Annotated in this window: 53 protein-coding genes (2 of these 53 cut by a window edge); 34 read left to right on the top strand and 19 right to left on the bottom strand. The window is 66.7% G+C overall.

The genetic code is table 11. From position 1 onward, the window contains the following. The 5 genes from B9N43_RS13590 to B9N43_RS13570 all read left to right on the top strand — a co-directional run. On the top strand, positions 1-612 hold the 3' portion of the coding sequence (locus tag B9N43_RS13590) for a complex I NDUFA9 subunit family protein (protein WP_145842725.1). Its footprint begins 324 nt before the window's first position; the window shows 612 of its 936 coding nt (coding positions 325-936); its start codon lies off the left edge, out of view; the stop codon is at positions 610-612. After that, entirely contained in the window at positions 609-1,862 is a 1,254-nt protein-coding gene (locus B9N43_RS13585; RefSeq protein ID WP_145842724.1) for a multifunctional CCA addition/repair protein, read from the top strand. The genes B9N43_RS13590 and B9N43_RS13585 overlap by 4 nt, the downstream gene beginning before the upstream one ends. Positions 1,863-1,930: 68 nt before the next feature. Further along, a complete protein-coding gene (locus B9N43_RS13580; protein WP_145842723.1) occupies positions 1,931-3,565 on the top strand; it encodes a methyl-accepting chemotaxis protein in 1,635 nt (544 codons plus the stop codon). 212 nt (positions 3,566-3,777) lie between these two features. After that, positions 3,778-4,605 (top strand): alpha/beta hydrolase, encoded by an 828-nt coding sequence (locus B9N43_RS13575; protein WP_222428739.1) that lies wholly within the window; start codon positions 3,778-3,780, stop codon positions 4,603-4,605. Beyond that, on the top strand, positions 4,602-4,934 hold the full coding sequence (locus B9N43_RS13570; protein ID WP_145842720.1) for a DUF1840 domain-containing protein: 333 nt from the start codon (positions 4,602-4,604) through the stop codon (positions 4,932-4,934). The genes B9N43_RS13575 and B9N43_RS13570 overlap by 4 nt, the downstream gene beginning before the upstream one ends. A gap of 168 nt (positions 4,935-5,102) precedes the next feature. On the opposite strand, the gene B9N43_RS13565 is transcribed toward B9N43_RS13570, so the two are convergent. After that, positions 5,103-5,747, bottom strand: a complete 645-nt coding sequence (locus B9N43_RS13565) for a TetR family transcriptional regulator (protein WP_145842719.1) — start codon at positions 5,745-5,747, stop codon at positions 5,103-5,105. A gap of 111 nt (positions 5,748-5,858) precedes the next feature. On the opposite strand from B9N43_RS13565, the gene B9N43_RS13560 reads away from it, so the two are divergent. From B9N43_RS13560 to B9N43_RS13550, 3 genes are read left to right on the top strand one after another with little or no spacing between them, the layout of a single operon-like run. Beyond that, positions 5,859-7,016: an efflux RND transporter periplasmic adaptor subunit gene (locus B9N43_RS13560; protein ID WP_145842718.1), complete on the top strand. Its 1,158-nt coding sequence runs from the start codon at positions 5,859-5,861 to the stop codon at positions 7,014-7,016. A gap of 10 nt (positions 7,017-7,026) precedes the next feature. Continuing rightward, positions 7,027-10,146, top strand: coding sequence for an efflux RND transporter permease subunit (locus tag B9N43_RS13555; protein ID WP_145842717.1), 3,120 nt, complete (start codon positions 7,027-7,029; stop codon positions 10,144-10,146). Between the two features lie 2 nt (positions 10,147-10,148). Beyond that, positions 10,149-11,573: an efflux transporter outer membrane subunit gene (locus tag B9N43_RS13550; protein ID WP_145842716.1), complete on the top strand. Its 1,425-nt coding sequence runs from the start codon at positions 10,149-10,151 to the stop codon at positions 11,571-11,573. Positions 11,574-11,602: 29 nt separating this feature from the next. Here B9N43_RS13550 and B9N43_RS13545 read toward each other — a convergent pair whose 3' ends face one another. The 9 genes from B9N43_RS13545 to B9N43_RS13505 all read right to left on the bottom strand — a co-directional run bounded on the left by B9N43_RS13545 (position 11,603) and on the right by B9N43_RS13505 (position 21,545). Beyond that, positions 11,603-11,953 carry a DUF6516 family protein gene (locus B9N43_RS13545; protein WP_145842715.1) on the bottom strand — a complete coding sequence of 117 codons (351 nt, stop codon included), beginning with the start codon at positions 11,951-11,953 and terminating at the stop codon, positions 11,603-11,605. Beyond that, positions 11,953-12,222 carry a hypothetical protein gene (locus tag B9N43_RS13540; RefSeq protein ID WP_145842714.1) on the bottom strand — a complete coding sequence of 90 codons (270 nt, stop codon included), beginning with the start codon at positions 12,220-12,222 and terminating at the stop codon, positions 11,953-11,955. The genes B9N43_RS13545 and B9N43_RS13540 overlap by 1 nt, the downstream gene beginning before the upstream one ends. Before the next feature lie 3 nt (positions 12,223-12,225). Beyond that, complete coding sequence (locus B9N43_RS13535) at positions 12,226-12,735, bottom strand: nitrous oxide reductase accessory protein NosL (RefSeq protein WP_145842712.1); 510 nt, start codon at positions 12,733-12,735, stop codon at positions 12,226-12,228. Then, on the bottom strand, positions 12,732-13,556 hold the full coding sequence (locus tag B9N43_RS13530; protein ID WP_145842711.1) for an ABC transporter permease: 825 nt from the start codon (positions 13,554-13,556) through the stop codon (positions 12,732-12,734). Before B9N43_RS13530 ends, B9N43_RS13535 begins: the two co-directional genes overlap by 4 nt. After that, the gene (locus tag B9N43_RS13525) at positions 13,543-14,472 is read right to left on the bottom strand and encodes an ATP-binding cassette domain-containing protein (RefSeq protein ID WP_145842710.1); all 930 of its coding nucleotides are present in this window, start codon (positions 14,470-14,472) and stop codon (positions 13,543-13,545) included. Before B9N43_RS13525 ends, B9N43_RS13530 begins: the two co-directional genes overlap by 14 nt. Beyond that, on the bottom strand, positions 14,453-15,733 hold the full coding sequence (locus B9N43_RS13520) for a nitrous oxide reductase family maturation protein NosD (RefSeq protein ID WP_145842709.1): 1,281 nt from the start codon (positions 15,731-15,733) through the stop codon (positions 14,453-14,455). Before B9N43_RS13520 ends, B9N43_RS13525 begins: the two co-directional genes overlap by 20 nt. Positions 15,734-15,756: 23 nt before the next feature. Next, the gene (locus B9N43_RS13515; RefSeq protein ID WP_145842708.1) at positions 15,757-18,375 is read right to left on the bottom strand and encodes a 4Fe-4S binding protein; all 2,619 of its coding nucleotides are present in this window, start codon (positions 18,373-18,375) and stop codon (positions 15,757-15,759) included. Positions 18,376-18,498: 123 nt separating this feature from the next. After that, positions 18,499-20,427, bottom strand: coding sequence for a TAT-dependent nitrous-oxide reductase (gene nosZ, locus B9N43_RS13510; RefSeq protein ID WP_145842707.1), 1,929 nt, complete (start codon positions 20,425-20,427; stop codon positions 18,499-18,501). 191 nt (positions 20,428-20,618) lie between these two features. After that, complete coding sequence (locus B9N43_RS13505) at positions 20,619-21,545, bottom strand: LysR family transcriptional regulator (protein WP_222428738.1); 927 nt, start codon at positions 21,543-21,545, stop codon at positions 20,619-20,621. 119 nt (positions 21,546-21,664) lie between these two features. Between B9N43_RS13505 and B9N43_RS13500 the strand changes: the two genes are divergently transcribed. The 10 genes from B9N43_RS13500 (at position 21,665) to B9N43_RS13455 (ending at position 29,481) form a co-directional block, all read left to right on the top strand. Then, positions 21,665-22,090, top strand: a complete 426-nt coding sequence (locus tag B9N43_RS13500) for a nuclear transport factor 2 family protein (protein ID WP_145842706.1) — start codon at positions 21,665-21,667, stop codon at positions 22,088-22,090. Between the two features lie 93 nt (positions 22,091-22,183). Next, a complete protein-coding gene (locus B9N43_RS13495) occupies positions 22,184-22,939 on the top strand; it encodes an SDR family NAD(P)-dependent oxidoreductase (protein WP_145842705.1) in 756 nt (251 codons plus the stop codon). A 26-nt stretch (positions 22,940-22,965) separates the two neighbouring features. Next, positions 22,966-23,856, top strand: a complete 891-nt coding sequence (locus B9N43_RS13490) for an LLM class F420-dependent oxidoreductase (protein ID WP_145842704.1) — start codon at positions 22,966-22,968, stop codon at positions 23,854-23,856. A 198-nt stretch (positions 23,857-24,054) separates the two neighbouring features. After that, the gene (locus tag B9N43_RS13485) at positions 24,055-24,906 is read left to right on the top strand and encodes an SDR family NAD(P)-dependent oxidoreductase (protein WP_145842702.1); all 852 of its coding nucleotides are present in this window, start codon (positions 24,055-24,057) and stop codon (positions 24,904-24,906) included. Between the two features lie 24 nt (positions 24,907-24,930). Continuing rightward, on the top strand, positions 24,931-25,764 hold the full coding sequence (locus tag B9N43_RS13480; RefSeq protein WP_145842701.1) for an SDR family NAD(P)-dependent oxidoreductase: 834 nt from the start codon (positions 24,931-24,933) through the stop codon (positions 25,762-25,764). A 35-nt stretch (positions 25,765-25,799) separates the two neighbouring features. After that, complete coding sequence (locus tag B9N43_RS13475; RefSeq protein WP_145842700.1) at positions 25,800-26,585, top strand: enoyl-CoA hydratase; 786 nt, start codon at positions 25,800-25,802, stop codon at positions 26,583-26,585. After that, on the top strand, positions 26,582-27,406 hold the full coding sequence (locus B9N43_RS13470; RefSeq protein ID WP_145842699.1) for an SDR family NAD(P)-dependent oxidoreductase: 825 nt from the start codon (positions 26,582-26,584) through the stop codon (positions 27,404-27,406). Before B9N43_RS13475 ends, B9N43_RS13470 begins: the two co-directional genes overlap by 4 nt. Positions 27,407-27,431: 25 nt before the next feature. Continuing rightward, positions 27,432-28,460, top strand: a complete 1,029-nt coding sequence (locus B9N43_RS13465; RefSeq protein WP_222428737.1) for a TIGR03617 family F420-dependent LLM class oxidoreductase — start codon at positions 27,432-27,434, stop codon at positions 28,458-28,460. A 13-nt stretch (positions 28,461-28,473) separates the two neighbouring features. After that, the gene (locus B9N43_RS13460; RefSeq protein WP_145842698.1) at positions 28,474-28,920 is read left to right on the top strand and encodes a carboxymuconolactone decarboxylase family protein; all 447 of its coding nucleotides are present in this window, start codon (positions 28,474-28,476) and stop codon (positions 28,918-28,920) included. 33 nt (positions 28,921-28,953) lie between these two features. Then, on the top strand, positions 28,954-29,481 hold the full coding sequence (locus B9N43_RS13455) for a carboxymuconolactone decarboxylase family protein (RefSeq protein ID WP_145842697.1): 528 nt from the start codon (positions 28,954-28,956) through the stop codon (positions 29,479-29,481). 253 nt (positions 29,482-29,734) lie between these two features. Here the strand turns inward: B9N43_RS13455 and B9N43_RS13450 are convergent, their stop codons facing one another. Further along, entirely contained in the window at positions 29,735-30,238 is a 504-nt protein-coding gene (locus tag B9N43_RS13450) for a TrmB family transcriptional regulator (RefSeq protein WP_145842696.1), read from the bottom strand. A 101-nt stretch (positions 30,239-30,339) separates the two neighbouring features. On the opposite strand from B9N43_RS13450, the gene B9N43_RS13445 reads away from it, so the two are divergent. The 9 genes from B9N43_RS13445 (at position 30,340) to B9N43_RS13405 (ending at position 40,811) form a co-directional block, all read left to right on the top strand. After that, a complete protein-coding gene (locus tag B9N43_RS13445; RefSeq protein ID WP_145842695.1) occupies positions 30,340-31,239 on the top strand; it encodes a TIGR03619 family F420-dependent LLM class oxidoreductase in 900 nt (299 codons plus the stop codon). Between the two features lie 213 nt (positions 31,240-31,452). Continuing rightward, on the top strand, positions 31,453-31,875 hold the full coding sequence (locus B9N43_RS13440) for a nuclear transport factor 2 family protein (RefSeq protein ID WP_145842693.1): 423 nt from the start codon (positions 31,453-31,455) through the stop codon (positions 31,873-31,875). A 97-nt stretch (positions 31,876-31,972) separates the two neighbouring features. Then, a complete protein-coding gene (gene cofE, locus B9N43_RS13435; protein ID WP_145842692.1) occupies positions 31,973-32,731 on the top strand; it encodes a coenzyme F420-0:L-glutamate ligase in 759 nt (252 codons plus the stop codon). Next, positions 32,728-33,681 (top strand): 2-phospho-L-lactate transferase, encoded by a 954-nt coding sequence (cofD, locus tag B9N43_RS13430; RefSeq protein WP_145842691.1) that lies wholly within the window; start codon positions 32,728-32,730, stop codon positions 33,679-33,681. Before cofE ends, cofD begins: the two co-directional genes overlap by 4 nt. Then, complete coding sequence (gene cofC / locus B9N43_RS13425) at positions 33,678-34,325, top strand: 2-phospho-L-lactate guanylyltransferase (RefSeq protein WP_145842690.1); 648 nt, start codon at positions 33,678-33,680, stop codon at positions 34,323-34,325. Before cofD ends, cofC begins: the two co-directional genes overlap by 4 nt. A 128-nt stretch (positions 34,326-34,453) precedes the next feature. Beyond that, complete coding sequence (cofH, locus tag B9N43_RS13420; protein ID WP_222428736.1) at positions 34,454-36,811, top strand: 5-amino-6-(D-ribitylamino)uracil--L-tyrosine 4-hydroxyphenyl transferase CofH; 2,358 nt, start codon at positions 34,454-34,456, stop codon at positions 36,809-36,811. Between the two features lie 131 nt (positions 36,812-36,942). Then, positions 36,943-37,557, top strand: coding sequence for a methyl-accepting chemotaxis protein (locus tag B9N43_RS13415; protein ID WP_145843577.1), 615 nt, complete (start codon positions 36,943-36,945; stop codon positions 37,555-37,557). A 10-nt stretch (positions 37,558-37,567) separates the two neighbouring features. Then, positions 37,568-38,689 carry a methyl-accepting chemotaxis protein gene (locus B9N43_RS17715; protein ID WP_222428735.1) on the top strand — a complete coding sequence of 374 codons (1,122 nt, stop codon included), beginning with the start codon at positions 37,568-37,570 and terminating at the stop codon, positions 38,687-38,689. Between the two features lie 370 nt (positions 38,690-39,059). Then, the gene (locus tag B9N43_RS13405) at positions 39,060-40,811 is read left to right on the top strand and encodes a PAS domain-containing sensor histidine kinase (RefSeq protein ID WP_145842687.1); all 1,752 of its coding nucleotides are present in this window, start codon (positions 39,060-39,062) and stop codon (positions 40,809-40,811) included. A 50-nt stretch (positions 40,812-40,861) separates the two neighbouring features. Here the strand turns inward: B9N43_RS13405 and B9N43_RS13400 are convergent, their stop codons facing one another. From B9N43_RS13400 to B9N43_RS13385, 4 genes are all read right to left on the bottom strand, one after another. Continuing rightward, positions 40,862-43,438, bottom strand: a complete 2,577-nt coding sequence (locus tag B9N43_RS13400; protein WP_145842685.1) for a DNA topoisomerase III — start codon at positions 43,436-43,438, stop codon at positions 40,862-40,864. 216 nt (positions 43,439-43,654) lie between these two features. Further along, complete coding sequence (locus B9N43_RS13395) at positions 43,655-44,125, bottom strand: DUF494 family protein (protein ID WP_145842684.1); 471 nt, start codon at positions 44,123-44,125, stop codon at positions 43,655-43,657. A 12-nt stretch (positions 44,126-44,137) separates the two neighbouring features. Beyond that, positions 44,138-45,286, bottom strand: a complete 1,149-nt coding sequence (gene dprA, locus B9N43_RS13390) for a DNA-processing protein DprA (RefSeq protein ID WP_145842683.1) — start codon at positions 45,284-45,286, stop codon at positions 44,138-44,140. 267 nt (positions 45,287-45,553) lie between these two features. Next, on the bottom strand, positions 45,554-46,528 hold the full coding sequence (locus B9N43_RS13385; RefSeq protein ID WP_222428734.1) for a LysM peptidoglycan-binding domain-containing protein: 975 nt from the start codon (positions 46,526-46,528) through the stop codon (positions 45,554-45,556). A 193-nt stretch (positions 46,529-46,721) separates the two neighbouring features. On the opposite strand from B9N43_RS13385, the gene def reads away from it, so the two are divergent. The 4 genes from def (at position 46,722) to B9N43_RS13365 (ending at position 49,466) form a co-directional block, all read left to right on the top strand. Next, positions 46,722-47,225 carry a peptide deformylase gene (gene def, locus B9N43_RS13380; RefSeq protein ID WP_145842681.1) on the top strand — a complete coding sequence of 168 codons (504 nt, stop codon included), beginning with the start codon at positions 46,722-46,724 and terminating at the stop codon, positions 47,223-47,225. 28 nt (positions 47,226-47,253) lie between these two features. Further along, entirely contained in the window at positions 47,254-48,171 is a 918-nt protein-coding gene (fmt, locus tag B9N43_RS13375; RefSeq protein ID WP_145842680.1) for a methionyl-tRNA formyltransferase, read from the top strand. A gap of 113 nt (positions 48,172-48,284) precedes the next feature. Beyond that, a complete protein-coding gene (htpX, locus tag B9N43_RS13370; RefSeq protein WP_145842679.1) occupies positions 48,285-49,127 on the top strand; it encodes a zinc metalloprotease HtpX in 843 nt (280 codons plus the stop codon). Positions 49,128-49,277: 150 nt separating this feature from the next. Next, complete coding sequence (locus B9N43_RS13365; protein ID WP_145842677.1) at positions 49,278-49,466, top strand: DNA gyrase inhibitor YacG; 189 nt, start codon at positions 49,278-49,280, stop codon at positions 49,464-49,466. Positions 49,467-49,490: 24 nt separating this feature from the next. On the opposite strand, the gene B9N43_RS13360 is transcribed toward B9N43_RS13365, so the two are convergent. Both B9N43_RS13360 and B9N43_RS13355 read right to left on the bottom strand, forming a co-directional pair. After that, a complete protein-coding gene (locus B9N43_RS13360) occupies positions 49,491-50,432 on the bottom strand; it encodes a Nudix family hydrolase (protein WP_145842676.1) in 942 nt (313 codons plus the stop codon). After that, positions 50,429-51,334: an ATP-binding protein gene (locus B9N43_RS13355; protein ID WP_145842675.1), complete on the bottom strand. Its 906-nt coding sequence runs from the start codon at positions 51,332-51,334 to the stop codon at positions 50,429-50,431. The genes B9N43_RS13360 and B9N43_RS13355 overlap by 4 nt, the downstream gene beginning before the upstream one ends. 132 nt (positions 51,335-51,466) lie before the next feature. Between B9N43_RS13355 and B9N43_RS13350 the strand changes: the two genes are divergently transcribed. After that, a complete protein-coding gene (locus tag B9N43_RS13350; RefSeq protein ID WP_145842674.1) occupies positions 51,467-52,666 on the top strand; it encodes a murein transglycosylase A in 1,200 nt (399 codons plus the stop codon). 160 nt (positions 52,667-52,826) lie between these two features. Further along, on the top strand, positions 52,827-54,029 hold the full coding sequence (locus B9N43_RS13345; RefSeq protein WP_145842673.1) for an ammonium transporter: 1,203 nt from the start codon (positions 52,827-52,829) through the stop codon (positions 54,027-54,029). A gap of 122 nt (positions 54,030-54,151) precedes the next feature. Here B9N43_RS13345 and B9N43_RS13340 read toward each other — a convergent pair whose 3' ends face one another. After that, positions 54,152-54,625 carry an RNA-binding S4 domain-containing protein gene (locus B9N43_RS13340; protein WP_261379334.1) on the bottom strand — a complete coding sequence of 158 codons (474 nt, stop codon included), beginning with the start codon at positions 54,623-54,625 and terminating at the stop codon, positions 54,152-54,154. Between the two features lie 175 nt (positions 54,626-54,800). Continuing rightward, positions 54,801-55,241, bottom strand: coding sequence for a helix-turn-helix domain-containing protein (locus B9N43_RS13335; RefSeq protein WP_145842672.1), 441 nt, complete (start codon positions 55,239-55,241; stop codon positions 54,801-54,803). A 147-nt stretch (positions 55,242-55,388) separates the two neighbouring features. Between B9N43_RS13335 and yjjJ the strand changes: the two genes are divergently transcribed. Beyond that, positions 55,389-55,916: the 5' end (the start) of a type II toxin-antitoxin system HipA family toxin YjjJ gene (yjjJ, locus tag B9N43_RS13330; RefSeq protein WP_261379333.1), read on the top strand. It continues 831 nt past the right edge of the window; 528 of the gene's 1,359 nt are visible here — the first part of the coding sequence; the start codon lies at positions 55,389-55,391; the stop codon falls past the right edge of the window.

Below are 55,916 nucleotides of genomic sequence, written 5' to 3'. Positions count from 1 at the left end.
GTTGGGCGCCTGCTCCACATCTCGGCGCTGAAGGCGGCGGTCGACGCGCCGTCCGGCTACCTGCGCAGCAAGGCCGCCGCGGAAGCCCTGCTGCGCCAGGCGCCGCTCGCCACCACCCTGTTCCGCCCGTCGGTGGTGTTCGGCGCCGGGGATTCCTTCCTGAACCTGTTCGCCGCCTTGCAGGGCCTGTTGCCGCTGCTGCCGCTGGCCTGCCCCGAGGCCCGTTTCCAGCCCGTCTGGGCCGGCGATGTGGCGGAGGTGATGGCCACCAGCCTGGAACGCGCCGAAAGCCACGGACAAACCTATGAACTGTGCGGACCCCGCGTCTACACCCTGCGCCAACTGGTCGCCTACGCCGGACGACTCAGCGGCCATCCGCGGCCGATCCTGGGCCTGCCCGATTTCATCGCCCGCCTGCAGGGCCGCGTGATGGACTTCGTTCCCGGCGCGCCGATCCGGCTCGACAACATCCGCTCGATGCAGATTCCCAGCGTCTGCGAGGCCGACTGCGGTCTGCCCTTCGGCCTTCGGCAGACGCCGCTGGAAGCCGTCGCCCCGCTGTATCTGGGCAGCAAGGAAGCCGCGCGCGCAAGAGGACCGCTGCATTCATGAAGGCCTATATCGTCGGCGGCGCGGTGCGGGATCAATTGCTGGGGCTGCCGGTGCGGGACCGCGACTGGGTGGTGGTGGGCGCCCGCCCGGAAGACCTGCTGGCCCAGGGTTTCCGCCCGGTGGGCAAGGACTTCCCGGTGTTCCTCCACCCCGAGACCCAGGAGGAATACGCCCTGGCGCGCACCGAACGCAAGACCGCGCCGGGCTACAAGGGTTTCGTCTTCCATGCCGCCCCCGACGTGACCCTGGAGGAGGACCTGGTCCGGCGCGATCTGACCATCAACGCGATCGCCCGCGGCGAGGACGGCACGATCGTCGATCCGCACCACGGCCGCGCCGACCTGGAGGCGCGGGTGCTGCGCCACGTTTCCGCCGCCTTCGCCGAGGACCCGGTGCGCATTCTGCGCGTGGCCCGCTTCGCCGCCCGCTTCGCCGATTTCAGCGTGGCGCCCGAAACCCTGGCCCTGATGAGCGCCATGGTGGCGGCCGACGAAGTCGACGCGCTGGTGCCGGAACGGGTCTGGCAGGAACTGGCGCGGGGATTGATGGAAGCCCGCCCCTCGCGCATGTTCGAGGTGCTGCGGGCCTGCGGCGCGCTGGCCAGGATTCTTCCGGAACTGGACGCCTTGTGGGGCGTGCCCCAGCGTCCGGACTTCCATCCCGAAGTCGATACCGGCGTGCACATGATGCTGGTGGTCGACATGGCCGCCCGGATCGAGGCGCCATTGGCGGCGCGCTTCGCCGCCCTCGGCCACGATCTGGGCAAGGGCGGCACCCCGGCCGCGACGCTGCCCCGCCACAGCGGCCACGAGGCGCGCAGCGTGGCGCTGCTGGGGCCGCTGTGCCAACGCCTGCGGGTGCCGGCGGAATGCCGCGACCTGGCGCTGCTGGTGGCGCGCCATCACGGCGAGATCCACCGTTGCGAGGAACTGCGCGCCAGCACCGTGGTGCGCATCCTGGAACGCTGCGACGCCCTGCGCCGCCCGGAGCGCTTCGAGCAACTGCTGCTCGCCTGCGAGGCCGATTACCGGGGCCGCCAGGGTTTCGCCGAACGCCCCTACCTCCCGGCCCGATGCTGGCGGCAGGCGCTCGCGGCGGTGCGCGCCGTGGATGCCGGCGCGCTGGCCCGCGCCTGTGCCGAGCCAGCGCGGATTCCGCAACGCATCAATGAGGCTCGGGTCGCGACGGTACGACAGCTTGTCCGCAGCGACCAAATTTCGCTGCACCGCACAAAAATATCACCAAAGTAATAGCATTCACACGCATAATGACGCACTGAATCCCATTGCACCGGCCACCATGCCGGAAAGGATCCCGCATGAGAGACAACCAACCGGTAACCAATATCGAGACCATCCTGCCGGACGGCGAATTCATCTATTCCCGGACCGACCTGAAAGGCGTCATCGTCGAGGCCAACGAGGCCTTTGCCGCCATCAGCAACTACAGTCGCGAGGAAATGCTCGGACAGCCGCACAACATGGTGCGCCACCCGGACATGCCCCGGGAAGCGTTCGCCGATCTCTGGGCCGACCTGAAGGCCGGCCGGCCCTGGCGGGGCCTGATCAAGAACCGGCGCAATGACGGCGGTTTCTACTGGGTGGTGGCGAATGCCTCGCCGGTCCGCGAACATGGGCGGGTCGTCGGCTACCAGTCGGTGCGCTCGAGGCCGTCGCGGGACGAGATCGCTGCGGCGGAGGCCGCCTACAAGCGCATCCGCGCCGGCGACCACAGTTTGCGCATCAAACATGGCCGCGTGGTCAAGAACCGGCCCGCCTGGCTGGAGCGGCTGACTTCCTTCCAGGCGCAGTGCATGATCATGGGTGTCTTGAGTGTGCTGTCACCGGCAGCACTCGGGCTCGCGAGCCTGGCGGGAATGCCGGTGCTGGCACCGTTCGCCCAAGTACTGGCGGCCTTTACCGTTCTGTACGCGCTGTATTTCATCCTATGGTTCGTCCCGGCCACCCTGCGCGACCTGAAAACCGTCGCCGACAATCTGGAGCGGGTACTGACCACCGGCAATCTCAAGCAGCGCTTCACCCTGTCGCGCAACGACCTCATCGGCAGCATCGCCCGCCGCGCCGACAAATTCGTTTCCTCGGTGCAGGCCACGGTCCAGGGCATGGCCGACACGGCGGGGCAGGTGGGACGCGCCAGCCGCGAGGTCGGCCAAGGGGTGGACAACGTCAGTCATTCCGCGGCCCGCCAGAGCGAGGCCACCACCTCCGCCGCCGCCGCGGTGGAGCAAATGTCGGTGTCGATCGGCGAAGTCGCCAGCAACGCCCAGTCCACCCAGACCGTGGCCGAACAGGCCGGTCAGGCCTCGGGCAAGGGTGTCGAACTGTCCCAGCAGGCCACCGCGACCATCCTCACGCTGGCGGAAACGGTCAAGAACTCGGCCGGTCAGGTGGAAACCCTGGGTGAGCGGTCGGCGGAAATCAGTCGGATCGCCGGCGTGATCCGCGAGATCGCCGACCAGACCAATCTGCTGGCGCTGAACGCCGCCATCGAGGCCGCCCGGGCCGGCGAGCAGGGCCGCGGCTTCGCCGTGGTCGCCGACGAGGTGCGCAAGCTGGCGGAGCGCACCGGCCAGGCGACCGAGGAAATCAACAGCATGATCGTCGCGATTCAGCACGACACGCAGTGCGCCGTCGACAGCATGCGCTCCGGCGCGGTACAGGTCGAAAACGGCGTGCGGCTGGTGCAGGAAGCGGAAACCACGCTCAGCGACATCAACACGGAGATGGGGCGCACCGCGCAGATGGTGAGCGAAATCAGCCATGCCTCGGCCGAGCAGAACCAGGCAATGACGCTGCTGGCCCAGAACGTGGAGCAGGTCGCCGGCATGACGCAGCAGAACGTCGCGGTGGTGGTGCAGACCGAGGCGCTGGTCCAGTATCTCGACCAGGTCGTGGAACGGATGCGCAAGTCGGTGGATCAATACGTGGTTTGACTGGCTCTCCCCCCTTCGCCCCCCGCCGGGGGGTTCAAGTCGGCTCGCTGCGCTCGGGCGTTTGGGGGAACTTCGTAGTGACACCGATAGGTTGCGGCTGGCGCCGCATGCCGCTTTTCCTTGGGACGGCCCGGCGGAAAAGCTCCATTTTTACGCCAGGTGGGCGCGCAGTTTAGAATTCCCCGATCTCCCGTGCGCCCACCCCGACCATCTTGACCGCCTCACTCTCCGAACTCGAAGTCCTGAGCCGATTGCCGGAAACGGCCGTCTCCTCCACCCCGCTGCTGTTCGTCCATGGCGCTTTTGCCGGGGCCTGGTGCTGGGATGAGCATTTCCTGCCCTACTTCGCCCAGGCCGGCCACGCCGCCCACGCCGTCTCCCTTTCCGGCCATGGCCTCAGCCGCGGCCGCGATCGGCTCGACCATCTCGCCATCGCCGACTATGTGCGGGACCTGCACGAAGTGGTGCGGCAACTTCCCGCGCCGCCGCTCCTGATCGGCCATTCGATGGGCGGCTACGTGGTGCAGAAATACCTGGAGGCGCACACCGCGCCGGGCGCGGCGCTGCTTTGCAGCGTCCCGCCGCAGGGGTTGATGTCGGCCACGCTCGGCATGCTGTTCTCGCGGCCCACCCTGCTGCTGGAACTCAACCGCCTGATGAGCGGCGGCGGAACCTCGCTGCAGACCCTGCAGGAGGCGCTGTTCGCGCAGCCGATCGAGGTCGGCCAATTGCAGCGTTTCTATCGGCTGTGCCAGAGCGAGTCGCAGCGCGCCATCTGGGATATGAGCCTGTTCGACCTGCCGCGCGTCGGTCGGGTGCTGCAGCATCTGCCGCGCGATTCGCACGGACGTCCCCGGTTGCTAGTGCTGGGCGCGGAATTCGACCACCTGATGCCGCCGACGACGGCCCGGATGACCGCCCGCAGCTATGGCGTGACGGCCGAGATACTGCCTGGCATCGGCCATGGCGTGATGTTGGAACGGGACTGGCGCCGTGCCGCGGACCGCCTGCTGGACTGGATCGAGGAGCTCACCGAATGATCATCACCTTCAAATCCGCCGCGGCCGGCGACGTGATCATGTTCGGCGACGTCGCCGAACGGATGATGGCGGCCATGGGCAAGGAACCCGGCAGCCAGGGCATCGTCACCGTGGCGCAGCTGCCGGACGCCATCGCCGGCCTGCGGGCCGCCATCGCGGCGGACAAGGCCCGCTGGCAAGGCGTGACGGAAGAGGAGCGGCCGCATGAGGAAACCGCGCCCGGCGGCGGCCACCGCGCCTTCGTCAGCATCGCGCAACGCGCCGCGCCGCTGCTGGAGCTGCTGGAATGGGCGGAGAAAAAAGGCAAGCCCGTGGTCTGGGGCGTTTAGAGAAACGCGGAATAAACCTTGAAGCTGCGGTTCGAACCGCAGCGACACGGCGAGACCTCGAAGGCTTCTATCTCGCCCAATGAGTGAAGTGATAAAAATCCGGAAACCGGGGGTTTTCGCCGTGCCCGCCGTGTCGCCGTGGTCAACTCCCTTTTCCGGAAGGCCGCGTCAGGGTGTCGGTGCCGCGACCCGGGTAGTCCGGCGCCGCAGGGCGATGTGGCTGGCGATGATGTCGTCGGTGCACTCACGCCATTCGGTGCAGGGGGGGCTGCCGACGATCTGGTGGATCAAGCCGCCCATGAAGACCCAGGTATCGCGCGCCGCCGCATCCGGCGTCAGATCGGAGCGCAGCGTGCCCCGGGCGGCGGCGCGGCGATAGACCGTGCTCACCTTGTCGAGGAAATCGTAGGCCGGCTTTTTCAATTCCTCCTGCACACGGGCGAATTCATCGACGTATTCGCAGCGCAGGAAAATGATTTCGAACACCAGGCGCATGTCCTGGCGCTGCTCCAGGATCAGGAAGAACTCCTTCATCGCCGCCTCGATGGCGTCCAGGGGATCGTCCACGGTTTCCGACAGCAGCAGGCGATCGGTGCGTTCGAACAGGTCGAGGGACATGCGCTCGCGCATGGCGAAGAACAATTCCGTCTTGTTGGCGAAATGCCAGTACACCGCGCCCCGCGTCACCCCCGCCACCTGGGCCACCTTCTCCAGGGTGGTGCGGCTCACGCCCCGCTCATGAAAGACCTGTTGAGCGGCGTCGATGATCCGGTAACGGGTGTGCTCCGCCTCTTCCTTGGTTTTGCGCGCCATCAACCGCCTCCTCTTGCCAATCGCACCGCGTGTGCCGGTCAGTTTTTGTTTACATTTTACATACAAACTAGGATGTATATAATGCGCCAAAATCGATCGGAAAAATCCGCCATGTCCATCCCCACGAGACGTTCCGGCGCCATGCCCGGCCTGTTCCTGCCCGCCCTGCTGCTCGGTGCCGCGCTGCTCGGCACCGCCTGCTCCCGCTCCACGCCTCCCACGCCGGCCGCACCGCCTCCGTTGCCGGTGACGGTGCTGGAAATGCATCCCACCCGAGCCCCCATCACCGTGGAAGTGACGGCACAGGCCGAAGGTTCCCGTGAGGTGGAGGTGCGCGCCCGGGTCGGCGGCATCCTGCTGCGGCGACTGTACCAGGAAGGTACGCCGGTCAAGGCCGGCCAGCCCCTGTTCCAGATCGACCGGACGCCTTATGAGATCGCCCTCGCCGACGCCAAGGCCAAGGCCGAGCAGGCGACGCGCGAGGCGAACCGCCTGAAGGGCCTGATCGAGCAGCAGGCCGTCAGCCGCAAGGAATACGACGACGCGGTCTCCAACCAGGCCGTGGCCCAGGCCGCCCTGAACCAGGCCGAACTGAACCTGTCCTACACCACGGTCACCGCGCCGGAAGCCGGCGTCGCCGAACGGGCGGTGAAGTCCGAGGGCAACCTGATCGCCGCCGGCGCCGACGGCCTGCTGACGGTCATCCACCAGGCCAATCCCCTCTGGGTGCGTTTCGGCCTGGCGGAAAGCGATCTCGCCCGCATTCCCGGCGGCCGGCTCGACGCCAGGTCCGTAAGCAGCGTCGAACTGGTGCTGCCCGACGGCAGCGTGCATCCGCAGAAGGGCAGGATCAATTTTCTCGCCGCCAACCTGGACACGGTGCTGGGCACCCGCCAGATGAGGGCCGAATTCGCCAATCCCGACGGCGCGCTGCTGCCCGGACAGTTCCTGCGCGTGCGCCTGAACACCGGTACCCGCGACGGCATCTTCCTGGTGCCCCAGGCCGCGGTGGTGCAGGCGCCGCAGGGAGCGCAGGTGATGGTGGCGAATGCCGACAACAAGGTGGAGCCGCGTCCGGTCCAGGCCGGGGAGTGGCTGGGCCGCGACTGGGTGATCCTGGGCGGCCTCAAGGCCGGCGACAAGGTGATCGTGGACAACCTGATCAAGCTGCGCCCCGGCGCTGCGGTGCAACCCCACCCGCCGCAGCCACAATCCGCTCCCGGCGCCTCTCCCAACCCGGCCACGCCGGCCGCCGCGCAGAAGAAGTAAGAAGCCCGCCATGTCCAGATTCTTCATCCGGCGCCCGATCTTCTCGGCGGTCATTTCCATCATCATCGTCATCGCCGGCCTGATGGCGGCGCGGGGCCTGCCCATCGCCCAATATCCGGAGATCGCGCCGCCCACGGTTTTCATCAGCGCCAGTTATCCCGGCGCCTCCGCCGACACGCTGGCCAAGACCGTGGCCGCGCCGATCGAGGAGCAGTTGAACGGCATTCCGGGCCTGCTCTACTACAGCTCATCCTCGGCCTCCAGCGGCAGCCTCAACATCACCGCCACCTTCGAGGTCGGCACCGACGCGGAAATCGCCGCGGTCAACGTCAACAACCGGGTCAAGATCGCGGAGCCGCATCTGCCCGAGGAAGTGCGACGCAACGGGGTGGTGGTGCAGAAACGCTCGACCGACATCCTGATGATCACCACCTTCTTCGCCGAGGACAACAAGTACGATTCGCTGTTCCTCTCCAACTACGTGGCGATGAACGTGCTGGAGGACATCAAGCGCATCCATGGCGTCGGCGACGCCGCCATTCTCGGCGCCAAGGACTACTCGATGCGGATCTGGCTGCGTCCCGACCGCATGGCCCAGCTGGGGCTCACCACCAGCGACATCGCGGCGGCGATCCGTGCTCAGAACGCCCAGAACGCCGCCGGCAAGATCGGCCAGGAGCCCATCGCCAGCGACCAGATGCTGGTCTACACGGTGACCGCGCGCGGCCGGCTGTCGTCGCCCGAGGAATTCGGCGACATCGTGATCCGGGCCGACGGCCCCGGCGGCATGCTGCGCCTGCGCGACGTGGCGCGGGTGGAACTGGGGTCCGCCAGCTATGCCTACAGCGTCGCCTTTCACGGCAAGCCGGTGATCGGTCTGGCCATCTATCTGCAGTCCGGCGCCAATGCGCTGGAAGTCGTGAAAAACGTGCGCAGCAAGCTGCGCGAGCTGTCGCGGCAGTTTCCCGAAAAAATGGGTTACGAGATTCCCTCGGACTCCACCCTGTTCATCAGCGAGTCGATCCAGGAAGTGGTGCTGACGCTGATCGAGGCGACGCTGCTGGTGGTGGCGGTGGTCTTCCTGTTCCTGCAGAACTGGCGCGCCACGCTGATTCCGATGGTGGCGGTGCCGGTGTCGCTGATCGGTACCTTCGCCGGCCTCTGGCTGTTCGGCTTCTCGATCAACACGCTGACCCTGTTCGCGATGGTGCTGGCAATCGGCATCGTGGTGGATGACGCCATCGTGGTGCTGGAAAACGTCGAGCGCCTGATGTCGGAGCAGAAGCTCTCCCCCTTCGCCGCGGCGGTGGAGTCCATGCGCGAGGTGGCGGCGGCGGTGGTGGCCATCGTCCTGGTGCTGTGCGCGGTGTTCATCCCGGTGGCCTTCCTGGGCGGCATCACCGGCAAGCTCTACCAGCAGTTCGCCGTCACCGTCGCGGTCTCCGTGGTGATCTCGGGTATCGTCGCGCTGACCCTGACGCCGGCGCTGTGCGCACTGCTGCTGAAGCCCACGCACACGGAGGCCCCGTTGTTCCGCCCCTTCAACCGCGCGTTCACCCGCTTCACCGGCTTCTATACCGCCACCGTCGGCCGCATCCTGAATCATGGCCGCATCGCGCTGGTGCTGTTCGTCGGCGTGGTGGGCCTGGTGCTGGTGCTGCTGAAGGTCATTCCCGACAGTTTCGTGCCGTCGGAGGACATGGGGCGTCTGTTCACCTCCATCAAGCTGCCCGACGGCGCCTCCCTGCAGCGCACCGCCGAGGCCGGCGAGCGCCTGCGGCAGATGGTGGCCGCCAATCCGGCGGTCGAATACTCCGGCGTGATCCGCGGCATCGACCTGATCAGCGGCAGCAACCAGTCCAACGGCGGCACGATGATCATCGAACTCAAGCCCTGGTCCGAGCGCAGCCAGAGCGCCGAGGAACTGGCCAAGCTGTTCATGGGCTATGGCATGATGATGCCGGACGGCATCGCCCTCACCTTCAACCCGCCCCCCATCATGGGTCTGGGCAGCGCCGGCGGTTTCGAGGCCTACCTGCAGAACCGCACCGACGCCGACCCGACCAAGCTGGCCGAGGTGCTGGAGCAGTTCGTCCAGGCGCTGCAGACCCGGCCGGAACTGGCCCAGATCCATACCTTCTTCCGCGCCAACGTACCCCAACTGCACGTGGACGTGGACGAGGCCAAGGCGCTGGCCCTGGGCATCCCCGTGCCCAGCATCTACGACACCCTGCAAAGCACCATGGGCGAGCTGTATGTGAACGACTTCAACCGCGCCGGCAAGGTCTACAAGGTGCAGTTGCAGGCCGAGGGCCGCTACCGCAGCCGCCCCGAGGATCTGACCAAGGTCTATGTGCGCAGCGCGACCACCAATGCGATGATTCCCCTGGGCGCGGTGATCCGGGTCCGCACCATCGTCGGTCCCGAGCAGTTGGATCGCTACAACGGCTTCCTCGCCGCCAGGATGATGGGCAACAGCGCACCCGGCGTCAGTTCGGGCAAGGTGATCCAGATCGTCGAGGACGTGGCGCGGGAGACGTTGCCCGAGGGCTATACCCTGGCCTGGACCGGCCAGGCCTTCCAGGAAAAGCAGGCTGGCTCCTCCTCCCTGCTGGCCTTCGTTTTCGCCATCGTCATGGTGTTCCTGATCCTCGCGGCCCAGTACGAAAAATGGTCCCTGCCCCTGGCGGTGATCATGGCCGTGCCTTTCGCCCTGGCCGGCGCGCTGCTGGCCATCCTGCTGCGCGGCCTGTCCAACGACATCTATTTCCAGATCGGTCTGGTGGTGCTGATCGGCCTGGCGGCCAAGAACGCGATCCTGATCGTCGAGTTCGCCGCGCAGAAACACGCCGAAGGCATGGACATCGCGGAAGCGGCGGTGGAAGCGGCCCGGCTGCGCTTCCGTCCGATCGTGATGACTTCCCTGGCCTTCATCCTCGGCGTGCTGCCGCTGGCCGTGTCCAGCGGCGCCGGCGCCGCGGCGCGGCGCTCGATGGGCACCGGGGTGGTCGGCGGCATGCTGCTGGCCACCTTCGTCGCCACCTTGTTCGTGCCCCTGTTCTTCAAATGGCTGGAACGTGGCAAACCGGTGATTCCCGCCGGCCACGCCGGTGAAGAGGAGGAGGCATGAGCATGAGCAAGCCCGCCTTTGCCACACCCCTTGCCGCCTCGCTCGCGCTGGTCCTCGCCGGCTGCGCCATCGGCCCCGACTATCAGCGCCCCGTCAGCGCCGGCAGCCTGCCGGCACAATACGCCGCCGCCAGGACGCCAAGCAGCGAGCCCACCGCGACGGTGGAGGCCGAGTGGTGGAAACTGTTCCACGATCCCATGCTGGACCGGCTGGTCGCCGACGCCCTGGGCCGCAACGCCGACCTGCTGGCGGCCGTGGCGCGGATGGAGGAAGCCGACGCGGCCATGCGTGAGACCGGCGCCGCCTTGCTGCCGGAGGTGAAACTGGAGGCCGGCGCCACGCGGACCCGGGCCAGCACCACCACCGCCACGCCGATGCCGCCGGGCACGCCGACGCTGCGCGACAACCGCAAGGCCGCCCTGACCACCGCCTTCGAACTGGACGTCTGGGGACGATTGCGGCGCGCCGACGAGGCGTCCCGCGCCCAGGCCATGGCCGGACGCTATGCCCGCGACACCGTGCGGCTGTCGGTCGCCGCGCTGGTCAGCAGCAGCTATCTGGGCCTGCGCGCACTGGACGTCCAGGTGGCCGCCGCCGCCGACAGCGAGGCCAGCTACGCGGACTCGCTGAGGATCATGCAAAGCCGTCTCGCAGCCGGCGCGGTCTCGCCGCTGGAACGGCTCCAGGCCGAGAACGCGCTGGCCGCGGCGCGGGCGCAGACCGCGGGTCTGCGGCGCCAGCGGGCACAGGCCGAGCATCAACTGGCGCTGCTCACCGGCCAGCCCGACCTGGCGCTGGCGCCCGGCGATCTGGAACAGCTGCCGGTGCCGCCGGTGCCGCCACCCGGCCTGCCGTCGAGCCTGCTGGAAACCCGGCCCGACGTGCGCCAGGCCGAGGAAACGCTGGTCGCCGCGAACGCCCAGATCGGCGTGGTGAAGGCGGCGCTGTTTCCCACCCTCTCCCTCACCGGCAGCCTGGGCAGCGAAAGCCGGGCCCTGAGCAGCCTGTTCTCCACCGCCTCGGGCGCCTGGTCGGCCGGTCTCGGCCTGACCATGCCCCTGCTCGACGCGGGACGCCACGCCGCCCAGGTGGACCAGGCGACGGCGCGTCAGCGCCAGGCGGCGGCGGATTACCAGAAGGCGGTGCAAGGTGCCTTCAAGGATGTCCGCGACGCTCTGGTGAGCGTGCGGGAGAATACCGAAGCCGAACAGGCCCAGGCCGCCCGCCTCGACGCCGCGCAGCAGGCGCTGCGGGTGATGCGCGCCCGTTACGAGGCCGGCTATTCGGCCTATGCCCAGTTGCTGGAGTCCCAGCGCGCCGTGGATGAGGCCCGCCAGTCCCACGCCGGCAGCCGCCAGGCGCGGCTGGCGGCCGCGGTGGATCTGTTCAAGGCTCTGGGCGGCGGCTGGCGCGCGCCGCGGCTCTGACGCGGCGCCAATTCCCTGTTCAGTCCTGCTCAGGTCTCCAGCAGGGGAGCCTGCAACACCGCGTCGATCACCGCCCGCAAGTTGTCCCAGGGCGCGGCGTCGATGCGGGTCAGCGGGTCGGCGGCCAGGCTGCCGTCGTCGCGGTGCAGGTGGTTGGGAAAAGTGGCCAGCTCGGGGTGGAGCGGCGCGGTGTCGATGCGCAACTCGGCCTCGCCCCAGCGCCAGGCGATCGCATAGGCGTCGGACAGGGGATAGCGCACCTCCATTTCCACGCCGTTGTCGAAGTTGAGCCGCAGTGCGTCCTGCAGGGTCTCGGCGGCCACCCGGCCGGCGGCGCCGTAGTGCTCGAGAATGCGCTCGCAAAGTTCCAGATGCTGCATCAGCGGTTGGCCTCCTTCAGCGATTCCGCCAGCTCGGCGCGCAGGTTTTCGCGCAGGTCGCGCACCGCATGCAGGCCGAGGTAATCGTCGTAGGCGGGGTGCTCGGCCAGGCGCCCGGCGCGGATCGCCGCCAGCAGTTCCGCCTCGTCCTCCACCTGGTGACGCGCCAGCAGCGCCTTGCGATTTTCCCGCAGCTCGTAGATGAGCCGGGTCAGCTGCTCGATGCGCTGGGCGCTGTCGTGATCGATGCTGTCGTAGAAGAGATGCACGGTTCACATCCTCTGGTCGTGCAGCGCGCCGCCGTCGAGGTTCACCATCGCCGGCGTCACCTGGGCGAAGCTCAGCACGGTACCGCCCTGCTTGGCGACGAACTCGCGGGCCGCCGTCTCGCTGGCGAAACTGACCAGCGTGGGTCCCATCGAGCCGCGCAGCCTGCTGTCCTTGACGTAGAACGCCTGGCGCGCGTCGATCCAGTGGCCGCGCGGCTTGGCCCAGTCGGCCGCGCCCATGTCCTGCACGTAGGCGGCCCGCACCTTGCGCGCCTGCTCGGGCTGGAGCAGGGCCGCCAGCACTTCGACGGTATCGCAGAAGAACTCCGGCACCGCGGCGCCGGCGTAATGGATCTGCCCCTTGGGGCCGGGGAATTCGGCCAGCACCATGCCGTCCAGGGTGCAGATCGTGTCCTGGGTGAAGTCGACGGCGGCGGCGCTGTCGCCGGCCTGCTGGCCGCAACCGGCGAGCAGGGCGAAAAGCAGGGGCAGGAGGTGGCGGTGCAGGGTCATGGACGGAATCTCCAATAGGCGATGGACAGGGGGGCGACGATCCACAATCCCATCAGGCCGCCCAGCAGCCAGGGATTGGCCAGCATGCCGGGGAAGACGGTGGACAGGCCGTAGAGGGTGCGCACCTCCTCCATGCTGAACACGTTGAGCACGCGGTAGATGTCGGCGGGATTGAGCATCAGCAGATAGGGGAAGATCGCGCCGCCGTACTTGCCGCCGGTGGCCACCAGGCCGCCCAGCAGCAGCAGGTCGAACACCAGGACGAAAAAGAACCACGTGGCGATCGCCATGCCCGAGGCCCGGGTGCGGTCGGCGGCGAAGACCGAGAGCATCACCGCCAGGCTGAGAAAGGCCAGGCCCAGCAGGATCGAACTGAGCATGAAGCCAGCGTAATGGAACAGCCCGGAGAGATCGAGGTGGAAGGAGATCAGGAGCCCCGCCAGGCCGAAGCCGAGCACCGTGGAAAAGGACAGCGCGCCGGCCAGGCCCAGGTACTTGCCGAGCAGCAGTTCCAGGCGCGTGATCGGCATCGACAGCAACAGGTCGAGCGACCCCCGCTCGCGCTCCCCGACAATGGCGTCGAACCCCAGCAACAGGGCGATCAGCGGAATCAGGTAGATCACCAGGCTGACCAGCGAGGCGATGGTCAGCTCGATCGAGCGGAAACCGGCGGCGCCCTGCTGGGCGGAACCGAAATAGGCGATCACCAGCGCGAACACGGCGAACACCAGGGCCACCGCCAGCACCCAGCGGTTGCGCAGGCGGTCCCAGAACTCCTTGCCGGCCAGGGTCAGAACCTGGCGCAATTCAAGCTGACTCATGGCGGCCCTCCGCGTAGCCAAAGAACACGTCCTCCAGGGTCGGCTCATGCACATGGAGGTCCTGCACGCGCCCATCCAGGGCGGCCAGCGCCGCCACCGCCCGCATTTTCATCTCCCGCTCGCAACTGAAGCGCAGCACGCCATCCTCTTCCGCCGCCGGCTCCAGGGGCAGTCCGGCCAGCGCCTGGCGCGCCAGGCCGATCTGATCCGGCGCCATCCTGACCTCGAAGGTGAGCGGCAGATTCACCGATTCGCGCAGCGCCTGCACGCTGCCCTCGGCGCGGATGCGGCCGTTCTGCATGATCGCCAGGCGGTCCACCCGCTCCTGGATTTCCGACAGGATGTGCGAGGTGAGGATGATGGTGGTGCCGGCGGCGCCGAGTTCCCGCAATTGACGGTAGAAGTCGCGGATCGCCTCGGGATCGAGGCCGTTGGTCGGTTCGTCGAGGAACAGCAGGCTCGGCGCGCCGAGCAGCGCCTGGGCGAAACCCAGCCGCTGGCGCATCCCCTTGGAATATTCGCGGACGTAGCGGTTGGCGGCGGCGGACAATCCCACCCGCGCCAACAGGGCCGGGCACTGGTCGAGCGGCGCCGCCTTGAGACGGGCGTAGAACGCCAGGGTCTCGAGGCCGGTGAGGTTGTCGTAGAGCGCCAGGTTCTCCGGCAGGTAGCCGATCTTGCGCCGAACCGCGCGGAAGCCGCTGGCGCCGACCGGCTGGCCGTCGATCTCGATGCGTCCGCCGCTGGGGGTCAGAAGCCCCAGCATCATCTTGAACAGGGTGCTCTTGCCGGCGCCATTGTGGCCGATCAAGCCGAACAGCTGGCCGCGCGGGATGTCCAGGTCGACCGCCTCCACGGCCCGCACCGCGCCGTACTGCTTGCCGACCTGTCGCACTTCAACGATATTGCTTGCCAAGCCACTGCCTCCAGTCGGTATGGATCGGTTTCATGCGGGGATGCGCATCCACCACGCTGGGCGCGCGCAGCAACGGAAACTGCTGGGCGATCAGGCGCAGGGTCTGCAAGGCCGGACTGGCCATCAGCAGCCGCATCAGAGGATAGCGCCAGGTCAGGCGATCGACCATGTCGCTGGCCTCGTAGGGCACGTCGCCGATGCCGTCGCCATCGCGATCCCACCCCAGGTAATTGCTCCAGTAGTTGCCGCGTCTGACGCCCCACGGCTCGTCGCGGCTGGCGATGTAGCGGATCTGTTCCCGATTCTGGATCAGGTCGTTGTCCTCCACCTCGTTCCGCGTCGAGCCGGCGGACATATGCACCCCGACCCGATTGTCGATGATCAGATTGCCGTTCAAGGTGATGTATTCCGCGTCATAGATGAACAGGCCGCGGCCATTGCCGGCGACGACGTTGTTCTCCACCACCGAGTCCTGGATGGTGCGCAGCATGATGCCATGATCGGAATTGCCCCAGGCCCGATTGTTGCGCACCACCTGGTTGCGAACTTCCATCAGCGCCAGGCCGCCCCGGTTGTGGAAACTCTCGTTGTCCTCCCAGACGTTGTAGTAGGAGTTCATGTAGTGGGTGCCGTAGCGCGAGTGGTGCATCCGGTTGCCGCGGAACTGCGCATGGTGGCTGACATCGACATAGATCGCGTCGCGCACGAAGCTGATCCGGTTGTCCACGATGCGGGCGCCCTGGGTGTTGTAGAGCTGGATGCCGTTGCCGCGCTGGGAGGAGGCGTAGTCGCGCTTGCCGGTGATCAGGTTGCCGCGCACCTCGACGTCGTTGGCGCCCTCGATCCAGAGCCCGAACAGGGTATAGGAGAAAACGCAGTCCAGGATCCGCGCGCGGTGGGCGCCGGGCTGGACGTAGATGCCGGCGTTCTGCCGCTCCAGGGAGTCGCCCGAATCGGCGACGATGAAGCCCTGCACGGTCACGTCGGGCGCGACGATGCGGATGGTGTCTCCCTCCAGGCCGCCGGCCAGGGTGGGGTGGCCGACGCCGAGCAGCGTGAGGGGCTTGTCGATGCGCAGGCGCTCCTCGTAGCGCCCGGCCTCGACCTGCACCGTGTCGCCCGGCGCGGCGCGGGCGACCGCGGCCGCCACCGACTGTCCCGGCGCCACCTGCCAGGTCGCGGCGCGGACGGAGCCCGCCCCCAGGACCAGCAGCAACATCACCCAGGCCGGCAGCCGGCCGGCGACAGACAAGCCTCCCATGCGTCGCGCGATCGCCAAGCCGGTCAGGTAAAGAGCTTCATGGCGACGAACAGGGCGGCACCGATCAGCAGGTTCTTGAAGCCGACGTAGCAGACCATGTCCATCGTGTTGGCCGTCCGGTAGCGCCGTCCCAGCCAGGATCCTTCCTTGACGTAGGGCTTGGAGCCCAGACGCACGACGATCTCGAACAGGCTCCAGCCGGCCCACCAGCCGAGGACGACGCCGGTGGTCAGCCGTCCCATCGCCGCCAGCACCCACACCAGGGTGACGATCGCGGCCAGGGCCAGGCTCGCCCCCTGGATCGCGCGCTGGCGCTGGAAGCCGTGCCGGCTCCAGGGCCACAGGTGGTCCCAGATTTCGGCGGCGATGAGTCCGAGCGGGTCGCCCTGATGATCCGCATAGGGCGGCAGGGTCGGCGCGGTCAGCATCGTCGGGTCGGCCTTGGAGCGGGCCGCGATCGTCGATTTCGGCGGCGGCGCATCGGCGGCGATCGGCTTGATCGGGATGTAGTAGCCGTTGGCGCCGATCGCGGTCAGCGGCTCGCCCGCCTTCTCGCGATGCCGGCGTTCCTGGGCCAGCGGCGGACAGGCATGGCTGTCGTAGTACATCACCATGCAATCCAGGCAGAGCATGCACTCGCGCTGGTCGATGCGCCCCGACCCGTCGATCGCCAGGGAGCCGCAGCCGACGGCGCAGGCGGCGCAGGGGCCGCACTCCTGCTTGCGCTTCAGTCCGAACCAGCGGAAGGTGGTCGGCAACGCCAGCGCCGCGCCCAGGGGGCAGAGGTATTTGCAGAAGGGCCGTTCGATGAAAATGGAAATGCCCAGCAGCGAAGCGGCGAACAGCGTATACGGCCAGGAACGGTTGAGCAGGCCGACCAGGAAGGTGGTCTTGAACGGCTCCACCTCGGCCAGCATCTCCGCCAGCCCCATGGAGAAGAAGGACACGCCCAGCAGGCCCCAGAACACGCCGTACTTGACCCACTTCAGGCGATCATGCAGCCACATCGGCAGATGCGTCTGGAACCGCTTCAGGCCGAGCCGGCCGGCGACCTTGAAGAGCATTTCGGAAAGCGACCCGAACGGGCACAGCCAGCCGCAGAACAGGCCGCGTCCCCAGAAGAACACCGTGAGGATGATGAACCACCAGAAGATGAAGATCAGCGGGTCGGAAAGGAACAGCTCCCACTTCCACTGGTAGAGCATCGAGTGGAACCAGGTCAGCACCTGGGTCACCGAAGGCTGCGCCATCGCGGAGAAGCCGACGAAGACGATGCTGACGGTCCAGATGAAATACTTGGGAATGTTCACCCAGCGCTTGTCCTTGCGCGTGGAACGGCGCACCAGTCGGTCGCGCAGGCCGTACACCAGGGCGGCGAAGCCCAGCAGCGCGATGAAGCCGACGATTTCGGGGAGACGCCCCTTCCATACCTTCAGCCAGGTCGGATCGGGCCGCTCGACGACGGGACGGCCGCCCTCCAGATACTTGGCCGGCAGCCAGTACTCCTGGTGGAAGCTGGTGAAGTTGCGGGCGCCGGTCTGCGGGTCCACCTTGTTGGCGAGCAGCACCAGCTGCCAGGGATAGGCCGCGGAGAAATTCTCGGAACGGATGATGAAGATCGCCGACTCGCGATATTCGGGCGCGCCGCCCGCCGCGATGCTGTACAGGTTGAGGTAGTCGAGATCGCGGAAGGTGTAGGTGTCGGCGCCCTGGCGCACCTGCACCCGGTCGTAGATACCGCCGCGGACGAAGCCGGAGCCCTTGAAGGAATCGGTTCCCTGGGCGACGATGAAAATGGCGTGCTCGCCGGGCTTGAGGCGCGACATCAGGGAAGCGTAGCCCTCCTCGCCGAGAATGCGCTTGCCCACCGCCGGCTGGTTGAGATAGCCGAACCACATGTCCAGGTAGGGCTGTCCCTTGTTCTCCTTGCCCACGTCTTCCGGCTTGACCTCGAGGAACTGGACGCTGCCCTCGCCCTTCAACGCCTTCCAGTCGGCCGGAGCATCCGCCGAGGTGAATTTCGCCGCCGGCAGCGACACCGGCTTCATGATGCCAACCTGCTTCGCCACTTCGGCGCCACAGCGCAGCATCACCTGATTCTGGGCGATCACCGTGACCGTGGCACCGGTGATCGCGTCCAGCCCGATGGCGCCCTCGTCCTGGCCCGACTTGCCGATTTCCAGCTTGTCGCCGACGAAGCGCCCGACGTACTGGCGGGTGAATTTCACCAATTCGGACTCCGGAATCCCCAGCAGCAGGATGGGTTCCGAATGCTTGAGAATCTTCGAGCCGGTGAAACGGCCCTCGGTGTCCATGCCGATCAGGGTCACCACCGGCTTGCCCGAATAGGCGGGGATGTCGACGATGTCCGTGGACAGGAAAACGTAGCCCAGCAGCTTGCGCTCGCCGTCCACCTTGCCGTACGCCTCGACGTAGGGGGGGCGGCCCTTGCGCTCCGAGAACTCGTCCGCTCCGGGCATCACGTCGCGACAGGGCGCGAAGTCGCACAGGCGTGGCGAGGTGCTCAGCTCCGGCGGCAGCCGCGCTTCATACGACTGCAGGTCGGCAAGGGCGACACCCGCCCCGCACACGTAGAACAGACAGAACAGCAGACAGCGCAGCAGCGGGATGACTCGATTCATGATGCTTCTCTACCAACAACGGAACATGGGCTTCCGACGGACGGCCCAGTTCAAAAAAAAACGGGGGGCGATTTCCGCCCCCCACAACTCTCTCTTCTATAGCTGTGAAACGGTGCCTCGATTCTACCCCTCGACGATCATCCGGGTACGCATCTCCAGGTGCAACGCATGGCAGAAATGGGTGCAGTAAATCCAGAACACCCCGGCCTTGCTGGCCTTGAACGTGACCGACTTGGTTTCCTGCGGATTGACGATGAAGTTGATGTCGTACTTCGGAATGCCGCAACCGTGGGTCAGATCTTCCACCTTGTCCAGGTTGGTCAGGATGAGGGTGACCTCGTCGCCCTTCTTCACCTTGAAATCCCGCAAACTGAAAGCCGGGGCCTGGGAAGCCATACGGACCGTAACCTTGTTGCCGTTGCGCTCGACGCCGGACTGCGCGGCGTCCTTCACCGCCAGGGGGAACTCGTCCAGATCGTAGACCTGGCGGGTCTTGATCTTGTCGCGACGGACGATGACGAAATCATGAGGCTCGGGCCATACCGGATGGTCGGCCACCAGCTTCATCTTCTCGCCGCTGATGTCGATCAACTGCTCGTTCTCGGGGTGCAGCGGCCCAACCGGCAAGAAGCGGTCCTTGGAGAACTTGCAACCGACGCCCAGCCACTTGCCGTCGGCTTCCCGGGTCTCCGACATGGAGGCATTCAGGTGGCCCGGCTGGTATTGGACATCGAGGCGGTCCACCACGTACTGGACGTTCTTGTCCTTGAAGGCCTTGATCGCGGCATCGACATTCCACTTCACGATCTGGCTGTCGAGGAACAGGGTGGTGAAGGCATTGCCGCGGCCGTCGAACGCGGTGTGGAGGGGTCCCAATCCGATTTCGGGTTCGGCCACCACGGCCTCGAAGGGGTCCTTCAGCTCGCCGGCGAAGAACTTGTGCACCAGGGAGAGATCGATCACCGTGGCGGTGGGCGACAGCTTGCCCGAGCAGATGAAGTACTTGCCGTCGGGGCTGGCGTTCACGCCGTGGGGGTTCTTCGGCACCGGCACATAGGCGACCAGGGACGTCTTGGGGTCGGGGTTGGCGGCCTTGGTGCCATCCACCACCGGCACCTTGGAGCTGCCGTAGGTCTTGGTCTTGCCGGCCTTCACCGCCGCCTCGATGCGCTCGATGTTGAAGAACAGGCAGGCATCCTTTTCCGCCGACATCATTTCCTCGTACATCACCCCCATCTCGGTGTTGTACTGGTTGGTGGCGGCCAGCTTGCCGTCGAAGGAACTCGCCACCAGGTCGCAGTTGCCGTCGATCAGCACCTGCCAGCGCACTTCCATGGTCTCGGCATCCACACAGGTGAACAGCGAATGGTATTTGCTGGGGTCGGCGGCATCCTTGCCGTCGTTGGGCAGCGGAATGGAGAATTCGGAACCGCAGAACACGCGCGTGGTGTGGTTGATCTTGGGATCCACCGGATCGCGCTTGTCCGGGAAAATCCCGTGGAAACCCTGGACGTTCGGAATCTCGGTGATCTTGTCGCACTCGAAGGTGTCGAGGCGGATGCGGGCCAAACGGCTGTGAAGCTTGTCGTTGATCCAGGCGTACTTGCCGTCGTAGGTGCCGTCGGCATAGGAGCCATGGACGTGGTGGGTGTCGCCCGTGATGTAGGGCACCTTGCCGCTGGCATCGGCACCGAGCACCTTCTTGGACTCGTTGGTGATGCCCCAGCCGGTCAGCGCGTCATGGTTGAAGACGGGAATGCGGCGAATCTCGCGGCCGGAAGGCAGGCCCAGCACCCGCATCTCGCCGGAATGGCCGCCCGACCACAGGCCATAGTAGTCGTCCAACTGGCCCGGCGCGATATGGGGCGCGGCACCCGCGTGCTCGCCAGCGGCGGAAGCGCCGGCAGACGACGCGGCGCCTTTCTCACCCTTGTTGCAACCGGCCAGGCCGACCGAGAGACCCACGCCGGCCAGACCGCCAATTGCCGCCGTATTGAGAAACTTGCGGCGCCCCTGCAGGGCAACGTCCATCTTGTCGTTTTCTTTGCTCATAACCTACCTCCTCTATGCGATTTGGAAAATTCTTGGCTGGATCGATGCCGCGTGAGATTACACCATATCTGCGGCAATATGTCGCAGTGCAATATACCGGCGCCTCGCCAGGATGTGGTTGATCTGCGTCAATCGATCGGAACATCACCCGATAGGCCGGAGAGCATGGCGCTGGCGCACCCTGACCGCCCTCACCTGGGCATCGGCGCGAGCACCTGCGCCAGCTGCTCGCGCAGCCAGCGATTGGCCGGATCGCCGTCGGCCGAACCGTGCCAGTAGAGGTAGAGTTCCATGCCCGGCAGGGGTAGCCCCACCGGCGGCGGCAGCACCTGGTTGTCATAAGGTGCGGCAAGGCATTCCGGCGCCAGTTCAGCCGGCATGGTCAGGATCAGGTCGGTTTCGGCGACGATGCGACAGGCGGCCAGATAGTCCTGGCAGCGCAGGCGGATGCGGCGCTGCATACCCAGGCGGCTCAGTTCGGTATCCAGCAGGCTGTCGCCCTGCCGTATCGACGTCACGTGGATGTGTTGCTGCGCAAGATAGGTTTCCAGATCCAGCCCGGGCCCCACCGTCGGATGGTCCTTGCGGGCCAGCACCACCCGCTGCTCGACGACCAGGGGCTGATGCAGGACCTGGGTCGAGTGGGGCAGCAGGATGTCCAGCGCCAGGTCCATCTTGCCCGATGCGAGCCGCGACTCCAGCTGGGCCCGGTCGTAGGAAACGGTCACCAGGTCGATGCAGGAAGCCTCCAGCACCCGCCGCATCAAAGGCGGCAGGAAGGAGGATTCCTCGCCGCCGGGCAGGCCGACGGTCAGGATGCGCTGGGCCTTGCCCGGATCGAAGCTGAAGGCCCGGCTCAAGGTACCGTCGAGGGTCCGCAGCGAGCTGGCGATGGGCTCGACGATGCTGCGCGCCATCGGCGTCGGCACCATGGCATGGCCCTGCCGCGTGAACAGCGGGTCGCCGAACAGCGTCCGCAGCCGGCCCAGGGCGTGGCTGATCGCCGGCTGGGTCAGGTTCAGACGCGCGCTGGCCCGCGTCACGCTGCCCTCGGTATAGATGGCCTCGAACACCACCAGCAGGTTCAGATCTATTCTCGCCGTGTTGATTGTCTTCATGCCCGCCTCCCGGGTTCACTAGATCATCAATGATACTTATACAGGAGCATTCCAATTCTTCATTTGATTGATTGTAGGCCAGTCCATACACTGGCGCCCAATCGAGCCAACCAGGGGGAATGATGCCGAACCCGAGCCTTGACCTTGAGGACCGCCTCGCGATCCAGGATCTGCTGTTCCGCTACGCTCGCGCCGCCGACACCCGCGACGTGGCCGCCTTCGCCGGCTGCTTCCGGCCCGGCCGGGTGCACATCACCGGCCCCGGCTTCGAAGTGCGGGACGCCCAGCAGAACATCGATACCCTGGCGTCCATGTTCGAATGGACCATGCACAAGGTGCACAACCACGAATACACGGTGCGGGACGCCCAGGCGCAAGGCTACTGCTACTGCGTCGCCACCCACGTGAAGCGCGAGCAGGGCCGGCGCGTCAAGATCGACTGGCACATCCGCTACGAGGACGAGCTGGTCCGCGCCGACGGCGCCTGGCGCTTCGTCAGGCGGCATCTGGACGTGGGCCTGATCGAAACCCTGCCGCTGGACTGATCCGCACCGGATACCACAACGACACGCGGAGGAGGAGACCCCCGCCAGTGTCCACCCGCCGGCCGCGCCGGCTTTTTTCGACAGGAGCACAGAATGAAACGACTCGCAGGCAAGGTGGCGCTGATCACCGGCGGTGGCAAGGGCGTGGGCAAGGGTATCGCGCTGGCCCTGGCGGCCGAGGGCGCCAGGGTGGCCATCGCCGGCCGCACTTTGGAGACCCTGGAGGACGCCCGCCGCGAAATCGAGGCCCGGGGCGGCGACGTCCTGACGGTCCAGTGCGACGTGAAGGACCCGGATTCCCTGCGGCAATGCGTGGATAAGGTGGTCGGCCATTTCGGCGGACTCAACATCCTGGTCAACAACGCCCACCAGGTACCCCTGGGCACCCTCAACCAGATGAGCGACCAGATTTTCGACGACGGCTGGGCCTCGGGTCCCCAGGCCACCTTCCGCCTGATGAAACTGTGCTACCCCCATCTGAAGGGCGACGGCAACATCATCAACCTGGCCAGCGCCGCCGGCCGCCGCTGGGACTCCACCGGCTACGGCTGCTACGGCGCCACCAAGGAGGCGATCCGCCAGCTGACCCGCGCCGCCGCCTGCGAATGGGGCGCCGACGGCATCCGCACCAACGTGATCCTGCCCCTGGCCGAGTCCGAAGGCCTCAAGGGCTGGACCGCTGCCCGGCCGGCCGAGGCCGCCGCCTATTTCGCCACCATCCCGATGCGCCGCGTCGGTGAATGCGAGGGCGACATCGGCCGCTTCGTCGCCACCCTCTGTTCCGACGACTGCCGCTACGTGAACGGCCAGAGCATCGCCCTGGATGGCGGTCAGGCCTTCCTGGGCTGAGTCGGCTGATTTTTCGAGGAGACAACATGAAACTTTCCATCGGCCTCTTCGGCCTGCAAAACTGGTTCAGCGGGGATTTCTCCTCCGTCGTGGACGTGATCCGCATCGCCGACCGCAAGGGCGCCGACCAGGTGAGCCTCACCGACCATGTGGTGATGGGCGAACAAGTGGATCGCTATCCCTATGGCGCTTTCCCTGCGCCGCTGGATACCCCCTGGTACGAGCCCATCACGGTGCTCGCCGCCATCGCCGGGGCGACAGAACGCATCCGCCTGTCCACCGGCATCTTGATCTCGCCCCTGCGACCAGCGGTGCTGTTGGCCAAGCAACTGGCAACCCTGGACGTGATGTCCCGGGGCCGGGTGGAGATCGGTATCGGCACCGGCTGGCAGCGGGAGGAATACGAGGCCGCCGGCATCGACTTCGAAAAGCGCTACCGCATCATGGACGAGCAGGTGCGGGTTTGCCGCGCCCTCTGGTCCGAAGCCCCGGTAAGCTTCCAGGGCGAGACGGTGCAGCTGGAACGCATTCACCAGTGGCCGCGGCCGGTGCAGCCGCGCCTGCCGATCTGGTTGGGCATCGCTCCCACGCCGCGCAACTGCCAGCGCATGGCGGAACTGGCCGACGGCTGGATTCCCATGCTGCAGGCGCCGAAAGCGCTGGCCACGGGACTCGCCGACATCCGCGCCGCCTTCGATGCGCGGGGCCGCGATTTCGCCGGTTTCCAGACCCGGGTGGTGCTGCCCGGCGTGTTCCGCGCCGACGGCACGCCGGACCTCGCCGCCACCCTGGCCCAGATCCCGGCCCTGAGGGCGGCCGGCGTCACCATGGTGGAAATCCTGCCCCTGATTTTCTGCCGCGGCCCCGACGACATGGAGAGCTTCCTCGACCAGGCCCTCGACGCGGTGAAAGGCTGACTTTCATGATGCAGAAAGAACGCCCTGCATCATGAGGCTCGCCCCCCTTCGCCCCCCTCCGGGGGGTTCGATACGGCTCGCCGCGCTCGATATCACGGGGAACGCTGTAGCAGCACCGAGAGGATGCGGCTGGCGCCGCGTGCCGCTTCTCCTTGGGGCGACCCAGCGGAAAAGCTCATTTTTCACTCTAATAAAATCATGACGACAACAAATCTGCGGAGTGCCCTCGATTTCAGCGGCAAGGTTGTCCTCGTCACCGGCGGCGGTGGCGGTATCGGCCGCGGCATCGCGGAAGGCTTCAGCCAGTGCGGCGCTTCCGTCGTTGTGGCGGAGATCGATCCGGCCCGCGCCGCGGCCGTGCGTGAAACCCTCGGCCCCGAGGCCCTGGTGTCGGTCACCGATGTGCGCGACAGTGCTCAAGTGAAAGATCTGCTCGCCGCCGTCGAAACCCGTTACGGCCGGCTGGACGTGCTGGTGAACAACGTCGGCGACTTCCTCGGCATCGTCAAGCCGCTGGAGGATTACACCGACGATGATTTCGACGCGCTGTTCTCCATCAACCTGCGGCAGATCTTCCAGGTCACCCGCACGGCCCTGCCCCTGATGAAAAAGACCGGCCCCGGCGGCAGCATCATCAGCATCTCATCCATCGAGGCCTTCCGCGGCATCCCCATCAACATCGTCTATTCCGCCTTCAAGGCCGGCATCGTCGGCTTCACCAAGAGCCTGGCGGTGGAACTGGGCCAGAGCGGCATCCGGGTCAACGTGATCGCCCCGGAGACCACCGAGTCGGAGCAGGTCCAGCCTTCCGTCTGGATCCCGCCCCAATACCAGGAGCACATCGCACGCTGGATTCCCCTGGGCCGTTTCGGCGCTCCGGCGGATACGGCGGGCTGCGCCCTGTTCCTCGCCAGCCCGCTCTCGGGCTGGGTCACCGGCACCACCATCAATCTCGACGGCGGTGCCCTGGCGGCCGGCGGCTGGTACCGCACGCCCCAGGGTGGCTGGACCAACGTGCCGGTGATCACCGGCGGCGGCATGGCTTTTTGAACCCGAATCTGTAAAGGAAAAACAATGCGCAAAGTTGCCATCGTCACCGGCGCCACCCGTGGCATCGGCAAGGCCGCCGCCATCAGTCTGGCCCGGGAGGGCTTCGACGTGGTCATCACCGGCCGTACCGTCAAGGAAGGCGAAGGCACCGCCACCATGCCTTATGCCGCCGACGGCCAGCAGGTGGCCGTGCCCGGCAGCCTGGAGACCACCGCCGCCGCCATCCGCGCCCTGGGCCGCGAAGCCCTGCCGGTGGTGATGGACGTTCTCGACCGCAGCACCATGGATGCCGTGGTGGGAGAGACCCTGGCCCAGTGGGGCCGCATCGACCTGCTGCTCAACAACGCCCTCTACCAGGGGCCGGGACTGATGTTCCCCTTCGCCGACTTCACCTTCGAGCAACTGGAAAAGAGCGTGCTGGGCAATCTGGTGAACCAGGCCTACCTGGCCCGTCTGGTGCTGCCGGTGATGATCAAGCAGGGCGGCGGCACCTACATCAGCCTGAGTTCCAACGCCGCCGTCTCGCCCCCGCCGGCCCCGCCGGGCAAGGGCGGCTGGGGTTTCGTCTACGGCGCACCGAAATCCGGCTTCCACCGCATCGCCGAATTCCTCCACGTGGAGCACGCCAAGGACGGCATCCGGGCCTTCAATGTGGAACCAGGCTACACGGTGACCGAAGCCACCGTCGCCATGTTCGGCCCCGGTTCGGCGGCCGACTTCAACCGCCAGGCCACCACGCCGGAAACCACCGGCGACGTGGTGGCCTGGCTCGCCACCCGGCCTGAAGCCAACGAGTTGGCCGGTACCCTGATCGGTTCGCCCGGTTTCTTCAAGAGCCGCGGCATCGTCTATCCCTGATCCAACGCGTCATCACGCATTCCCAGGAGCATCCCATGTCTGAACCCGTACTGCTGCTGCAAAAAGAAGGCCCGGTGGGCATCGTCACCCTCAACCGACCCGACGCCATGAACGCCTTTTCCGCCGAGCTGCGCCTGGCGCTGGGCCAGGCTTTCCGCGAACTCAAGGCCGATCCGGAGATTCGCGTCGCCATCGTCACCGGCGCCGGCCGGGCGTTCTGCGCCGGCATGGATCTGAAGGAGTTGAGCAGCGGCAGCGATGATGCCTCGGGCTTCGACAAGAGCGTGGTGGGCCAGGACATGGCCGAGGCCATCGCCGAATTCGAGGGGCCGGTGATCGCCGCCGTGAACGGCCACGCCGTCACCGCCGGCTTCGAACTGGCCCTGGCCTGCGACATGATCATCGCCTCGACCAACGCCAAGTTCGCCGACACCCACGCCCGGGTCGGCATCCTCCCCGGCTGGGGCCTCTCGGTGCGCCTGCCGCGCCTGATCGGTATCAACCGCGCCAAGGAAATCAGCTTCACTGGCAACACCGTCACCGCGGCCCAGGCTTATGAATGGGGCCTGGCCAACCGCGTGGTCGCGCCGGAGGAACTGCTGCCCACCTGCATGACCATCGCCCAGCAAATGGCCAGCTGCGTGCCCCATGTGCTGAAGGGCTACAAGAAGCTGATCGACGAGGGCTATGGCATGCACGTGCCGGATGCACTGAAGGCCGAGAAGCTTGCCGGCATCGAGTCGGCCAAGCAGGTCAGCGCCGCAACCATCGCCACCCGCCGCGAGGGTGTGTTCAACCGGGGCAGGGAGCAAGGCAAATGAGGGCCCTCGAAGGCAAGTCCGTCATTCTCACCGGCGCCGGCGGCGGCATCGGCCGCCCCACCGCCCTGATGCTGGCCGCTGCCGGCGCCCGGGTGGTCATCAGCGACATCCACGAGGCCAACCTGGCGGAAACCCTGGGCCAGGTGAAGCAGGCGGGCGGCGAAGCGATCGCGGTCCGTGCCGACGTCACCCGCGAAGACGACATCCGCGCGCTGGTGCAAGCCACGGTGAATGCCTTCGGCGGCGTGGACGTGCTGGTGAACAACTGCGGCAACAGCTTCCACAAGGACCGCGACATCCTGTCGATGGAGGCCGACATCTGGGACGCCACCATGGCCCTGAACGCGCGGGCGCCGATGCTGTGCTGCAAGCACGCGATCCCCGAAATGTTCAAGCGGGGCGGCGGCGCCATCGTCAACATCACTTCCGGCGCCGCTCTCTCGGGGCAATTGGGCATCCCGGCCTACAGCGCCGCCAAGGCCGCGGTGATCTCCCTGACCCGCTCCGTCGCCACCCTCTACGGCGCCCAGGGCATCCGCTGCAACGCCATCGCTCCCGGGCTGATCCTCCATGACCGTCTGGCCGCCGTGTTTCCCCCGGAACAGATCCGCATAGATGCGGAAAACATCTTGAGTCCGCGCGCCGGCACCCCGGAAGACATCGCCCACGCGGTGATCTTCCTCGCCTCCGACGCCGCCGCCTTCATCAACGCCCACGTGATGCCCGTGGATGGCGGCCTCCTGGCCCATACGCCGACCTATGCCCAGACCCGGGCGATGGGCTCGGCAGGCCCCAACATCAGCAAAGACAAAGAACGCTGAATCAACGCCCTCTGGAAAACTCATCATGGAAATCTTCGCCGCAACTCCCGAAACCCAGGGCCTGGACACCATCGGCGCCTTCGCCCGCCGCGTCGAGGCCATGGGCTACGACGGCATCTTCGTGCCCGACGCCATCCACGACGGCATGCTGCTGGCCTGCCAGGCCCTGGCCGCCACCACCCGCCTGAAAGTGGGCATCTCGGTGCTGGTGGCCTTCCCCCGCAGCCCGATGAACGTGGCGCTGGCCGCCTGGGACCTGCAGAAGATGTCCGGCGGCCGCTTCGAGCTGGGCCTGGGCACCCAGATCCAGCAGAACATCGAGGATCGCTATTCCGCCCGCTGGCTGCCGCCGGCGGCCGGCATGGCCGAATACATCGGCGCCCTGCGCGCGATCTTCAAGAGCTTCCGCACCCGCGAGCCGCTCAATTTCGTCGGCGAGTACTACAAATTCACCCGGCTCCAGCCCTTCTTCAATCCCGGCCCCATCGACGCGCCCGACGTGCCGATCATGATGGGCGCGGTGGGGCCGAAGATGTTGAATCTGGTGGGATCCGCCGCCGACGGCATGCACACCCACCCCACCAACACCTCGTCGCGCTACCTGCGCGAAGCCATCCTGCCGCGCATCGTCGAAGGCATGGCCAAGCGCGATCCGGCCTTGAAGCCACCGATGATCTGCGCCAACGAGCTGGTGGCCTGCGGCCCCGACGATGTCACGGTGAAGGCGGAACGGGAGCGCTTCCGCGGCATCCTGGCCTTCGTCTTCTCCACCCCGGCCTACTGGCCCAGCCTGGAACTCTTCGGCTGGAAGGACGTGGGCAAGAACCTGTTGCAGATGACCCGCGAAGGCCGCTGGAAGGAGATGGCCGGCGCGCTCTCCGACGAGGTGCTGGATGAATTCCTGGTCACCGGGCGCTACGAGGAACTGCCCGAGGCCCTGGCCGCCCGCTTCGAGGGCCTGGTGGGGCGGATCACGCTCACCGTGCCCAACGATCCGAACCATGACGCCGCCCACGGCAAAGCCATCGCGGCGATCCGGGCGCGCTTCGGCTAAAAAGACCTCCCTCATGCACACCAGCCCCACCAGCCTCGACCTTGCCCCGGCCCTGGCGCCGGCCGGCGCCACCGCTGATGCCCTGGAGGACCTGTGGCAGGCGCTGTGGGCCCAGCCCCATGTACCGGCCCCCGTGCTGGAACTGTGCCGCCTGCGCCTTGCCGGCCTGCACGGCCTGGCGGAGGAAACCGCCTTGCGCCATCCGGCGGCCCGCCTGCCGGAAGGAAAAATCGCCGCCCTGCTCGACGGCAGCTTCCCCCGGCATCCCGACTTCTCTCCCGCCGAGCGGGCCGCCCTGGATTTCGCCGAGATTTATTTCCAGGATGCCAAGGCCATCAGCGATGAACTGGCGGCCGAGGTTTCCCGGTATTTTGGAGAACCGGGCCTGGTGGCCCTGTTAACAGCCCTGGGTCATATCGATGGTCGCTTGCGCCTGGCCCGATTCTTCTCCCACCTTTAAACGACTTCGCCGCCGACGCCCAAGGAGAGCGCCATGAGCAAACCCCGCGTGACTCCGCCTGCCGGGAAAACTGGCCATATGCTGCGCGACAGCGCCATGGGACTGGTGCCCGCAATCGCGGATGCCTACATCCGGCTCTTCGACAGGATCTGGCACAACGAGGCCATCAGCCCCTCCCTGGTGGAAATGCTTCGACTGCGCAATGCCCGCATCGTCGATTGCGTGCTCTGCCGCAGCGTGCGCTACGACATGGCCCGGGCCGATGGCCTGAGCGAGGAAAAGGTGGACCAGATCAACGACGACTACGCCCACAGCAGCCTGAGCCAGCGGGAGAAGCTGGCCCTGGCCTTCGCCAACAGCTACCTGAAGCAGGCCGGCGCTGTCGATCCCGCAACGGTAGCGGCCCTCAAGGCGGAATTCTCCCCGGCGGAACTCGCCCAGATGGCGATCGCGCTGATGACCTGCCACGCCGGCAGCCGCTACGCGATCGGCCTGGGCGGCCTGCCGGAGACCATGCCCCTCATGGAGATGAGGGTCGATCGGGTGCTGCTGGGAAGCTAGCCTCCGTTGAGGCGGATGGCCGAGAACGGCCAACTATTGTCGTATGTCCCTGCGGCAGATCAGTCATTCGAGCGACCGCTTCACTCTGAAACCGGGCATGCGGCCTACGCAAAAAACTCGCTCAACGTGGGCATTCACCTGTATAGGCAATAGCCTGTCAATCCTTCACTCCGCCATTCAAACTGCCCCCTCCAAACCTGGGGCGCTTCAGCGTCGTGGCATAGCGGCAAGGAGCGATAGGGGCGGGCAGCGCTCAGTGCTGCTTCTTAATCGTATCCAGTACGCCCTGGACCTCCCGGGAGGATTCCAGCAGATCCTGCACCACCTCCAGGGAAAAGTCGTGGAACAGTTCGATGGAGCTATGCGTCACCACCAGCTTGTCCAGGTCCTCGCGCATCAGCCAGCCCGTCTCCTCCAGTTTTTTCACCTTGCGCCGCACGGTCTCCCGCGGAATGCCGGTGGCCTCGCTGATCGACAGAGCATTGCAGGGCGTGATCCGTTCCCGCTTCAGCCGTTCGAGAAAGGCTTGCCATTGCTCCGGGGCCTTGCCCTGCTGGGCGGCCAGGGGCCGCAGCACCCGGCCGATGTTGCGCAGGCAGATCTCGCCGAACACCAGGCCCATGATCAGATCGCCGTCGAAGTGCTGATAGGCTTTGCGCAAATAGCCGATGAGGAAGCGGCTGGCGAGGGTGGCCACCAGCAGCGTTTCGTCTGTAAGGGGCGCGACCAGAGGCTGTGCAGGTGTTGGCTGGGACATGGCGGGCCGAAACAGGGATCTGAAAGTGTTCAGGTTGCCTTGATCCCGGCCTCATGTCAAAGTTGCGCCGTTCTTCCATGCCCACCACCGGAGCACGACCGATGAAATTCTGGCTCTCCCTGATGCCCATCAAGGAAACCGGGCAGCTCACCGAAATCGCCAGCTTCGCCGAGGCGCTGGGTTATCACGGCATCACCATGGCCGACCACCTGGTGATGCCCACCCGCATTGAAAGCAGATATCCCTACACCGAGGACGGCAAGATGTGGTGGCCGCCGGATACGCCCTGGCTCGACCCCTGGATCGCCCTGGCGGCGATGGGCGCGGCGACCCGGCGGCTCAAGCTGGGCACCAACATCTATCTGGGCGCCCTGCGCGACCCGTTCACCGTGGCGAAGGCGGTCGCCACCCTGGCCGCGCTGTGCGGCGACCGCGTGATGTGCGGCCTGTCGGTGGGCTGGGTCAAGGAGGAATATGATCTGGCGGGCATCGACTTTCCCTCACGCGGCCGCCGCATGGACGAACTGATCGCGGTGATGAGGAAGCTGTGGAGCGGCCAGGAGGCCAGCCATCAGGGCGAGTTCTTCCGCTTCGAACACGCCGTGATGCACCCCGCGCCCGGCGCGCCAATTCCCATCTGGTGCGGCGGCGGCAGCGCACCGGCCCTGCGCCGGGCGGCGCTGAACGACGGCTGGCTGGGCGTGCCCCTGTCCCTGTCCCAGTTGAAACCGGTGCTCGCCTCGATGCGGGAAACCCGCCGCGAGGCCGGCCTGCCGCTGGACACCTTCTCCCCCTGCGTCGCGCTGGCCCAGGCCCTCAAGCCCGCCGTGGTCGAGGAACTGCACGCGCTGGGCGTCCATGACACCACCTGCATCGCCCCCTGGATGCTGTCGCCCTGGGGCGCCACCAAGTGGATCGACGATGGCGACGACATCCGCGAGCTGGACGTGAAGAAGAAAGCCATGGAACGCTTCGCCAACATCGTGATCCGGCAGTTCTAGTGAGAAGGCTCGCCCCCCTTCGCCCCCCTCCGGGGGGGCGGTACGGCTCGCTGCGCTCGGGTGTTTGGGGGCGCTTCGTGGCGGCACCGATGGCGTTGCGGCTTCGCCGCGTGCCGCTTTTCCTTGCGGCGGCGCGGCGGAAAAGCTCCATTTTCACGCCAACCTCTTTTCGACCACCAAAACCACCATCAAAACCAGAAGGAGAAGACAACCATGAGTGATGCCGTCAATGCCGCCCAGGCGGCCAGCCGCAACTCGATGAAATACGTGATCGCCGGCGACCGGGCGAACTGGGTCGAGCTGTTCGCCGAGGACGCGGTAATCCAGGACCCGGTCGGCGAGTCCCCGCTGGACCCGACGGGCCTGGGCCATCGCGGCAAGGAGGCCATCGGCCGCTTCTGGGACGCCACCGTCGCCGCCGGCCCGATGCGCCTGGAAATCCTGAACACCTTCCCCTGTGCCGACGAATGCGCCAATCTGGTGAAGATGGAGCGCGACCTGCCTGGCGGCAAGGTGCTCGAACACCTGATGATCGTGGTTTACCGCGCCAATGCGGCCGGCAAGATCGCCTCCCTCAAGGCCTACTGGGAATACCCCAAACTGGCGGCCCGGCTCGCCGCCCTGATGACGCCGTAAGCCGGCCTGGTTTCCCGGCGTCCCGGCCACAAGGGCTGCCAAGTAGTCGATAATCGAGGGTTTTTCGACCCGCCGCAGCCCTCTGCCCGAACCACCCATGACCGCATCCATCAGCTTCACCGCCCTGCCGGGCATCGGCGAAATTCGCGCCGGCGACGACCTGGCCGGAATCGCCTGCGCGGCGCTGGCCCGCATTCCTGTCCAGCCCCGGGAACGCGACGTTCTGATCGTGGCCCAGAAGGTGGTCTCCAAGTCCGAGGGGCGCCTGGTGCAGCTGGCCGACGTCAGCCCCTCGCCGCGCGCGCTGGAACTGGCCGCCGTCACCGGCAAGGATCCGCGCGTGGTGGAGCTGGTGCTGGCCGAGTCGCGTGAAGTGCTGCGGGCCAAGACCAATGTGCTGATCGTGCGCCACCGCTGCGGCTTCGTGATGGCCAACGCCGGCATCGACCGCTCCAACGTCGAAGGCGCGGACGTGGCGCTGCTGCTGCCGCTGGATGCCGACGCTTCCGCCGCCGCGCTGCGCGATGCCCTGCGCCAGCGCCTGGGGTGCGACCTGGGCGTGATCGTCAGCGACAGCTTCGGCCGCGCCTGGCGCCACGGCGTGGTCAACGTGGCTCTGGGCTGCGCCGGGCTGCCGGCCCTGATCGACCGCCGCGGCGAGGCCGACCGCCACGGCCGCATCCTGGAAGTGACCCAGGTGGCCTACGCCGACGCCATCGCCGCCGGCGCGGCCCTGGCCATGGGCGAAGGCGCCGAGGGCACGCCGATGGTCCTGGCGCGCGGCCTGTCCTGGAGCGCGCCGGACAACGACGGCCAGGCCCTGATCCGGCCGCTGGAAGAGGACATGTTCCAATGAGCAGTGCAAACCAGCCACGGAACGTTGTGGCGCTTTCCGGCGGCATCGGCGGCGCCAAGCTGGCGCTGGGCCTGTACCGGGTGCTGCCGCGTGGCGGCCTGACCGTGATCGCCAACACCGGCGACGACTTCACCCACCTGGGGCTGCACATCTCGCCCGACGTCGACACCGCGCTCTACACCCTGGCGGGCCTGGCCAACCCGGTGCTGGGCTGGGGACGCCGCGACGAGACCTGGACCTTCATGGCGACCCTGGAGCGTCTCGGCGGCGACACCTGGTTCCGCCTCGGCGACGGCGACCTGGCGCTGCATGTGGAGCGGACCCGGCGCCTGGCCGCCGGGGAGACGCTGAGCCGGGTGATCGCCGGCGTCGCCGAACGGCTGGAGATCGCCGCCCGCATCGTGCCGATGAGCGACGATCCGGTGCGCACCCGCGTGCGCACCGCCGAAGGCGAGCTGGACTTCCAGGAATACTTCGTCCGCCATCAGTGCCGGCCGGTGGTGACCGGCATGGGCTACGCCGGCGCCCAGAACGCGCGGCCGGCGCCGGCCATCGCCGCGGCCCTGGCGGACCCGGCGCTGGAGGCCGTGGTCCTCTGCCCGTCGAACCCCTACCTGAGCATCGCGCCGATCCTCGCCGTACCCGGCATCCGCGAGATGCTGGCGGCGACGGCGGCACCGGTGATCGCCGTCTCGCCGCTGATCGGCGGCAAGGCGGTGAAGGGGCCGACGGCCAAGATCATGACCGAACTGGGTATTCCGGTTTCTCCGGCGGCGGTGGCGGATTACTATGGAAACCTGATCGATGGCTTCATCCTCGACCAGCGCGACGCGGCGCTGGCGAGCGGGTTGAAGCCGAAAGTGAAACTGGCGGACACCCTGATGAACACCCTGGAAGACCGCGAGCGGCTGGCGCGGGAGTGCCTGGCTTTCGCGTCGGAACTGCGATGACGCCGCAAGGTTGCTGGGCCCTGATCCCCGTCAAGACCCGCAGCGCGGGCAAGGGCCGGCTGGCCGGCGTGCTCGCGCCGGCGCCGCGCCAGCGCATGGCGCGGCTGATGCTGGAAGACGTGGCGCGCGCGCTCGGCGATGCCGAAAGCATCGCCGGCATCGCCGTGGTCAGCGCCGAGGCGGTGGAGCTGGGCGAGCGCGTCCTGCATCTGGACGACCCCGGCGCCGGCCTCAACGCCGCCGTCGACGCCGGCGCGGCGGCGCTGGCGTCGCGCGGCGCGACGGAACTCGTGGTGCTCCACGGCGATCTGCCGCTGCTCACCGCCGCCGATGTGGACGCCCTGGTGGCGGCCGGTCGCGAGACCGGCCTGGCGCTGGCGCCGGACCGCGACAATCAGGGCACCAACGCCATCCATCTGGCGCTGCCCAGCGCCTTCCGTTTTCATTTCGGCGCCATGAGCTTCGCCCGCCATCAGGCCGAGGCCACGCTGATCGGCAAGACGCCGGCCATCGTCAAGCGGGCCGGGCTGGGCTTCGACGTGGACGAGCCGCGGGATCTGCAACGACTGATCGCGGAGGGAGGCAGCCGCTACGCTTTCCTCCTGGATGCGCTGACAGACATGACTTTTCAGAAGACATCCTGAAAGATGGGCGCCATGTCCGTTTTCCCTCATCTCTCACCCCCGCCCCCGTCCCGCAAGCGGACGAGGAAAGCTTTCTGAAGTCGCCGCGCGACTTTTATGGAATGGAACCAGGAATGCACGCAACAGCCATGAACGCCATCATCGCCGCCGCCCGCGCCGGACAACGTCCCTGCCGGGAGGACGCCCTGCGGCTGGCGGCCTGCGACGACCTGCCGGCCCTCATGGCGGCGGCGGAGGCCCTGACCCGCGAAGGCTTCGGCCGCATCGTCACCTATTCACGCAAGGTGTTCATCCCGCTCACCCAGCTGTGCCGCGACGTCTGCCATTACTGCACCTTCGCCCAGCCGCCGCGCTCGCTGGAGAACCCCTACCTGTCGCCGGAACAGGTGCTGGCGATCGCCCGCGCCGGGGTCGCCGCCGGCTGCAAGGAAGCCCTGTTCACCCTCGGCGACAAGCCCGAATTGCGCTACGGCGCCGCCCGCGCCGCGCTTGACGAACTGGGCTACGCCAGCACCCTGGACTATCTGGAGGCGATGGCCCGCCTGGTCTACGAGGAGACGGGCCTGCTGCCCCACCTCAACCCCGGCATCATGAGCGCCGAGGAAATGGCGCGCCTGCGCAAGGTCTCCTTCTCCATGGGCATCATGCTGGAGTCCGCCTCGCCGCGCCTGTGCGAGAAGGGCGGCCCGCACTTCGGCTCCCCGGACAAGGATCCCGCCACGCGCCTGGCCTGCCTGCGCGCCGCAGGCGAGCTGGCGGTGCCCTTCACCAGCGGCATCCTGATCGGCATCGGCGAGACCCGCGGCGAACGCATCGAATCCCTGCTCGCGCTGCGCGACCTGAACGACGAGTTCGGCCACATCCAGGAAGTCATCGTCCAGAACTTCCGCGCCAAGCCCCACACCAAGATGGCCGAGGCGCCCGAGCCGCCGCTGGCGGAGCATCTGTGGACCCTGGCCGTGGCGCGGCTGATCTTCGGCCCGACGATGTCGATCCAGGCGCCGCCGAATCTGCAACGCGACGACCTGGCCGCCTTGGTCGGCGCCGGCGTCAATGACTGGGGCGGCGTGTCCCCGGTGACCCCGGATCACGTGAATCCGGAGGCGCCCTGGCCGCATCTGGTGGAGCTGGCGACGGAAACCACCGCCGCCGGCCGCCACCTGGCCGAACGCCTGGCGCTGGCGCCGGCCCACGCGATGCGGGCGACGCGCTGGCTGGACGCCGCGCTGGTGCCGGCGCTCCTGGCGCGCATCGACATTTTCGGCCGCGCCCGCACCGACAGCTGGCACGCCGGCGCCGGCGACCCGATGCCGGTGCATGCCGCGTCGTGGGTGGATGCCGAGCGGCCGCTCCAGGTGCACGCGGAGATCGCCGCCATCATCGACAAGGCCCGCGCCGGCGCCGACCTCTCGGAAGCCGAGATCGTCGCGCTGTTCGCCACCGAGGGCGACGACTTCCGTGGCGTGCTGCGCGCCGCCGACCAGCTGCGGGCCGAGGTGGTGGGCGACGGCGTCTCCTACGTGGTGAATCGCAACATCAACTACACCAACATCTGCTCCTACCGCTGCAACTTCTGCGCCTTCGCCAAGGGTCGCGCCACCCCGGAATTGCGCGGCCCGGCCTACCGGCTCGATCCGGCCCAGGTCGCCGAGATCGCGGCCGAGGCCTGGGACAAGGGCGCCACCGAAGTCTGCATGCAAGGCGGCATCCACCCCGAGTACACCGGCCACACCTACCGCGAGATCGTCGCCGCGGTGAAGGCCCGGGTGCCGGGCATGCACCTGCACGCCTTCTCGCCGCTGGAGATCCACCAGGGCGCCACCACCCTGGGCATGACGCTGCACGACTACCTGCGGATGCTGAAGGAGGCCGGACTGTCCACCCTGCCCGGCACCGCCGCCGAGATCCTCGACGACGAGGTGCGGGCGGTGATCTGCCACGACAAGATCAACACCGCCCAATGGCTGGAAGTGGTCCGCGCCGCCCACGAGGTGGGGATCAAGACCACCGCCACCATCATGTACGGCCACGTGGACCGCGCCGAGCACTGGGCGCGGCACCTGCTGCACGTGCGCAATCTGCAGAAGGAAACCGGCGGTTTCACCGAGTTCGTGCCCCTGGCCTTCGTGCATATGGAGGCGCCGATGGGCCGCCGCGGCAAGTCGCGCGCCGGTCCCACGCTCAAGGAATCGCTGCTGATGCACGCGGTGGCGCGGCTGGCGCTGCATCCGCTGATCCCCAACATCCAGACCTCCTGGGTCAAGATGGGCGGCCAGGGCGCTGCCCTGTGTCTGCAGGCCGGCGCCAACGACCTGGGCGGCGTGCTGATGTACGAATCCATCACCCGCTCGGCCGGCGGCACCAACGGCCAGGAGTTCTCGATCCAGGCGCTGGAGAAACTGGCCAGGAGCGTCGGCCGCCGCCCCTGGCGTCGTACCACCCTCTATCAGGAAACCGCGCAACCCCGCAGCAGCCAGGTCGCCTGAACGCTCTCCCCCCTTCGCCCCCTCCGGGGGGCGATACGGCTCGCTGCGCTCGGACGTTTGGGGGCGCTTCGTGGCGCTACCGATAGGTTGCGGCTGGCGCCCAGGACCAGGTGCAGCTCGCCCAGGTCAGCATGGAGCAGAGCACGGCGGCGACGGGACGCGTGGTGGATGCGGTGCAATCGTCGAGCGACACCATCGCCGATCTCGATCAGGCGATCGCCAAGATCGGCGGCATCACCCAGGTGATCCAGGAAATCGCCGACCAGACCAATCTGCTGGCGCTCAATGCGGCGATCGAGGCGGCCCGGGCCGGCGAGATGGGACGCGGCTTCGCGGTCGTCGCCGACGAAGTGCGCAAGCTGGCGGAACGCACCACGACATCGACCACCGACATCACCGCCACCGTCGCGGAAATCCGCAAAGTGACCGATGCCACCGTAATCTCCATGAACCACGCGGTCACCGAGGTCGAACAGGGCATCGGCATGGTCCGTGCAAGCATGGCCGGCCTCGACCGGATCACCTCCACCAGCGCCGAGGTGACCGGCATGGCGCGCCATATCGCCGATGCCGCCAACGAACAGACGGCGGCGGCCGAGCTGGTGGCGAGTAATATGGAGCAGATCGCCACGCTGATCGACGACAACCTCGCAGCCGTACAAGGGGCGAAGCAGGCCGCCGACACGCTCAAGGAAACCGCGCATGAGCTGCGCCGGGTGGTCGGTCAGTTCAAAGTCATCGGATAAGGAGATTCAGATGTTTTTTTCGGCATCCAGACAAAAACTCGAACAGCTCACAGCGGCGAATCGCCAGCTGGAAGCGCGACTGTCGACCCAGCGGGACGAACTGGCGGCAGAGCGCACGGCGCGGGAGGCTGCCGAAGCACAGCTGAAACAGATGGTGGATGCCCTCGAACAGTCCCAGCGGATTTATCACACCATGCAATCCTTCGGCGAATCCTTCCTGGAGATTCAGCGCTCCCAGTTGGCGATCGCCAACACCATGCAGGAGGAAAAGCGGCATGCCGTCGAGGCCGCCACGGTTTCCGGGGCAAGCCGCCAATCCATGGAAAAGATCGCCGGCAATCTGGCGGCCCTGGCGGCGGACACCTCGTCCATGACGGGCAATGTGGAGACGCTGACGGAGCGCGCCAACCAGATCGGCGGCATTGTCCAGCTGATCCGCGAAATCGCCGACCAGACCAATCTGCTGGCGCTCAACGCGGCGATCGAGGCGGCCCGGGCCGGCGAGCAGGGACGGGGCTTCGCCGTGGTGGCCGACGAGGTGCGCAAACTCGCCGAGCGCACGGCGACGGCCACCAACGAGATTGCCACCCAAGTCAGCGCCATCCAGGACGAAACCCGGGAAACGCGCGGCCAGATGGAGCAATGGGCCCAGCGCTCGGCGAGCTTCGGCGACGAGGGCAACGCGGCCACGGCCGACATGCAGGCGCTCACCACCCTTTCGCAGCGCATGGAGGGGACCATCGCCGCGGCGGCGCTGCGCAGCTTCGTGGAAGTCGCCAAGATCGACCATCTGGTCTACAAGTTCGAGGTCTATCGGGTGCTGATGGGTGTATCGCAAAAGAGCGTCGCGGATTTCGCCACCCACACCCATTGCCGGCTGGGCAAGTGGTACTACGAAGGCGAGGGCCGCAATTGCTTCTCGAAGCTGCCAGGTTTCTCGGACATGGAAGCGCCGCACCGGCGTTTCCACGATGCCGGGCAGACGGCGCTGCGCCTGTTCCAGGAGAAAGAGCAACAAGCATGCTTCGCGCGGATCGACGAGATGGAGGAGACCAGCCACGAGGTACTGGCCTGCCTCGAGCGCATTGCCGCCAGCGCCGAGGGCGACATCGCCCTGCTTTGCCACGACTGAGCCGGAAGCCCGCCGGTGGCCTCGACGCCAGGGCACTGTGCTTCTCCAGCGCCGCCAGAAGCACCGGATGATCCTTGAAACCTAGGCTCAAACGACTCTCTCTGCGCCCTCTGTGGCTTGCGGTACGGTTTTCAGGAGGATGCGCTTCGAGCTGGGCACGCGGCGAAAGGAGGAAAAATACCGATAACCGGGAATTTCGTCTTTCCCGTCTGGGTGCGCCGGGTCAAAATCGACCTGTCCACATCGAAAGGGCACGGCAGGGCGCGTTGGAAGAGGTGATCGCCGCACCCCCGGTGGCGGGTCGGCGCAGCTAGGCCGTATACCTCGACAACTCCGTCCATGACCGGCTCTCGTCCTGGAGCCATCGTTGATGACGCGCCCTTCTTCGCCATTGCCACACCGTCGCCTCCTCGTTCTCGCCGCCTGCGGCGTCTCGGTATTGTTGGTCGCCTGGCTGCTGTTCTCCGGGATCGAGGGGGAAGCCGGCATCGGCCCCACCGATCCGCGGCGGCACTGGCTGATGGCCCCGAATCGGCTGCTGCCGGCGCTTGCCGTCATGGTGATCTGTCTTCTGTTCCTGGCGGCTATCGATCGCCGACGCGGCACGCAGCCGGCCGCCGTGTTGCGCGCAGATTCCCACCCATTGCAACTCGCCCCTGAACAGATGGCCCACCTTCTGGAGTTCAGCGACGACGTCCTCTGGCTGATGGACCTCGAGGGCGATCGGGTTTACACCAGCCCCGCGGTGACGCGTCTGCGCGGCTATACGCCGGAAGAGGTGGCCGAACTGCCGCTGGAACAGAATTTCGCCACGGGCTCGGCGGCCCTCTTTCACGAAATGTTGCGCCAAGCCCGATTGAGCCAGGGCCACCCCCTCCCGGCACGCCAAATGGAAATGCTGCGCAAGGACGGCTCCACCGTCTGGTGCGAAATAAGCGCCTACGTCTTGCCCGGGACGGAGGATCAACCCGGATACCTGGTGGGGGTGGTACGCGACATTTCCGAGCGGAAACGGGCGGAAAACCGGCTGAAAGAGCGAGAGGCGTTGCTGTCCAGCATCTTCCGCAACAGTCCGTGCGGCATCAGCCTCACCCGGGTCGCGGATGGGCGTCTGCTGGATGCCAACCAGGCCTGGTTGACGATGTTCGGGCTTTCCCGGGAAGAAGCCGTCGGCCATACCAGTGGTGAGCTGGATCGCTGGGTGATGCCGGAAGAACGGCAGCGGATACTGGAAGCGATGAAAACGCAGGGCTACGTGCGCAATGCCGAAGCTTGTTTCCGTCATGCATCCGACCAGACCTTCGACGCCCTGGTCTCCGCCGAATCGGTCCGCATCGGCGATACCGAGTATTTCGTCGGCATCACCAGCGACATCAGCGAATACAAGCACCTGAACACCCAGCGCCTGTCGGCCCAGCATGAACGGGCGACCCAGGCGGAATTCCGGGAGCAGGCCAAGACCCGCTTCCTCGCGGCCGCCAGCCACGACCTGCGGCAACCGGTGCAGGCCGCGCGTCTTTTCCTCGACCTGCTCGGGAAAAGCAGCCTGAACGAGCGTCAGCAGCAACTCTGCCGGCAGATCGGCACCGCCGTGGAATCCCTGGGCTCCCTGCTCGATTGCCTATTGGACATCACCCGCATAGACGCGGGCGGCATGGCGATCCGTATGCGGGACGTGGAAGTGATGGAGATCATGGCGCAGATCAATGAGGAATTCGCCTCCCTGGCGCTGGCCCGGGGACTGCGTTTCAAGCTGTTTTTCCCACAGGCGGCACAGGTGCGTACCGACCCGCAGCTGCTCAACATGATTTTGCGCAATCTGGTCGGCAACGCCCTCAAATACACGCAGCGGGGCGGGCTGCTGGTGAGCGTCCGCTATCGCCAGGATCGGGTGGTGCTGCAAGTATGGGATACCGGCATCGGCATCGCTCCCGAACATCAGGAACGCATTTTCGAGGAGTTCTACCAGATCGATAATCCGCACCGGGACAATGCGCAAGGCCTGGGACTGGGCCTGCCCATCTGCCAGCGGCTGGCGCGTCTGCTCGACACCGGCTTGAGCTACCGTTCCTGCCCAGGACGCGGTTCGGTCTTCGAACTGACGCTGCCCCGCGTCCGCTGAAAGCGGCGGCAGCTCCGCAAACACCTGACCCGGCGCCAGCGGAGGCCAGCTCAGGCTTTCGCCCGGGGGGACGCCTTGGCGGTCGTTTTGCTGCCGGCGCGTTTCTTCGGCGCGGCCTCGCCGTCCGATGTCTTGCCGGCTTTGGCGTCCTTGGGTACCTTGGGTGCCTTGGCCTCGAATTCGAAGCCCACCTTGCCGTCCTTGCCGCGCACCAGGAAGGCGGAGAACTTGCGACGGGTGCGGGCCGAGATGAAGCCCTTCAACAGGCTGGTACGGCCTTCCTCCAACAGCTTCTGCATCTCGCCGCGGCCGATTTCCTGCTGCAGGATCACCTTGCCGGAACGGAAATCGCAGGTCCGGACAGCGCCCACCGACTTCTCGCAGACATAGCTCATGCCGTGCTCGAAGACCCGGGCGCCGCACTTGGGACAGGTGCCCAGGGGCTCCTGGCCGGAGAAATCGACTTCCTCGGCCTCGCCCTCGCCGTTGGACTGGCCGAAATCGAATTCGGGCATCTTCTCGCCATTGAGCTTGATGATCGCCGCGAAGGCCCGTCCCATCTTGCTGCGGAAACCCTGGAGGGGGCCGACGACGCCCTTGGAGAGGAGTTCCTCCATCTCCTCGGGCTCCCACTGTCGGCTGGCGACGACCTTCCACAGCTTGTAGTCGCAGCCCTGGCACTCGAACTTCTTGTAGCCTTCGCGGATCTGCCCGCCGCAGCGGGGGCAGGGCGTCTTCAGCGTCGAGAATGCCTCGTCGGGCAGCTCGCCGTGCTTGATCCGATCCACCATCTCCCGGGTCTTGCCGCTGATGTGGCTCATGAACTCGTCGCGGGCCAGCTTGCCCTGCTCCATCAGCTTGAGCTTGTACTCCCACTCGCCGGTCAGCTCCGGGGAACGGATCTCGTCCACCCCCAGCTTTTCCAGGGCGAACAGGAGGGAGAATGCCTTGGCGGTGGGCTGCAGTTCGCGCCCGTTGCGGTGGATGTATTCCTCGGTGATCAGGCCCTCGATCGTCGCCGCGCGGGTGGCCGGCGTGCCCAGGCCCCGCTCGGACATCGCTTCCCGCAGCTCCTCGTCCTCCACCAGCTTGCCGGCGCCTTCCATGGCGGTCAGCAAGGTGGCTTCGGAGAAGCGGGGCGGCGGCTGGGTGGCCTTGCCCTTCACCTCGACGTCATTGGCCCAGACCCGCTCGTCGGCTTCCAGCGGCGGCAGGTTGGAATTCTCCTCCTCGCCCCCGCTCTGGGCTTCCTTGCCATACACCGCCAGCCAGCCAGCATTGACCAGCACCTTGCCCTCGGTCTTGAAGGCCTCGCCCTCGACCCGGGTGATGCGGGTGGTGACGTTGTATTCGGCGGCGGGGAAGAAAATGCCCAGGAACCGCTTCATCACCAGGTCGTAGAGCTTCTGCTCGGGCTCGGAGAGGCTCTTGGGCACGACGCCGGTGGGAATGATGGCGAAGTGGTCCGAGACCTTGGCGTTGTTGAAGATGCGCTTGTTGGGATGGACCCAGCCGTTCTTCAGTATCTGGTCGGTGAAGCGGCCGTAGGACGTTTCCGCGAGGTTGCCCAGGGTGTCCTTGACGGTGGCGATGTAGTCCTCGGGCAGGTGGCGCGAATCGGTCCGCGGATAGGTGAGGACCTTGTGCTTCTCGTACAGGGCCTGCGCCAGCCCCAGGGTGTTCTTGGCGGAAAAACCGAAGCGGCCGTTGGCCTCCCGCTGCAGGGAGGTCAGGTCGTAGAGCATCGGGCAGGCCTCGGTCTTGGGCTTGCTCTCCTCTTCCACCTCGCCGTGCTTGCCCAGGCATTTCTTGCGGATGGCCTCGGCCTTGGCCTGCTCCCAGAGACGTTCGGCCTTGGCGTGCTCATCGTCCGACTTCCTGAATTTCTCGTCGAACCAGCGCCCCCGATAGATGCCGGCGACCGCCTTGAATTCGGCCTCCACTTCCCAATAGTCGCGGGAAACGAAGTTGCGGATGCGGTTTTCCCGCTCCACCAGGATCGCCAGGGTCGGCGTCTGTACCCGTCCGACCGGCGTCTTGTAGAAGCCGCCTTCGGCGGAATTGAAGGCCGTCATGGCCCGCGTGCCGTTGATGCCGATCAGCCAGTCGGCCTCGGAGCGGCAGCGGGCGGCATCGGCCAACGGCAGCATTTCCACATCGGAGCGCAGATGGGCGAAGCCGTCACGGATCGCGCCGGTGGTCATCGACTGCAGCCAGAGCCGGCGAATCGGCTTGTCGCCCTTGGCGCCCAGCGCGTGCTGGGCGACGTAGCGGAAGATCAGTTCGCCTTCCCGTCCCGCGTCGCAGGCATTGATCAGGGCCACCACGTCCTTGCGCTTGATCAGGCGGGTCAACAGCTTGAGCCGGTCGGCGGTTTTCTCGATCGGGTTCAGGGTGAAGCGGGGCGGAATCACCGGCAGATGGGTGAAGGTCCACTTGCCCCGCTTGACCTCGTACTCCTCGGGCACCGCCAACTCCAGCAGATGGCCGATGGCGGAGGAGAGCACGTAGTTCTCGCTCTCGAAATAGTCCCCCTGGCGCACGAAGTGCTCGTCCATGCCGCCAAGCGCTTTGGCGATATCCTGGGCGACCGAGGGTTTTTCGGCAATGATCAGTTGTTTGGTCATGCGCTCGCGTGAAACAGCAAATTGAAACGGCAAGTCAGGCGGCCACCTCCCCCGTCGGGGAAGGCATGAAGGGGGCGGGCCTCCTTCATGCCAGTACCCGTTTCACTTTTCGCGGATGGAGCCTGCATCATGGGCACTGGCTGCGCCTGGGGACCCGTAGGAGCGCGGCATGATAGGCCGCCGCCCGGCCCGAAGCAAGCCAGCCCGGGCCGGCGCTCAATGACAGAGACGCGCCTCCCCGTCCTCTTCTTCCTCGCCCTCCGTGAGCAGCTCTTCCAAGACGAGGGCATCGAATTCCTGCTGATGCCGCCACATCACGGTGAGCACGATGACCTTCAGCTTGGACAGCGAGACTTCACCGTCGGTCAGGGCCAGCGCCCGCTCGATCACCGCCTCGCGGGTCTCCGCATCGAGGGTGCCCGCCTGTTCGAGGAACAGCAGAAAACCCCGGCATTCCAGAGGCAGGCGCGCCATTTCCTGCGCGTCGTACAGCCGCAGCGCCTCGCTCTGGGAACGCAGGCGCACCACGGCGCTGTCGCGCCGGTCCAGCCCCGCCAACCAATCCAGGGCCTCGGAGATCTCATCCTGCTCGAAGCCCGCCGCGGACAACTTGCGGGCCAGGGCATCGGGTGCCGGACAGGCTTCCGGCAGATAATTTTCAAACAGATAAACAAGGATTTCGATCATTTTCGGGCGCCTTCACGCAAGTCGCTGATACAGGCCGCCGGGCAACTGCTCGATGCGGCCTTCCAGTTCCAGCGGCAACAGCATCGCAAGAAGGGTGTCCGCCGTCAAGCCGGTGCGCTGTACCAGGACATCCAAAGTACAGGGGTCGCGACCGAGAGCGGGCAGGAGGCTCTCCTGCCCGCTCTCGGTCGAAGCCTCGGGCAAACCAGTGCCCCCACTCCCTACCCCCCGCCCCGGGGCGGGGGCGGGGGAAAGCGCCTCCCCGCCGGATTCGGCGAGGGACGTTTCCCAGCGAAGTTCTTCGAGAACGTCCTGGGCCGATTCGACCAGTTTGGCGCCCTGCTTGATCAGCTTGTGACAGCCCTTGGACTGGGGCGAGTGGATGGAGCCGGGGATGGCGAACACCTCTCGACCGGCTTCCGCGGCCAGGCGGGCGGTGATCAGGGAGCCGCTGCGCTCGGCCGCCTCCACCACCAGGCAGCCCCGCGCCAGGCCGGCGATGATGCGGTTGCGGCGCGGGAAGTTGGCGGGCAGGGCCGGCGTACCGACGGCAAACTCGCTGACGATGACGCCCCGCTCGGCGATCTCCCGCGCCAGTTCGGCGTTGCGGGCCGGGTAGATGCGGTCGGGACCGGTGCCGATCACCGCGATCGTCGAGCCGGCGCCATCCAGGCCGCCCCGATGCGCGGCGGCATCGATGCCCAGCGCCAGGCCACTGACGATGGTCAGCCCTCGCTGCGACAGGCTGGCGGCGAACGCCTGGGCGTTGGCTTCGCCCTGGCGGGTGCTGTTGCGGCTGCCGACCACCGCCAGGGAAGGCCGCCCCAACAACTCCACGCGCCCTTTGACATAGAGCAGGGGCGGCGGATCGTCGCCGTCCAGCAAGCTGCGCGGATACCCGGGGTCGGCCAGGGTCAGCAGCCGGTTGCCGGGTTCGTCCAGCCAGGCCAGGCCCGCCGCCAGGGCATCGTCGGCCGCATCCCCGCGATCGAGGATGCGGCGGGCGAGCGCCTCGCCCACCACGCTCCCCAGGGCTGCCGCACTGGCGGCGAAAATCGTCTCGGGCAGGCCGAATGCCTTCAGCAGCAAGCGCTGGGACGCGCCGCCAAGGCCGGGTACGGCAGCCAGTCGCAGCCAGTCCCGCACTTCGTCCCGAGTCATGGCGATCAGTCCTTAGTGTGAAAGAACGCAAAAACGGAGCGTGTGGTGACTTCGAGCGCAGCGAGCCATGCCGTCACCTCCCCCGGCGAGAGGGGCGGAGGCGGGATTTCGCAAAGCACTGCTTTGCGCCGCCGTAGCCGGTCGGCTGTGCAAGGCCGACCGTGGGCGGCCGGGAGGGGGAGGGTCTTCTTGCTCTTCGCGTATTCCATGTACCGGGGCGGGAAATCGGCTTCCATGAGCGTTACGCTGGACTCCGGCTTGGCCGGCTCAAGGGTTGCGCACCAGATCGCCGGTGGTGAAGGGGCGGTCGGCTTCCATGACCAGGGCGTAGGCCACCCGCTCGAAGACGCGGAACACATAGATCAGGCCGATCCGCTCGTCGGGCGTGGTGTAGTTCTCCCAGCTGCCCGAGGTCCGGTCGCGGACTTTCTCGCCGACCCGGTACAGGGCCAGCACATGTCCCACCTCGACCCCATTCTTGGCGCCGCGGGAGAGGGAAATCACCGACAGAACGCCCCCCGTGCGGACGCCCTGGTCGATCGAAAGAATCCGCGCCGCCACCGGCACGGCCGGCAGGCGCTGCGGGTAGCTGACGATGTCCGGGCGGGGCGCCGGCACCAGGCGATCGCCGCGGGCGATTTCCGACTTGGCCCGGCCGATGCGGAAGGTGGCCGGCGTACCGGCGGCTTCAAACAGCGCGGTGCCCAGCATCTGGGCCTCGTAGCCCAGGGCCTCGCCGCTTTCCGGATCGACCAGCTTCCTGCCCGGCCGGTAGATCTGCCACTGCCGGGTCGCGTTGCCGTCCGTGGCGCCGGCCACATACACCTTGTTGCCGTCGCTGGCGTTGACCCGGCCCTCCTCGATGGCCACGATCCGGGGCGAACGATCGAGCTCATCTTCTCCCGTCACCAGCGGCACCGTCAGGAAAGGTTCGATCACCCGCTGTGGAATGGCCGGAATCTCCCGTTTCGCCAGCGACTCCTCGCGGATGCGGGGCGCCAGCTTCACCATTTCCGGTTCGAGCAATTTCAGCTGCGGCCGGCCATCGGCACCGTGCCGCTCCAGCACGATGATCTGCCCCGGATAAATGCGGTGCGGGTTCCTGATCTCCTCCGCGTTCCGCTTCCAGAGCTCATTCCAGCGGAAGGGGTCCTTGAGGAACTTGCCGGCGATGCCCCACAGCGTGTCGCCGGGCACCACCACATGGCGCTCCGGCGCATTCTGCGCCAGTTCGGGAGACACGCCCTGAGCCCAGAGCGAGACACTTGAAAATGCGAGTAGCAGCGCAGATATAATTCTCGACATATTCGGCCTTTCCGTATGCGCCCTTATGCGCCGTGGCGTGACTGGCGCGCTGCTTTCTGCGCCGTCGCCCACCTACCTTCATGCGGTTCATTCGATTCTGCCCGTAAATCCTTATTGCATCAATAGTTTTATGGCTCTGCTGCCCATCCTTCGCTATCCCGACGCCCGCTTGTTCAAAAAAGCGGCGCCGGTCGTCGCGGTCGACGACTCGATCCGCCGCCTCGCCGCCGACATGGCGGAAACCATGTATGCCGCGCCGGGCATCGGCTTGGCCGCGACCCAGGTGGATGTGCATCTGCAGGTGATCGTGATCGACGTTTCCGAGGATCGCAGCCAGCTGCTGACCCTGATCAACCCGAAACTGCTCGACCAGGCCGGCCAGTGCGAAGGCGAGGAGGGCTGCCTGTCGGTGCCGGGCATCTACGAGACCGTGACGCGAGCGGAACAGGTACGGGTGCGGGCGTTGAACCTGGAGGGGCAGCCGGTCGAGATCGAGGCCGACGGGCTGCTGGCGATCTGCATCCAGCACGAGATGGACCATCTGCAGGGCAAGGTCTTCGTGCAGTACCTGTCCCAGTTGAAGCAGACCCGGATCAAGAACAAGCTCGCCAAATTGGCAAGGGAAACCCTTTGACGATCGCGGGCCTGGGCGGGGACGCGCCATGAAAGTCGTGTTTGCCGGCACGCCGGAATTCGCCGCGTGGGCGTTGGAGGCCATCATCGCCGCCGGTTTCGAGGTATCGCTGGTGCTCACCCAGCCGGACCGCCCCGCCGGACGGGGACAGAAGCTCCAGGCCAGCGCGGTCAAGCAGACTGCGCTGGCGCACGGATTGCCGGTGTATCAGCCGGAGCGGCTGAAGGATGCGGCCAGCCATGCGCCGATCCGCGCCGCAGCCGGCGACGTGATGGTGGTGGCGGCCTATGGCCTGATCCTGCCCCAGGCGGTGCTGGACATACCGGCCCGCGGCTGCATCAACATCCACGCCTCGCTGCTGCCCCGCTGGCGCGGTGCGGCGCCGATCCAGCGCGCCATCGAAGCCGGCGACGCGGAAACCGGGGTGGCCATCATGCAGATGGAAGCCGGCCTCGACACCGGCCCGGTGCTGCTGACGGAATCCCTGCCGATCGACGCCGCCGACACCGCCGCCAGCCTGCACGACAAGCTGGCCGCCCAGGGCGCGCGGCTGATCGTCGAGGCGCTGCGGCGCCTGCCCACGCTGACGCCCGTTCCCCAGCCGGAAGCCGGCGTGACTTATGCTCACAAGATCGAAAAAGCCGAAGGCCGGCTGGACTGGACCCGTTCCGCAGTCGAACTGGGACGCCGGATCCGCGCCTTCAACCCCTTCCCCGGCGCGGTGGCCCAGTACGGCGACACGCCGATCAAGATCTGGAACGCTGTGCCGGCCGCAGGCGCGGCGGCGCCCGGTACGATCCTGCAGGCCGACGCGGCAAGCCTGATCGTCGCCTGCGGCGAAGGCGCCCTGGCGCTCACCGAGCTGCAAAAGCCCGGCGGCAAGCGCCTGACGGCCGCCGACTTCCTGCGCAGCTTCCCGTTGCGCGCGGGAGACCGCTTCGCCTAGGACCTGAACCGCGGAGCGAAGCCACCAGGGCGGGCAAGACGGGCATGATTCCCGGATTGAATCTTTTGCCGCCGCCCCCATCTAACCGCCGTTACCAACACGGAGATTCCCAGATGTTCAACTGGTTCAAGACCGCCCTCCTGATGGCCGCCATCACGGCCCTGTTCGGCGTCATCGGCGCCATGATCGGCGGCCAGGGCGGCATGCTGCTGGCGCTGTTGCTGGGCGGCGGCATGAATTTGTTCTCCTACTGGTTCTCGGACAAGATGGTGCTGTCGATGTACAACGCCCAGGAAGTCGACGCGGCGTCCAGTCCCTACCTCTACAACATGGTGCAGGAACTGGCCACCAAGGCCGGCCTGCCGATGCCGCGCGTGTACATCATCGACGAAGCCCAGCCGAACGCCTTCGCCACCGGCCGCAACCCGGAACACGCCGCCGTGGCCGCCACCTCCGGCATCCTGCAAATGCTCTCGGCCCGCGAGCTGCGCGGCGTGATGGCCCACGAACTGGCCCACGTGAAGCATCGCGACATTCTTACCTCGACCATCGCCGCCACCATGGCCGGCGCGATTTCCGCGCTGGCCAATTTCGCCATGTTCTTCGGCGGCCGCAGCGAGAACGGCCGCCCGGCCAACCCCCTGGCCGGCATCCTGGTCGCAATCCTGGCGCCGCTGGCGGCGACGCTGATCCAGATGGCGATCTCGCGCGCCCGCGAGTTCGAGGCCGACCGCGGCGGCGCCGAGATCAGCGGCGATCCGCGCGCCCTGGCCGACGCCCTGGCCAAGATCGACGCCTACGCGCGAGGCATTCCAATGGCCAGCGCCGAGGCGCACCCGGAAACGGCGCAGATGATGATCATGAATCCGCTCTCGGGCGGAGGCCTGGCCGGCCTGTTCCGCACCCATCCGGCCACCGAGGAGCGCATCGCACGGCTCCACGCGATGGTCCGCTGACTGCCCGATGATTTGAAATTGACCCGCACCAGGCCCTGAATTCGGCGCTTAAGTTCGGGGCAGAGTTGTCGATAATCAATTTGACGCGGGGCGCGGTGGTCCGAGTGATTGCCGGCAGTCCCGCGTTTTTCATTGCTCAGCCTTAAAACCGTGCCCGATCCGAAACCCCGCATCGTTCCCTGTCCCGCCTGCGGCAAATCCGTGGCGTGGTCGCCGGCGAATCCCTTTCGGCCGTTCTGTTCCGAACGCTGCCGCAACATCGACCTGGGTGCCTGGGCCAACGAGGAATACCGGGTGCCGGTCAGCGAGGAACCGCAGGAACCCGGCACCGATTCCTGAACTTGGCCGGGTCAAATATCCAGCCTAGTTCCAGGCAGCGCGGATCGCCGCCACGCCCTGCGCGCCCGCCGCCCAGGCGGTGGGCAGATCGTCGCGACCGACGCCGCCCAGGGCATAGACCGGCAGGCCCAGGCCCTGCGCCAGCGCGGCAAAGGCATCCCAGCCCAAGCCTGGCCGCTCCGGATGGCTGACGGTCCGCGCCAGCGGCCCCAGCACGGCGAAGTCCAGACCCAGGCGGTCGGCCTGCTCCAGTTCCCGCCGGTCGTGGCAGGACGCGGCCACCCAACGGAAGCCCGGGAAGTCCGACCGATCCTGCAATGCCATCAATTGGCGGGACGGCAGATGGATGCCGTCGGCAGCGACCGCCCGCGCCAGTTCAAGGTCGCCATTGATCAACACGCGCGCGCCATGGGCGCGGCACAAGGCCACTGCGGCGCGTGCGAATTCGCCGCGTTCCGCGGCCGCGAGGCCGGGTTCGCGCAACTGCACCAGGCGCAGCCCCGCCGCCAGGGCGCGCTCCAGTTGGGCCAACTGGAGCGCCGGGCCGATGGCGGCGGCCTGGGTGATGGCATAGAAATCGGGCAGGTCGAGCGCCTTCAGCACCGGCCCGTTGGCCGGCAGCATCGGCGCCACGCTGGTCTCGCCGGGCACCTGCCAGCTCAAGGCGGAATGCACGTGGTCGCGCAACTCGCCGGTCCAGGCGCCGACACGGAAGAAGTGCAGCCGCACATGGGCATGTTCGTAGCGATGCTCGCGCACGATCCAGGGATGGGCGCTCAGCACGCGGATGCCCAGTTCCTCCTCCAGTTCGCGCTCCAGCGCCTGACGCGGCGTCTCGCCCGGCTCCACCTTGCCGCCGGGGAATTCCCAGTAGCCCGGATAGAACGTGTCCGGCGCCCGCTGCCCGAGCAGGAAGCTGCCGTCCGGCCGCAGCAGCACGGCGGCGGCGACCTGGGTGATCTTCATGCGGAAGCGGGACGGCGGGAGGACTTGGTCTTGCCGGCGTAGTCGCGGGCGAACTGCCAGGCGACACGGCCGGAGCGGGCGCCGCGCGACAGCGACCACAGCAGGGCCTCGGCGCGCGCGGCCTTGATCTGCTTCGGGCCGACGCCGAACGTCGCCAGCCAGTGATTGCAGATGGCGAGATAGTGGTCCTGGTCGAAGGGGTAGAACGACAGCCAAAGACCGAAGCGCTCGGACAGCGACACCTTTTCCTCGGTGGTCTCGCCGGGATGGATCTCGCCGTCCTCGGCATGCACGGTCTCCAGGTTCTCCGCCATCTTCTGCGGCATCAGGTGGCGCCGGTTGGACGTGGCATAGACCAGGAGGTTTTCCGGCATGCCGGAAATCGAGCCGTCGAGCAGACTCTTCAGCGCCTTGTAGCCCGGCTCGCCGGACTCGAAGGACAGATCGTCGCAGAACAGGATGAATTTCTCCGGCCGCCCGGCGATCAGTTCCTCGATCTCCGGCAGATGCGCCAGGTCGCTCTTGTCCACCTCGATCAGGCGCAGGCCCTGCGCGGCGAACCTGTTCAGCACCGCCTTCACCAACGAGGACTTGCCGGTGCCGCGCGCGCCGGTGAGCAGCACGTTGTTGGCACTGCTCCCCGCCACGAACTGACGCGTGTTCTGCTCGATGCGCTGCTTCTGCTCATCCACGCCATGCAGGTCGTCCAGGCCGATGCGATGCGGATGCCGCACGGCCTCCAGCCACCCGCGCCCGGCGCGGGTGCGCCAGCGGAACGCGGGTGCCGACCAGTCGGGCGCCGGCACCGGCGCCGGCAGCAGCGCCTCGACGCGGACCAGCAAGGCCTCGGCCCGGCTGAGGAAGGCGCTCAGTTCAGTCTCGGCGACCGGGCCGGGAGTCATCGTTGTCCGAACCTTTCGGCCATACATACCAGAGGGGAACGAGGAGAAGCAGGGACAGCGCGAACGTCAGGGGAATTGCCATGGGATAATTCGAGGAACTGCCAAAAAATTGCCCGCGAATTTTAACAGAACATGCCCTACCTTCCGCCCCTGCTGCTGTTGCTGACCCTCCTCGCCGGCTGTGCCGCGCCCGGCCCCCGGCCGGCGCCGGAGGCGGCGCAGCCCTGTCCGGTCTGCCCGACGCCGGAAGTTCCCAAACCGGCGGCCAAACCGCTGCAAGACGCAACCTGGGCCGACCTGCCCGGCTGGAGCGAAGCCGCGCCCGCGGACCTGGTGGCCAGCTTCGACGCCTTCCTCGCCTCCTGCAACGCGCTCGCCCGGCAGCCCCTGTGGAAAGACACCTGCGGCGCCGCACGCGCCGCGCAGCAGGAGCCGTTCGATGTCCGCGCCTGGTTCGAGGCCCGGTTCCAGCCCTGGGTGCTGGTCAATCCCGACGGCAGCCGCGAGGGCCTGGTCACCGGCTATTACGAGCCTGTCGTCAAAGGCAGCCGCAAGCGCGGCAAGGCGTACGGCATCCCCGTCTTCGCCCCGCCGGACGACCTGATCACGGTGGACCTCGCCGGGCTTTATCCGGAACTCAAGCATATGCGCCTACGCGGCCGCATTGAGGGCCGCAAGCTGGTGCCCTACTACTCGCGCGCCGAATGGGGCCGGCAGGAAAGCCGCCGCGCTGCCGACGCCCTGCTCTGGGTGAACGACCCGCTGGATTTCTTTTTCCTGCAGATCCAGGGCTCCGGCCAGGTGCAGCTCAGCGATGGCGGCCGCATCCGCATCGGCTACGCCGACCAGAATGGACATCCCTATCGTTCCATCGGCAAATGGCTGATCGACCGGGGCGAACTCAAGGCCGAACAGGCATCGATGCAAGGCATCCGCCAGTGGGCGGAGAACAATCCGGGGCGCCTGCAGGAACTGCTCAACGCCAATCCCAGCCTGGTGTTCTTCCGCGAACTACCGGTCGCCGGCAACGGCCCGCCCGGTGCGCTGGGCGTGGCGCTGACGCCGGAACGCAGTATCGCCGTGGACCGGCGGACCACGCCGCTGGGCGCACCGGTGTGGCTGGACACCACGCAGCCCCTGAGCGAGACGCCGTTGCGCCGCTTGATGCTGGCCCAGGACACCGGCGGCGCAATCCGCGGCCCGGTACGCGCCGATTTCTACTGGGGCAGCGGCCTCGACGCCGGCGCCAAGGCTGGCCGCATGAAGCAAAAAGGGCGGATGTGGGCCCTGTTGCCCAAAGGCTACGCACCGGAAGAGGGCGGCGCTCCCTGAGTGCGGCCGGAGGCACCATGACCGTGCATCCCGAATCACGAATGGCACCGCAACGGTGCCATTTTCGTTGATACCGCTCCGCAACCCCTTGAATCGCAAAGCCCGAGGCCCTGGGTACGGTTGTTGCTGATCGGTGCCCCATTGAGCAACGGAGCACTCCATGGAACCCCTGAAGACCTCCGCCGACGTGCTGTTCATCCTCCTCGGCGCCATCATGATCCTGGCCATGCATGCCGGCTTCGCCTTTCTGGAACTGGGCACGGTGCGCAAGAAGAACCAGGTCAACGCCCTGGTGAAGATTCTCAGCGATTTCGCGGTATCCACCCTGGCCTACTTTTTCATCGGTTACGGCATCGCCTACGGCGTGCACTTCTTCGTCGATGCCGAGCAACTGGCGCAGAAAAGCGGCTTCGAACTGACTCGGTTCTTCTTCCTGCTCACCTTCGCCGCCGCGATCCCCGCCATCGTCTCCGGCGGCATCGCCGAGCGGGCCAAGTTCAATCCCCAGATGGCCGCCACCTTCCTGCTGGTCGGTTTCCTCTACCCCTTCTTCGAAGGCATCGCCTGGAACAACGCCCTGGGCATCCAGGATTGGCTGAAAGCCGCCACCGGCGCCAACTTCCACGACTTCGCCGGCTCCGTCGTGGTCCATGCGGTGGGCGGCTGGATCGGCCTGGCCGCCGTGCTGATGCTGGGCGCCCGGCGCGGGCGCTATGCCCGGGACGGCGCAATCGCCGCGCATCCGCCGTCCAGCATTCCCTTCCTCGCCCTGGGCGCCTGGATTCTGATCGTGGGCTGGTTCGGCTTCAACATGATGAGCGCGCAGACCCTGGACAAGATCTCCGGCCTGGTGGCGATGAACTCGCTGATGGCGATGGTGGGCGGCACCCTGGCCGCCCTGGTGCTGGGCCGGAACGACCCCGGCTTCGTCCATAACGGCCCCCTGGCCGGCCTGGTCGCCGTCTGCGCCGGCTCCGACCTGATGCATCCGCTGGGCGCCCTGGCGACGGGCGTGGTGGCGGGCGTGCTCTTCGTCCAACTGTTCACCCTGACCCAGAACCGCTGGAAGATCGACGACGTACTGGGCGTCTGGCCCCTGCACGGCCTGTGCGGCGCCTGGGGCGGCATCGCCGCCGGCATCTTCGGCCAGCACGCCCTGGGCGGCCTGGGCGGCGTCAGCTTCGGCGCCCAACTGATCGGCACCGCGCTCGGCATCGCCATCGCCTTCACCGGCGGCCTGGCCATCTACGGCCTGCTGAAAAAAACGGTGGGCATCCGCCTCGACCCGGAAGAGGAATACGAAGGCGCCGACCTCACCATCCACAAGATCACCGCCACCGCGGAGCGGGAGACGCTGTGGTGACGATTGAGAGACAGAAATTCGGCGGGTGGTAATGCAGCAAGGCCCGGAATACCGGGCTTTGCTTTTTTGCTACTTCCTGGCGGCCTCCGAACGAGGCCGCCAGGTTTTGCGGTTACCCCTTGTTATCCCTTTAATCCCCGAATCAAACGACCTTCCCGCTTGGTCGGTCGGCCCCTGAGGTCCGATCCCGGTACCGGTGCCAGCTTTTTCAGTTCCTGCTCACGCAGCCGCCGAGCTTCGCTTTCGGGTGTTTCTTCGTAAAGCAGTCGCGCCTCCGGCGCCGGTCGGCGTTGTTCAGCCATGCCTTGGACGATCACGACGAAGATGGTCTGACCAATGGTGATTTCCAGTTCGTCACCGGCCTTGAGCTCCCGGGCCGGCTTGACATGCTCACCGTTGCACTTGATCCTGTGGCTGGCGATGGCGGTCGCCGCCAGGCTGCGCGTCTTGAAGAAGCGGGCCACCCACAGCCACTTGTCGATGCGCATTCGCTCGTCGGTCATGCCTTGGATTTCCTTTTGTGGTCCATCGGTGGCGATGAGCAACAAGGGGATGTCGGCGCTTTGGCATGAGCCTCCGCATTCGAGCGCATCCAAGCCCGCATCTTCAGCCAGAGATGTTTGAGACGCGCCGCCATTGAATCAGCAGAATGCCAGCGCCAGCATGGCCGGATCGTCGATAAACCCGACCATCAGAAGTGGCGCCGCCCGGTAATACCAGGCCGATAGGCCGAACCACAAGTCAGCCAGTTGTTTCTGCATGACAGGAAATTCACGCCTGCATGGCTTGCAGGCGTGCCTGCACTTCCCGCTTGCCCATCTTGCGCAGGACAGCGATCTTGGCAACCTGTTCCTTGCTTGGCCGCGTCTTGCCGGTTTCCCAGTTGTAAATGGTTTGCAGGGATGTTCCCAGAATCGAACCGAGCGCGGCCGCAGACAAGCCGAGACGCTCACGATGTTTTTTCAGGCCGTCGGCACGAAAACGGAGATTGCCGTCGGGCTCATTGGCTTGAACTGCATTGGGTGCTTGCTTGTGGTTTTGTCGTTCGAGAGCTTTGAACTGTTGTTCAAGCGTACCGACCCGACGCTTGAGTTCGGCGATCTCGGCACGGTAACGGGCGTTTGCCTTCTTGAGTGCCTCGGTTTCGCTCCTGAGTTCTTTACGGACGAGGCGCGATATTTCCTGCTTGAGTAGTGCAGCGATGTTCGCCATGAATTGGCCCTTAGTGGTTTATGGTGTTTCAGTCAATCGGCAACGCTTCGATTATCTGCCATGCGACGTGAATCGGGATGAATGGCAGCGCCTCGATGTAACGAATTCACGCTCCCGATTGCGCAGAAAATGTAGTGACTGGTTGCCATGGAGCAGCTACAATTCTCATTCACTTATCTATTCACTTACCTATTCATCACCGTGGCTCGCCATTCCGACTCGATTCGCCTGCTGCTCGGTCAAGGGCCGATAGCCTCTCGCCAGATCGTTGAGAAGACTGGAATCAGCCAGCCGACGGTTTCGCGGGCGCTGGCTGCGCTTGGCGACGAGGTGATCCGGATTGGGTCCGGCTCCTCTATTCGTTACGCCCTGCGGGACACGTCTCGCGGCTTCGCGTCGGCCCCGGTTTTCCGCGTTGGCGATGAGGGGCTGATTCGGGAGCTTGGCACACTCGTTCCTGTGCGCCCGGATGGGTTCGTCATGGTGCAGGCCGACGGCGTGACGCTTCATAGCGACGGGCTACCCTGGTGGCTGTTCGATATGCGGCCACAGGGCTATCTCGGCCGGGCCTACGCATCGACGTACGCCGCCAGTCTCGGCTTGCCGGGAAACCCGGAGCATTGGGGCGACACTGAAGTCATCAGGGCGCTGCTGGCGCATGGCCATGACGCAATC

This window comes from Denitratisoma sp. DHT3 (assembly GCF_007833355.1).
Classification (GTDB): Bacteria; Pseudomonadota; Gammaproteobacteria; order Burkholderiales; family Rhodocyclaceae; genus Denitratisoma.
Note: the sequence above shows the minus strand (reverse complement) of the source record. Positions and strands in the feature narration are given on the sequence as shown.

Bases quoted from the DNA above. Each gene is read 5' to 3' on its own strand.
- B9N43_RS13565 (WP_145842719.1), bottom strand. From the start codon at position 5,747: ATGGCGCGCAAAACCAAGGAAGAGGCGGAGCACACCCGTTACCGGATC.
- B9N43_RS13545 (WP_145842715.1), bottom strand. From the start codon at position 11,953: ATGCAGCATCTGGAACTTTGCGAGCGCATTCTCGAGCACTACGGCGCC.
- B9N43_RS13550 (WP_145842716.1), top strand. From the start codon at position 10,149: ATGAGCAAGCCCGCCTTTGCCACACCCCTTGCCGCCTCGCTCGCGCTG.
- nosZ (WP_145842707.1), bottom strand. From the start codon at position 20,427: ATGAGCAAAGAAAACGACAAGATGGACGTTGCCCTGCAGGGGCGCCGC.
- B9N43_RS13400 (WP_145842685.1), bottom strand. From the start codon at position 43,438: ATGACCAAACAACTGATCATTGCCGAAAAACCCTCGGTCGCCCAGGAT.
- B9N43_RS13530 (WP_145842711.1), bottom strand. From the start codon at position 13,556: ATGAGTCAGCTTGAATTGCGCCAGGTTCTGACCCTGGCCGGCAAGGAG.
- B9N43_RS13445 (WP_145842695.1), top strand. From the start codon at position 30,340: ATGAAATTCTGGCTCTCCCTGATGCCCATCAAGGAAACCGGGCAGCTC.
- htpX (WP_145842679.1), top strand. From the start codon at position 48,285: ATGTTCAACTGGTTCAAGACCGCCCTCCTGATGGCCGCCATCACGGCC.
- B9N43_RS13450 (WP_145842696.1), bottom strand. From the start codon at position 30,238: ATGTCCCAGCCAACACCTGCACAGCCTCTGGTCGCGCCCCTTACAGAC.
- B9N43_RS13555 (WP_145842717.1), top strand. From the start codon at position 7,027: ATGTCCAGATTCTTCATCCGGCGCCCGATCTTCTCGGCGGTCATTTCC.
- B9N43_RS13535 (WP_145842712.1), bottom strand. From the start codon at position 12,735: ATGACCCTGCACCGCCACCTCCTGCCCCTGCTTTTCGCCCTGCTCGCC.
- B9N43_RS13345 (WP_145842673.1), top strand. From the start codon at position 52,827: ATGGAACCCCTGAAGACCTCCGCCGACGTGCTGTTCATCCTCCTCGGC.
- B9N43_RS13465 (WP_222428737.1), top strand. From the start codon at position 27,432: ATGGAAATCTTCGCCGCAACTCCCGAAACCCAGGGCCTGGACACCATC.
- B9N43_RS13500 (WP_145842706.1), top strand. From the start codon at position 21,665: ATGATGCCGAACCCGAGCCTTGACCTTGAGGACCGCCTCGCGATCCAG.
- B9N43_RS13580 (WP_145842723.1), top strand. From the start codon at position 1,931: ATGAGAGACAACCAACCGGTAACCAATATCGAGACCATCCTGCCGGAC.
- B9N43_RS13520 (WP_145842709.1), bottom strand. From the start codon at position 15,733: ATGGGAGGCTTGTCTGTCGCCGGCCGGCTGCCGGCCTGGGTGATGTTG.
- cofD (WP_145842691.1), top strand. From the start codon at position 32,728: ATGAGCAGTGCAAACCAGCCACGGAACGTTGTGGCGCTTTCCGGCGGC.
- def (WP_145842681.1), top strand. From the start codon at position 46,722: ATGGCTCTGCTGCCCATCCTTCGCTATCCCGACGCCCGCTTGTTCAAA.
- B9N43_RS13585 (WP_145842724.1), top strand. From the start codon at position 609: ATGAAGGCCTATATCGTCGGCGGCGCGGTGCGGGATCAATTGCTGGGG.
- fmt (WP_145842680.1), top strand. From the start codon at position 47,254: ATGAAAGTCGTGTTTGCCGGCACGCCGGAATTCGCCGCGTGGGCGTTG.
- dprA (WP_145842683.1), bottom strand. From the start codon at position 45,286: ATGACTCGGGACGAAGTGCGGGACTGGCTGCGACTGGCTGCCGTACCC.
- B9N43_RS13505 (WP_222428738.1), bottom strand. From the start codon at position 21,545: ATGAAGACAATCAACACGGCGAGAATAGATCTGAACCTGCTGGTGGTG.
- B9N43_RS13515 (WP_145842708.1), bottom strand. From the start codon at position 18,375: ATGAATCGAGTCATCCCGCTGCTGCGCTGTCTGCTGTTCTGTCTGTTC.
- cofC (WP_145842690.1), top strand. From the start codon at position 33,678: ATGACGCCGCAAGGTTGCTGGGCCCTGATCCCCGTCAAGACCCGCAGC.
- B9N43_RS13495 (WP_145842705.1), top strand. From the start codon at position 22,184: ATGAAACGACTCGCAGGCAAGGTGGCGCTGATCACCGGCGGTGGCAAG.
- B9N43_RS13350 (WP_145842674.1), top strand. From the start codon at position 51,467: ATGCCCTACCTTCCGCCCCTGCTGCTGTTGCTGACCCTCCTCGCCGGC.
- B9N43_RS13455 (WP_145842697.1), top strand. From the start codon at position 28,954: ATGAGCAAACCCCGCGTGACTCCGCCTGCCGGGAAAACTGGCCATATG.
- B9N43_RS17715 (WP_222428735.1), top strand. From the start codon at position 37,568: ATGTTTTTTTCGGCATCCAGACAAAAACTCGAACAGCTCACAGCGGCG.
- B9N43_RS13570 (WP_145842720.1), top strand. From the start codon at position 4,602: ATGATCATCACCTTCAAATCCGCCGCGGCCGGCGACGTGATCATGTTC.
- cofH (WP_222428736.1), top strand. From the start codon at position 34,454: ATGAACGCCATCATCGCCGCCGCCCGCGCCGGACAACGTCCCTGCCGG.
- B9N43_RS13440 (WP_145842693.1), top strand. From the start codon at position 31,453: ATGAGTGATGCCGTCAATGCCGCCCAGGCGGCCAGCCGCAACTCGATG.
- B9N43_RS13415 (WP_145843577.1), top strand. From the start codon at position 36,943: ATGGAGCAGAGCACGGCGGCGACGGGACGCGTGGTGGATGCGGTGCAA.
- B9N43_RS13475 (WP_145842700.1), top strand. From the start codon at position 25,800: ATGTCTGAACCCGTACTGCTGCTGCAAAAAGAAGGCCCGGTGGGCATC.
- B9N43_RS13490 (WP_145842704.1), top strand. From the start codon at position 22,966: ATGAAACTTTCCATCGGCCTCTTCGGCCTGCAAAACTGGTTCAGCGGG.
- B9N43_RS13560 (WP_145842718.1), top strand. From the start codon at position 5,859: ATGTCCATCCCCACGAGACGTTCCGGCGCCATGCCCGGCCTGTTCCTG.
- B9N43_RS13360 (WP_145842676.1), bottom strand. From the start codon at position 50,432: ATGAAGATCACCCAGGTCGCCGCCGCCGTGCTGCTGCGGCCGGACGGC.
- B9N43_RS13485 (WP_145842702.1), top strand. From the start codon at position 24,055: ATGACGACAACAAATCTGCGGAGTGCCCTCGATTTCAGCGGCAAGGTT.
- B9N43_RS13405 (WP_145842687.1), top strand. From the start codon at position 39,060: ATGACGCGCCCTTCTTCGCCATTGCCACACCGTCGCCTCCTCGTTCTC.
- cofE (WP_145842692.1), top strand. From the start codon at position 31,973: ATGACCGCATCCATCAGCTTCACCGCCCTGCCGGGCATCGGCGAAATT.
- B9N43_RS13395 (WP_145842684.1), bottom strand. From the start codon at position 44,125: ATGATCGAAATCCTTGTTTATCTGTTTGAAAATTATCTGCCGGAAGCC.
- B9N43_RS13460 (WP_145842698.1), top strand. From the start codon at position 28,474: ATGCACACCAGCCCCACCAGCCTCGACCTTGCCCCGGCCCTGGCGCCG.
- B9N43_RS13480 (WP_145842701.1), top strand. From the start codon at position 24,931: ATGCGCAAAGTTGCCATCGTCACCGGCGCCACCCGTGGCATCGGCAAG.
- B9N43_RS13470 (WP_145842699.1), top strand. From the start codon at position 26,582: ATGAGGGCCCTCGAAGGCAAGTCCGTCATTCTCACCGGCGCCGGCGGC.
- B9N43_RS13355 (WP_145842675.1), bottom strand. From the start codon at position 51,334: ATGACTCCCGGCCCGGTCGCCGAGACTGAACTGAGCGCCTTCCTCAGC.
- B9N43_RS13335 (WP_145842672.1), bottom strand. From the start codon at position 55,241: ATGGCGAACATCGCTGCACTACTCAAGCAGGAAATATCGCGCCTCGTC.